General features: G+C 70.0%; 63 protein-coding genes and 3 tRNA genes (2 of these 66 running past the window's edge). 59 read left to right on the forward strand and 7 right to left on the reverse strand.

Going from position 1 to position 54,176, the window contains the following annotated elements:
* The 3 genes from ACY8FT_RS00465 to ACY8FT_RS00475 form a co-directional block, all read left to right on the forward strand.
* Window positions 1-416: the end of an MBL fold metallo-hydrolase gene (locus ACY8FT_RS00465; RefSeq protein WP_462417000.1), read on the forward strand. 955 nt of this gene lie to the left of the window's left edge; only the last 416 of its 1,371 coding nucleotides appear in the window; its start codon lies beyond the left edge, outside the window; the stop codon is at window positions 414-416.
* Window positions 413-1,216, forward strand: a complete 804-nt coding sequence (locus ACY8FT_RS00470) for a sulfite exporter TauE/SafE family protein (RefSeq protein ID WP_462417001.1) — start codon at window positions 413-415, stop codon at window positions 1,214-1,216. The genes ACY8FT_RS00465 and ACY8FT_RS00470 overlap by 4 nt, the downstream gene beginning before the upstream one ends.
* A 72-nt stretch (window positions 1,217-1,288) precedes the next feature.
* Window positions 1,289-1,933 (forward strand): rhodanese-like domain-containing protein, encoded by a 645-nt coding sequence (locus ACY8FT_RS00475; RefSeq protein ID WP_462417002.1) that lies wholly within the window; start codon window positions 1,289-1,291, stop codon window positions 1,931-1,933.
* 60 nt (window positions 1,934-1,993) lie between these two features.
* On the opposite strand, the gene ACY8FT_RS00480 is transcribed toward ACY8FT_RS00475, so the two are convergent.
* Together ACY8FT_RS00480 and ACY8FT_RS00485 are read right to left on the reverse strand one after the other, a co-directional pair.
* The gene (locus ACY8FT_RS00480; protein ID WP_462417003.1) at window positions 1,994-3,994 is read right to left on the reverse strand and encodes an acyl-CoA dehydrogenase family protein; all 2,001 of its coding nucleotides are present in this window, start codon (window positions 3,992-3,994) and stop codon (window positions 1,994-1,996) included.
* A complete protein-coding gene (locus tag ACY8FT_RS00485; RefSeq protein ID WP_462417004.1) occupies window positions 3,991-4,680 on the reverse strand; it encodes a TetR family transcriptional regulator in 690 nt (229 codons plus the stop codon). Before ACY8FT_RS00485 ends, ACY8FT_RS00480 begins: the two co-directional genes overlap by 4 nt.
* Window positions 4,681-4,822: 142 nt before the next feature.
* On the opposite strand from ACY8FT_RS00485, the gene ACY8FT_RS00490 reads away from it, so the two are divergent.
* The 9 genes from ACY8FT_RS00490 (at window position 4,823) to ACY8FT_RS00530 (ending at window position 11,292) form a co-directional block, all read left to right on the forward strand.
* Window positions 4,823-6,133: an acetyl-CoA C-acetyltransferase gene (locus tag ACY8FT_RS00490; protein ID WP_462417005.1), complete on the forward strand. Its 1,311-nt coding sequence runs from the start codon at window positions 4,823-4,825 to the stop codon at window positions 6,131-6,133.
* Window positions 6,133-7,638 (forward strand): 3-oxoacyl-ACP reductase, encoded by a 1,506-nt coding sequence (locus tag ACY8FT_RS00495; RefSeq protein ID WP_462417006.1) that lies wholly within the window; start codon window positions 6,133-6,135, stop codon window positions 7,636-7,638. The genes ACY8FT_RS00490 and ACY8FT_RS00495 overlap by 1 nt, the downstream gene beginning before the upstream one ends.
* Window position 7,639: 1 nt before the next feature.
* On the forward strand, window positions 7,640-8,584 hold the full coding sequence (locus tag ACY8FT_RS00500) for a MaoC family dehydratase (RefSeq protein ID WP_462417007.1): 945 nt from the start codon (window positions 7,640-7,642) through the stop codon (window positions 8,582-8,584).
* A gap of 87 nt (window positions 8,585-8,671) precedes the next feature.
* Window positions 8,672-8,744 (forward strand) — tRNA-Thr (locus ACY8FT_RS00505).
* A gap of 38 nt (window positions 8,745-8,782) precedes the next feature.
* Window positions 8,783-8,856, forward strand: a tRNA-Met gene (locus tag ACY8FT_RS00510).
* Between the two features lie 82 nt (window positions 8,857-8,938).
* Window positions 8,939-9,109, forward strand: coding sequence for a 50S ribosomal protein L33 (rpmG, locus tag ACY8FT_RS00515; RefSeq protein WP_462417008.1), 171 nt, complete (start codon window positions 8,939-8,941; stop codon window positions 9,107-9,109).
* 82 nt (window positions 9,110-9,191) lie between these two features.
* Window positions 9,192-9,695 (forward strand): FAS1-like dehydratase domain-containing protein, encoded by a 504-nt coding sequence (locus ACY8FT_RS00520; RefSeq protein WP_462417009.1) that lies wholly within the window; start codon window positions 9,192-9,194, stop codon window positions 9,693-9,695.
* Window positions 9,695-10,171: a MaoC/PaaZ C-terminal domain-containing protein gene (locus tag ACY8FT_RS00525; protein WP_462417010.1), complete on the forward strand. Its 477-nt coding sequence runs from the start codon at window positions 9,695-9,697 to the stop codon at window positions 10,169-10,171. The genes ACY8FT_RS00520 and ACY8FT_RS00525 overlap by 1 nt, the downstream gene beginning before the upstream one ends.
* Window positions 10,168-11,292 carry a UDP-N-acetylmuramate dehydrogenase gene (locus ACY8FT_RS00530; protein WP_462417011.1) on the forward strand — a complete coding sequence of 375 codons (1,125 nt, stop codon included), beginning with the start codon at window positions 10,168-10,170 and terminating at the stop codon, window positions 11,290-11,292. Before ACY8FT_RS00525 ends, ACY8FT_RS00530 begins: the two co-directional genes overlap by 4 nt.
* Window positions 11,293-11,391: 99 nt before the next feature.
* Here the strand turns inward: ACY8FT_RS00530 and ACY8FT_RS00535 are convergent, their stop codons facing one another.
* The 3 genes from ACY8FT_RS00535 to ACY8FT_RS00545 all read right to left on the reverse strand — a co-directional run bounded on the left by ACY8FT_RS00535 (window position 11,392) and on the right by ACY8FT_RS00545 (window position 15,145).
* The gene (locus ACY8FT_RS00535) at window positions 11,392-12,468 is read right to left on the reverse strand and encodes a metallophosphoesterase (RefSeq protein ID WP_462417012.1); all 1,077 of its coding nucleotides are present in this window, start codon (window positions 12,466-12,468) and stop codon (window positions 11,392-11,394) included.
* Window positions 12,469-12,534: 66 nt separating this feature from the next.
* Window positions 12,535-13,620: an adenosine deaminase gene (locus ACY8FT_RS00540; RefSeq protein WP_462417013.1), complete on the reverse strand. Its 1,086-nt coding sequence runs from the start codon at window positions 13,618-13,620 to the stop codon at window positions 12,535-12,537.
* A gap of 295 nt (window positions 13,621-13,915) precedes the next feature.
* On the reverse strand, window positions 13,916-15,145 hold the full coding sequence (locus ACY8FT_RS00545; RefSeq protein ID WP_462417014.1) for a pyridoxal phosphate-dependent aminotransferase: 1,230 nt from the start codon (window positions 15,143-15,145) through the stop codon (window positions 13,916-13,918).
* A gap of 184 nt (window positions 15,146-15,329) precedes the next feature.
* Between ACY8FT_RS00545 and ACY8FT_RS00550 the strand changes: the two genes are divergently transcribed.
* From ACY8FT_RS00550 to rplQ, 47 genes are all read left to right on the forward strand, one after another.
* Window positions 15,330-15,402 (forward strand) — tRNA-Trp (locus ACY8FT_RS00550).
* Between the two features lie 41 nt (window positions 15,403-15,443).
* Entirely contained in the window at window positions 15,444-15,740 is a 297-nt protein-coding gene (gene secE / locus ACY8FT_RS00555) for a preprotein translocase subunit SecE (RefSeq protein WP_462417015.1), read from the forward strand.
* Between the two features lie 98 nt (window positions 15,741-15,838).
* Window positions 15,839-16,654 (forward strand): transcription termination/antitermination protein NusG, encoded by an 816-nt coding sequence (gene nusG / locus ACY8FT_RS00560; RefSeq protein ID WP_462417016.1) that lies wholly within the window; start codon window positions 15,839-15,841, stop codon window positions 16,652-16,654.
* Window positions 16,655-16,784: 130 nt separating this feature from the next.
* Entirely contained in the window at window positions 16,785-17,216 is a 432-nt protein-coding gene (gene rplK / locus ACY8FT_RS00565; RefSeq protein WP_462417017.1) for a 50S ribosomal protein L11, read from the forward strand.
* Window positions 17,217-17,334: 118 nt separating this feature from the next.
* Window positions 17,335-18,030, forward strand: a complete 696-nt coding sequence (gene rplA, locus ACY8FT_RS00570) for a 50S ribosomal protein L1 (protein ID WP_462417018.1) — start codon at window positions 17,335-17,337, stop codon at window positions 18,028-18,030.
* A 584-nt stretch (window positions 18,031-18,614) separates the two neighbouring features.
* Window positions 18,615-19,241 carry a 50S ribosomal protein L10 gene (gene rplJ / locus ACY8FT_RS00575; RefSeq protein WP_462417019.1) on the forward strand — a complete coding sequence of 209 codons (627 nt, stop codon included), beginning with the start codon at window positions 18,615-18,617 and terminating at the stop codon, window positions 19,239-19,241.
* Between the two features lie 89 nt (window positions 19,242-19,330).
* A complete protein-coding gene (gene rplL / locus ACY8FT_RS00580; protein ID WP_462417020.1) occupies window positions 19,331-19,723 on the forward strand; it encodes a 50S ribosomal protein L7/L12 in 393 nt (130 codons plus the stop codon).
* 173 nt (window positions 19,724-19,896) lie between these two features.
* Entirely contained in the window at window positions 19,897-20,709 is an 813-nt protein-coding gene (locus tag ACY8FT_RS00585; protein ID WP_462417021.1) for an ATP-binding cassette domain-containing protein, read from the forward strand.
* Between the two features lie 335 nt (window positions 20,710-21,044).
* A complete protein-coding gene (rpoB, locus tag ACY8FT_RS00590) occupies window positions 21,045-24,530 on the forward strand; it encodes a DNA-directed RNA polymerase subunit beta (protein ID WP_462418369.1) in 3,486 nt (1,161 codons plus the stop codon).
* Window positions 24,531-24,581: 51 nt separating this feature from the next.
* Window positions 24,582-28,475 carry a DNA-directed RNA polymerase subunit beta' gene (locus tag ACY8FT_RS00595; protein WP_462417022.1) on the forward strand — a complete coding sequence of 1,298 codons (3,894 nt, stop codon included), beginning with the start codon at window positions 24,582-24,584 and terminating at the stop codon, window positions 28,473-28,475.
* 359 nt (window positions 28,476-28,834) lie between these two features.
* Window positions 28,835-29,209, forward strand: coding sequence for a 30S ribosomal protein S12 (rpsL, locus tag ACY8FT_RS00600; protein ID WP_015780024.1), 375 nt, complete (start codon window positions 28,835-28,837; stop codon window positions 29,207-29,209).
* Entirely contained in the window at window positions 29,209-29,679 is a 471-nt protein-coding gene (gene rpsG / locus ACY8FT_RS00605; protein ID WP_070705857.1) for a 30S ribosomal protein S7, read from the forward strand. The genes rpsL and rpsG overlap by 1 nt, the downstream gene beginning before the upstream one ends.
* A 108-nt stretch (window positions 29,680-29,787) precedes the next feature.
* The gene (fusA, locus tag ACY8FT_RS00610; protein ID WP_462417023.1) at window positions 29,788-31,899 is read left to right on the forward strand and encodes an elongation factor G; all 2,112 of its coding nucleotides are present in this window, start codon (window positions 29,788-29,790) and stop codon (window positions 31,897-31,899) included.
* Window positions 31,900-32,028: 129 nt separating this feature from the next.
* Complete coding sequence (gene tuf, locus ACY8FT_RS00615; protein WP_462417024.1) at window positions 32,029-33,222, forward strand: elongation factor Tu; 1,194 nt, start codon at window positions 32,029-32,031, stop codon at window positions 33,220-33,222.
* Between the two features lie 108 nt (window positions 33,223-33,330).
* A complete protein-coding gene (locus ACY8FT_RS00620) occupies window positions 33,331-33,771 on the forward strand; it encodes a DUF554 family protein (protein ID WP_462417025.1) in 441 nt (146 codons plus the stop codon).
* Window positions 33,772-33,935: 164 nt separating this feature from the next.
* A complete protein-coding gene (locus ACY8FT_RS00625) occupies window positions 33,936-34,526 on the forward strand; it encodes a DUF554 family protein (protein WP_462418370.1) in 591 nt (196 codons plus the stop codon).
* A gap of 29 nt (window positions 34,527-34,555) precedes the next feature.
* Window positions 34,556-34,864, forward strand: a complete 309-nt coding sequence (gene rpsJ / locus ACY8FT_RS00630) for a 30S ribosomal protein S10 (RefSeq protein WP_006946210.1) — start codon at window positions 34,556-34,558, stop codon at window positions 34,862-34,864.
* A gap of 8 nt (window positions 34,865-34,872) precedes the next feature.
* A complete protein-coding gene (gene rplC / locus ACY8FT_RS00635) occupies window positions 34,873-35,532 on the forward strand; it encodes a 50S ribosomal protein L3 (RefSeq protein WP_462417026.1) in 660 nt (219 codons plus the stop codon).
* Window position 35,533: 1 nt separating this feature from the next.
* The gene (gene rplD / locus ACY8FT_RS00640) at window positions 35,534-36,205 is read left to right on the forward strand and encodes a 50S ribosomal protein L4 (RefSeq protein WP_462417027.1); all 672 of its coding nucleotides are present in this window, start codon (window positions 35,534-35,536) and stop codon (window positions 36,203-36,205) included.
* Between the two features lie 8 nt (window positions 36,206-36,213).
* Entirely contained in the window at window positions 36,214-36,525 is a 312-nt protein-coding gene (rplW, locus tag ACY8FT_RS00645) for a 50S ribosomal protein L23 (protein WP_462418371.1), read from the forward strand.
* 50 nt (window positions 36,526-36,575) lie between these two features.
* On the forward strand, window positions 36,576-37,412 hold the full coding sequence (gene rplB, locus ACY8FT_RS00650) for a 50S ribosomal protein L2 (RefSeq protein ID WP_462417028.1): 837 nt from the start codon (window positions 36,576-36,578) through the stop codon (window positions 37,410-37,412).
* A 15-nt stretch (window positions 37,413-37,427) separates the two neighbouring features.
* Complete coding sequence (gene rpsS / locus ACY8FT_RS00655) at window positions 37,428-37,706, forward strand: 30S ribosomal protein S19 (protein ID WP_015780015.1); 279 nt, start codon at window positions 37,428-37,430, stop codon at window positions 37,704-37,706.
* Between the two features lie 67 nt (window positions 37,707-37,773).
* Complete coding sequence (rplV, locus tag ACY8FT_RS00660) at window positions 37,774-38,151, forward strand: 50S ribosomal protein L22 (RefSeq protein ID WP_462417029.1); 378 nt, start codon at window positions 37,774-37,776, stop codon at window positions 38,149-38,151.
* Entirely contained in the window at window positions 38,151-38,969 is an 819-nt protein-coding gene (gene rpsC / locus ACY8FT_RS00665) for a 30S ribosomal protein S3 (protein ID WP_462417030.1), read from the forward strand. The genes rplV and rpsC overlap by 1 nt, the downstream gene beginning before the upstream one ends.
* Complete coding sequence (gene rplP, locus ACY8FT_RS00670; protein ID WP_462417031.1) at window positions 38,969-39,388, forward strand: 50S ribosomal protein L16; 420 nt, start codon at window positions 38,969-38,971, stop codon at window positions 39,386-39,388. Before rpsC ends, rplP begins: the two co-directional genes overlap by 1 nt.
* Window positions 39,388-39,624 carry a 50S ribosomal protein L29 gene (gene rpmC / locus ACY8FT_RS00675; protein ID WP_462417032.1) on the forward strand — a complete coding sequence of 79 codons (237 nt, stop codon included), beginning with the start codon at window positions 39,388-39,390 and terminating at the stop codon, window positions 39,622-39,624. The genes rplP and rpmC overlap by 1 nt, the downstream gene beginning before the upstream one ends.
* Window positions 39,624-39,932: a 30S ribosomal protein S17 gene (rpsQ, locus tag ACY8FT_RS00680; RefSeq protein WP_462417033.1), complete on the forward strand. Its 309-nt coding sequence runs from the start codon at window positions 39,624-39,626 to the stop codon at window positions 39,930-39,932. Before rpmC ends, rpsQ begins: the two co-directional genes overlap by 1 nt.
* A gap of 136 nt (window positions 39,933-40,068) precedes the next feature.
* Window positions 40,069-40,437, forward strand: coding sequence for a 50S ribosomal protein L14 (rplN, locus tag ACY8FT_RS00685; RefSeq protein WP_462417034.1), 369 nt, complete (start codon window positions 40,069-40,071; stop codon window positions 40,435-40,437).
* Window positions 40,438-40,440: 3 nt separating this feature from the next.
* Window positions 40,441-40,800, forward strand: coding sequence for a 50S ribosomal protein L24 (rplX, locus tag ACY8FT_RS00690; protein WP_462417035.1), 360 nt, complete (start codon window positions 40,441-40,443; stop codon window positions 40,798-40,800).
* Complete coding sequence (gene rplE / locus ACY8FT_RS00695; protein WP_462417036.1) at window positions 40,797-41,387, forward strand: 50S ribosomal protein L5; 591 nt, start codon at window positions 40,797-40,799, stop codon at window positions 41,385-41,387. The genes rplX and rplE overlap by 4 nt, the downstream gene beginning before the upstream one ends.
* Before the next feature lies 1 nt (window position 41,388).
* Window positions 41,389-41,574: a type Z 30S ribosomal protein S14 gene (locus ACY8FT_RS00700; protein ID WP_015780006.1), complete on the forward strand. Its 186-nt coding sequence runs from the start codon at window positions 41,389-41,391 to the stop codon at window positions 41,572-41,574.
* A 133-nt stretch (window positions 41,575-41,707) separates the two neighbouring features.
* Window positions 41,708-42,106 (forward strand): 30S ribosomal protein S8, encoded by a 399-nt coding sequence (gene rpsH / locus ACY8FT_RS00705; protein ID WP_075868565.1) that lies wholly within the window; start codon window positions 41,708-41,710, stop codon window positions 42,104-42,106.
* A 26-nt stretch (window positions 42,107-42,132) separates the two neighbouring features.
* Complete coding sequence (rplF, locus tag ACY8FT_RS00710) at window positions 42,133-42,672, forward strand: 50S ribosomal protein L6 (RefSeq protein WP_462417037.1); 540 nt, start codon at window positions 42,133-42,135, stop codon at window positions 42,670-42,672.
* 3 nt (window positions 42,673-42,675) lie between these two features.
* On the forward strand, window positions 42,676-43,050 hold the full coding sequence (gene rplR, locus ACY8FT_RS00715; RefSeq protein ID WP_462417038.1) for a 50S ribosomal protein L18: 375 nt from the start codon (window positions 42,676-42,678) through the stop codon (window positions 43,048-43,050).
* A 40-nt stretch (window positions 43,051-43,090) separates the two neighbouring features.
* Window positions 43,091-43,798 (forward strand): 30S ribosomal protein S5, encoded by a 708-nt coding sequence (gene rpsE, locus ACY8FT_RS00720; RefSeq protein WP_462417039.1) that lies wholly within the window; start codon window positions 43,091-43,093, stop codon window positions 43,796-43,798.
* On the forward strand, window positions 43,798-43,980 hold the full coding sequence (gene rpmD, locus ACY8FT_RS00725; protein WP_462417040.1) for a 50S ribosomal protein L30: 183 nt from the start codon (window positions 43,798-43,800) through the stop codon (window positions 43,978-43,980). The genes rpsE and rpmD overlap by 1 nt, the downstream gene beginning before the upstream one ends.
* 2 nt (window positions 43,981-43,982) lie before the next feature.
* Window positions 43,983-44,471, forward strand: a complete 489-nt coding sequence (gene rplO / locus ACY8FT_RS00730) for a 50S ribosomal protein L15 (RefSeq protein WP_462417041.1) — start codon at window positions 43,983-43,985, stop codon at window positions 44,469-44,471.
* Between the two features lie 189 nt (window positions 44,472-44,660).
* Window positions 44,661-45,980, forward strand: a complete 1,320-nt coding sequence (secY, locus tag ACY8FT_RS00735) for a preprotein translocase subunit SecY (protein ID WP_462417042.1) — start codon at window positions 44,661-44,663, stop codon at window positions 45,978-45,980.
* Complete coding sequence (locus tag ACY8FT_RS00740) at window positions 45,977-46,558, forward strand: adenylate kinase (protein WP_462417043.1); 582 nt, start codon at window positions 45,977-45,979, stop codon at window positions 46,556-46,558. The genes secY and ACY8FT_RS00740 overlap by 4 nt, the downstream gene beginning before the upstream one ends.
* A 1-nt stretch (window position 46,559) precedes the next feature.
* Entirely contained in the window at window positions 46,560-47,405 is an 846-nt protein-coding gene (gene map / locus ACY8FT_RS00745) for a type I methionyl aminopeptidase (protein ID WP_462417044.1), read from the forward strand.
* A gap of 210 nt (window positions 47,406-47,615) precedes the next feature.
* The gene (gene infA / locus ACY8FT_RS00750; RefSeq protein WP_015779996.1) at window positions 47,616-47,837 is read left to right on the forward strand and encodes a translation initiation factor IF-1; all 222 of its coding nucleotides are present in this window, start codon (window positions 47,616-47,618) and stop codon (window positions 47,835-47,837) included.
* A gap of 96 nt (window positions 47,838-47,933) precedes the next feature.
* Window positions 47,934-48,047, forward strand: coding sequence for a 50S ribosomal protein L36 (gene rpmJ, locus ACY8FT_RS00755; protein WP_030903823.1), 114 nt, complete (start codon window positions 47,934-47,936; stop codon window positions 48,045-48,047).
* Between the two features lie 206 nt (window positions 48,048-48,253).
* The gene (gene rpsM / locus ACY8FT_RS00760) at window positions 48,254-48,625 is read left to right on the forward strand and encodes a 30S ribosomal protein S13 (RefSeq protein ID WP_015779995.1); all 372 of its coding nucleotides are present in this window, start codon (window positions 48,254-48,256) and stop codon (window positions 48,623-48,625) included.
* A gap of 46 nt (window positions 48,626-48,671) precedes the next feature.
* Window positions 48,672-49,073 carry a 30S ribosomal protein S11 gene (gene rpsK, locus ACY8FT_RS00765; RefSeq protein ID WP_374928942.1) on the forward strand — a complete coding sequence of 134 codons (402 nt, stop codon included), beginning with the start codon at window positions 48,672-48,674 and terminating at the stop codon, window positions 49,071-49,073.
* Window positions 49,074-49,090: 17 nt separating this feature from the next.
* Window positions 49,091-49,699 (forward strand): 30S ribosomal protein S4, encoded by a 609-nt coding sequence (gene rpsD, locus ACY8FT_RS00770; RefSeq protein ID WP_462417045.1) that lies wholly within the window; start codon window positions 49,091-49,093, stop codon window positions 49,697-49,699.
* A 157-nt stretch (window positions 49,700-49,856) separates the two neighbouring features.
* On the forward strand, window positions 49,857-50,885 hold the full coding sequence (locus tag ACY8FT_RS00775; RefSeq protein ID WP_462417046.1) for a DNA-directed RNA polymerase subunit alpha: 1,029 nt from the start codon (window positions 49,857-49,859) through the stop codon (window positions 50,883-50,885).
* A 70-nt stretch (window positions 50,886-50,955) separates the two neighbouring features.
* On the forward strand, window positions 50,956-51,465 hold the full coding sequence (gene rplQ, locus ACY8FT_RS00780; RefSeq protein WP_462417047.1) for a 50S ribosomal protein L17: 510 nt from the start codon (window positions 50,956-50,958) through the stop codon (window positions 51,463-51,465).
* 125 nt (window positions 51,466-51,590) lie between these two features.
* Here rplQ and ACY8FT_RS00785 read toward each other — a convergent pair whose 3' ends face one another.
* Together ACY8FT_RS00785 and ACY8FT_RS00790 are read right to left on the reverse strand one after the other, a co-directional pair.
* Window positions 51,591-54,116 carry a glycoside hydrolase family 65 protein gene (locus tag ACY8FT_RS00785; protein WP_462417048.1) on the reverse strand — a complete coding sequence of 842 codons (2,526 nt, stop codon included), beginning with the start codon at window positions 54,114-54,116 and terminating at the stop codon, window positions 51,591-51,593.
* Window positions 54,113-54,176, reverse strand: partial view of a beta-phosphoglucomutase family hydrolase gene (locus ACY8FT_RS00790; protein WP_462417049.1) — the final stretch only. Its footprint extends 650 nt past the window's final position; 64 of the gene's 714 nt are visible here — the last part of the coding sequence; the start codon falls outside the window, past its right edge — the gene reads right to left on this strand; the stop codon is at window positions 54,113-54,115. Before ACY8FT_RS00790 ends, ACY8FT_RS00785 begins: the two co-directional genes overlap by 4 nt.

Genomic DNA, 54,176 nt, shown 5'->3' on the forward strand with positions numbered 1-54,176 from the left:
CCGTGCGCGAGCTCTCCCGCATCGGCATCCAGGAGACCATCCAGGGGCAGGCCACCGGGTCGCCGGCGGACTGGGCCGACGGTGAACTCCAGAGCTTCCCGCGGGCGACCTTCGCCCAGCTGCGGGACGCCCGGCACCACAAGGAGGTGACCGTCCTGGACACGCGTCGCGACGACGAGTGGGAGGCCGGCCACCTCGAGGGCGCCCAGCACTTCTCCCTGCTGGAGATGGGCGAGCTGAAGGTCAACACCCCGGTGGAGGGCCTGGACGCCGAGCACGAGTACTGGGTGCACTGCGCCGGAGGCTTCCGCGCCTCGGTGGCCTCCTCGCTGCTGGCCCGCGCCGGCTACCGCGTGGTCGCCATCGACGACTCCTTCGACAACGCCACCGACAGCGGGCTGGCGATCGTCCAGTGAGCTGGTTGGTCGCCCTCGGCGTCGGCGTCCTCGTGGGGCTCCTGATGGGGTCCCTCGGGGGCGGCGGGGCGATCATCGCCATCCCCGCCCTCATCTACCTGGTGGGGCAGAGCCCCTACGAGGCCTCGACGTCCTCGCTGGTCATCGTCGCCCTCACGGGCCTGGTCGGTGTCATCCAGCACCATCGCGGCGGACGCGTCGCCTGGGGTGTGGGGCTGGCCTTCGGCCTCCTCGGCATCGCCGGGTCGGCCGCCGGGGCGTACGCCTCGGCCGTCGTGCCCGAGAGGGTGCTCATGACGAGCTTCGGCCTGCTGCTGCTGGTCGTGGCGGTGCTCATGTGGCGCCGTGCCCGCGCCGGTGGGCGACGCGCCGGGGCCGATGACGCCGACGCCCCGCCCCTGCTCACCCTGCGGCCGTTTTCGGTGAACGCCTCCCGGGTGGTGCCGGTCCTGCTGGCGGCCACCGCGGTCGGCTTCCTCACCGGCTTCTTCGGGGTCGGCGGCGGGTTCGCCGTGGTGCCGGCCCTCACCCTGGTGCTCGGCCTGCCGATGCGGCGCGCGGTCGGCACCTCGCTGCTGGTCATCATCATCAGCAGCCTCTCGGCCCTGGTCGTGCGGGCCACCAGCGGGCTCGAGCTCGACTGGCCGCTGGCGCTCACCTTCGCAGGGGCCGCCATGGCGGCCAGCCTGGTCGGTGGTCGCATCGGCCAGGCTGTCTCACCGCATCGACTGCAGGCAGCCTTCGCGGTGCTGCTCGTGGCCGTCGCCCTGGTCACGCTGCTGGAGACCGTCCTGGCCTGAGGCGTCGGTCTTCGACTCCTCGCCCCTCCCCGTCACCACTCCCTCACATCCCATCCCCCTCAGGAGGCCCCCATGACCACCCAGAACACCACCACCCAGAACACCGCGCCCGCCAGCCGCGAGAACTCGGCGCCGTCCGAGATCGCCGTCGCCGAGCTGCGCCGCAGCCTCTCGGGTGCCCAGAAGCCCTTCCTGCTCGACGTGCGCACCGACGGTGAGTTCGGCGCCGGGCACGTCCCCGGCGCCGTGCTGCTGCCGCTGCACCGAATCCAGGAGGACCCGCAGAGCGTTGCCCGCGAGCTGGGCGCCTGCGGCGAGCTGGTCGTCATCTGCCAGTCGGGCAACCGCGCCACCACCGCCGCCCAGGAGCTCGCCCCGCACCTGTCCGCGGGCACGAGCCCGCAGGTGCTGGCAGGTGGGATGAACGCCTGGGAGCAGGCCGGTGGGGAGACCCGTGAGGGATCGGGCACCGGCGTGTGGGACATGCAGCGCCAGGTCCGCTTCGCCGCGGGCTCCATGGTCCTGGCGGCCGTGCTGGCCTCCGTCAAGGCCCCGGCGGTCAAGTGGGCCGCCGCCGGTGTGGGTACCGGCCTGGCCGTGTCCGGCGTGACCGGCGCCTGCCCGATGGCCTCCGGTCTGGCCAAGATGCCGTGGAACCGCGGCACCACGCTGGAGGACGGCCTGTGCGCCGTCCGGGAGCGTCACCAGGGCCGCTGAGGCCCGCTGCCCGCAGGGGCCGGCACCGGTGTGACCGGCTCCGGGCCCCGCGTCGTGTGCTCAGCCCGGCAGCCCGGCGTCGTCCTGCCCGTCCAGCAGGGTGCTGGCCAGCCAGCCGTCGGGGATCGAGAACGCGTCCACCAGCAGGCGGGCACGGGGGCGCAGGCCTTCGCACAGCGCGTTCACCGTGGCCGTGACGGCCTTGGACTTCGCCGGCCGCAGGTGCTCGTGCTCCAGGAACCAGGCCGCGTTCTCCTCGATCACGCCCAGTGCGTACAGGTCGCACAACTGGTCCAGCAGCTCGGCCGCCTGAGGGTCCTCGCACTCCCGGACCTGCTGGGCGAAGGCCTCCAGGACCACCCGGTCCACGTGCGCCCGGGCGGCCAGGAGCAGGTGGTCCTGCACGTCGTTGAAGGCGGCGAACTCCTGCGCGGGGGTGTCCCGGTCGGCGCGCCGCATCCGGGCCGCCGCGGTCTCCAGCAGGTGCTTCTCCCGGAAGTCGAAGCACTCCACCTGCCAGGCGCGGTCCATCACCACGTCCTCGGGGTCGCGCCCTCGGGCCACCTCCACGAGGCGGTTGGCGAAGCCCTTCGCGGCGGTGCGCTCGATGAGCACGCCCGAGAACTGCGTGGCGCCGAAGCGGAGCATGCCGGTCATGTTGAGCGAGCCGATGGCCTTGCCGTAGTTCGTCAGCAGCCCCTTGGCCACCAGCTGCCAGAGCACGGTGTTGTCGCCCTCGAAGGTGGCGAACACGTCCGCGTCGGCCCTGCGTCGCGTGATGCCCGAGGTGGCCATGTAGCCGGCCCCGCCGCACGCCTCGCGCGTCAGCTGCAGCACCCGGTTGGCCTCCTCGGTCTGCAGGGCCTTGAGCCCGGCCGCCCGGGACTCGAGCTCGCGCTGCGCCCGCTCGTCCCGCTCCAGCGGCGCGAGGCGCTGCACCTCCTCGAGCGTCTCCACGAGCTCGGCCTGCGCGAGGGCCAGGGCGTAGCTGCGGGCGATCGCGGGCAGCAGCTTGCGCTGGTGGGCGCGGTAGTCCAGCAGCGTCACCTCCCCGTCGGGCCCCTCGAACTGGCGCCTCTCCTCGGCGTAGCGGGTGGCGATGACCAGTGCGGAGCGGGCCGCGGCGCTGGCCCCGCCGCCGACGCTCACCCGGCCGCGCACCAGGGTGCCCAGCATCGTGAAGAAGCGACGGCCGGGGGAGTCGATAGGGGAGCTGTAGCGCCCCTGCTCGTCCACCGCGCCGAACCGGCTCAGCAGGTTGGTGCGGGGGACGCGGACGGAGTCGAAGGCCAGGGTGCCGTTGTCCACTCCCGCGAGGCCGCCCTTGTGGCCGTTGTCGCCGATGGTCACGCCGGGCGCGGCGCCACCCGAGCCGTCACGGACGGGGACGACCACCGCGTGGATGCCCCGGCGCGTCGGGTCGTCGCTCTCGATGCCGGCGGGCAGCGAGTCGTCGTCCGGCGTCACGAGCTGCGCGAAGACGACCGCCAGCTGCGCGTCCCGCGCGGCGTTGCCGATGTAGGTCTTGGTCGCCGCCCGGGTGGGCGAGTGCACGACGAGCTCGTCGGTGGCCCGGTCGTGGGTGGCGGTGGTCTCCAGCGACTGGACGTCCGAGCCGTGGCCCACCTCGGTCATCGCGAAGCTGCCGAGGAGGGTGCCCGCAGCGACGTCGGGCAGCCAGGTGGCGTGCTGGTCCTCGGACCCCAGGTTGGCGATGGCCCCGCCGAAGAGCCCGAACTGCACGCCCACCTTCACGGCCAGCGAGAGGTCCAGCGCTGCGATCGTCTCGAACGCGGCCACCGACTCGCCGATGTCGCGGCGCCCGTCGGACCGCCCGTCGCCGGTCGGTCGGGGGTCCGCCCCGGTCAGCCCCTGCCGTGCGAGGGCCAGCAGGGCCCGGGTGGTGACCTCCCGCTCCTGCTCCAGGTCGGCGTCCGGCGGGGCCTGCACGGTCCGTGGGTCGACGGTCTCCCGCAACCGCTGCCGCACCCCTGCCCACCGGCCGTCCAGCAGCTCGGTGAGGGTGGCGCGCAGGCTGGCGTCCGTCGGCTCGGTGCTCATCGGGTCCCCTCCCGGGGCACCTCCGCGCCGAGGGCGTCGAAGCGGGCGCCGAAGAGCTCGGCCACCTCGTGCACGAGCTGCTGGCGCGGCGGCCGGTCCTCGCGGGTGACCCAGTCCTCGCATATGAAGCGCACGAAGCCCACCAGACCGTGGGCCAGCGTGCGCGCGGTCTCGTCGGTGACGGCAGTGCCGGCCCCCGTCCCGGCGGTGGCGCGCAGCAGGTGCCCCATCACCGGGGTGAGGCGCTCGCCCATGCGGCTGGACATGCCGGCCACCGGGTCGTCCCCGTCGGTGTCGTTCAGGGGGCGGGTCACCACGAAGCGGTAGATGGACGGGTCCCGCTCGACCAGCGCGAGATAGGACTCGGTGATGGCGGCGATGAGGGTGCGGGGGTTCTGCTGCGCGCCCGCCCGCTCGCTGGCGGCGGCCATGCCGCCCCACACGACCGCGTCGACGGACTCGATGACGGCGCGCCAGGCGCCGGCGCGGTCCCCGAGGTGCCGGTAGAGCACGGTGCGGGAGGTGCCGGCCTCGGTCGCGATCTCCTCCATGCCGATGCCGGGGCCCTGCTTCCGGATAGCGCGCAGGGCCGCCTGCGTGAGCTCCACCCGGCGGCGCGCGCGGTGCGCGTCCCACCGGGTCGTGCGGCCGTCGACGCGGTGGGGCGCGGGCTGGTCCGGTGTCATGCGGGTCAGGGTAGTCGTCCCGAACTGTATGTGAAACGCCGTGTACCTGTTAATGTCGAGGCAGACCCTCCCGGATCATCGCCGACGGCCCCTGCGGCCCGGCCCCGATCCTCCGGGAAGCGCCCACCGAGCAGGAGCCAGCATGAGCCAGCACCCCACCTCCCGCCCCCGCGGTGACGCCCTCGTGGTGGCCGCCAACCGCATCCCCTTCGCCAAGGCGGGCGGCCGCTACGCGCACGCCAGCAACCAGGACATGCTCACCGCCGCGCTGGACGGCCTGGTCGCACGGCACGGTCTGGCCGGTGAGCGGCTGGGGGAGGTCGCCGCCGGCGCCGTCCTCAAGCACGCCCGCGACTACAACCTCACCCGCGAGGCCGTGCTCGGGTCCGCGCTCGACGCACGCACCCCCGCCCACGACCTGCAGCAGGCCTGCGGGACGGGGCTGGAGACGATCGTCCAGGTGGCCAACAAGATCTCCCTCGGCCAGATCGACGCGGGCATCGGGGCGGGTGTCGACACCGCCTCCGACGCGCCCGTGTCCCTGGGTGACGGTCTGCGGCGGGCCCTGCTGGACGCCTCCCGTGCGCGCACGCTCGGGCAGCGCCTCGCCGCGCTCGCGGCCGTGCGACCGGGCGACCTCGCGCCCGAGACCCCTCGGAACGCCGAGCCCCGCACCGGCCTGTCGATGGGGGAGCACATGGCCCGCACCGCGGCGGCGTGGGGCATCTCCCGGGAAGCTCAGGACGCGCTCGCGGCAACGAGTCACCAGCGGCTGGCCGCAGCCTGGGACGAGGGGTTCTTCGACGACCTCGTGACCCCTTTCCTGGGACTCGACCGCGACGAGCTGCTGCGGCCGGACAGCACCGCGGAGAAGCTCGCCGAGCTCAAGGTGGTCTTCGGGCGGGACGGACACGCCGGGCAGCCCGGCACCCTCACCGCGGGCAACTCGACGGCGCTCTCCGACGGTGCCAGCGCTGTGCTGCTGGCGAACGAGCGGTGGACGGCGGAGCGCCGGATCACGCCGCTGGCCCGCCTGGTGGACGCCGAGAGCGCGGCGGTCGACCACGTCCACGGGCCGGACGGTCTGCTCATGGCCCCGGTCTTCGCCGTTCCCCGGCTGCTGCAGCGGCAGGGCCTGTCCCTGCAGGACTTCGACTTCTACGAGGTCCACGAGGCGTTCGCCGCCACCGTCGAGGTGACCCTGGCGGCCTGGGAGGACGACGACTTCTGCCGCGCCCGCCTCGGCCTGCCCGGGGCGCTGGGGCCGATCGACCGGAGCCGCCTGAACGTCAAGGGCTCCTCGCTCGCGGCCGGCCACCCGTTCGCCGCCACCGGCGGCCGGATCGTCGGCACCCTGGCCACGCTGCTGCACCAGCAGGGCCGAGGGCGGGGGCTCGTCTCGATCTGCGCCGCCGGCGGCCAGGGCGTCGTGGCGATCCTGGAGGCCGTGTGATGACCGACCCGTCGACGAAGGGAGCCGCCGTGGCCACCTCCCAGGACACCTACCTGGAACTCGTGAACTCGCCGTGGGGGTCCAGGGTCGCCCGGACGCTGGGGCTTCCCCGGCCGGTGCCCCTGCGACGCCACCGGCCGGGACAGCCGCTCCAGGAGGGCCCCGCGGTGCTGGCCGGTGCCGGTGCGGCGCCCCTGCTGGACCCGGTGGAGACCTTCCTGGCCGGGCAGGGGGTCGCGGTGCGGCGCCCGGAGCTCCCGACCGAGGAGCCGGCGCCCGAGAGAGGTGCCCCGTCCGACGGCGCGTCCGAGGAGGAGCGCCCCGCGGTGCTGGTGCTGGACCTGACCGCCGCGACCACCCTGGCGGACCTCGACGTCATCCGCCGGGCGGCGCGCGCCACGCTCAAGCGCCTGGCCCGCAGCGGGCGGGTGCTGATGCTGGCGACCACGCCGGAGGAGCTCGTCCGGCGGGGAGCCCCGGTGGAGCAGGTGGCGACGGCGCGTGCGGTCGAGGGTGTCATGCGCTCGATCGGCAAGGAGCTCCGTGGCGGTGCCACGGCGAACCTGCTGCACGTGGACCCCGAGCTCGTGCCAGGCGGCTCCGCCGCCCTCGCCCCCGAGCTCGTCGAGCCGCTGGAGTTCCTGCTCTCGGCCCGGTCGGCCTACGTCTCCGGCCAGCCGCTGCGGGTCCGGGCCGCCGACCCCTCCCGCGGCGTGGCCACCGGGCGTGCCGCGGCCGGGGAGCAGGTGCGGGCCGACCGGCCACACGCGGGCAGCACGGTCGTGGTGACCGGTGCCGCGCGGGGTATCGGGGCCGACATCGCGCGCACCCTCGCCCGTGACGGGGCGGAGGTCGTCGGTGTCGACCTGCCGCAGGCCGGGGAGTCCCTCGCCCGGGTCATGAACGAGATCGGTGGGACCGCCCTGCAGCTCGACATCACGGCCCCGGGCGCGGGCGAGCGCATCGCCGCGGCCGTTGCGCGCACGGCCGCGGGCACCCTGCAGGCGATGGTGCACAACGCGGGGATCACCCGCGACAAGCTGCTGGTCAACACCGACGCCGCCCGTTGGGAGTCGGTGCTCCGGGTGAACCTCGCAGCCCAGTTCGCCATCAACGAGGTGCTCCTCTCGGGGATCGAGGGCGGGTTCGCGCCGGGTGGGGCGATCGTCGGCGTCTCGTCGACCTCCGGCATCGGGGGCAACCGCGGGCAGGCCAACTACGCCGCTTCCAAGGCGGGCGTGATCGGCATGGTCGACGCGCTTGCGCCGCAGCTCGCGCCGCGGGGCGTCACGGTGAACGCGGTGGCCCCGGGCTTCATCGAGACCGAGATGACCGGCAGCATGCCGGCCCTCGTCCGGGAGGTCGGGCGCCGCATCAACTCCATGGGTCAGGGCGGTCTGCCGGTGGACGTCGCCGAGGCCATCGCCTTCCTGGCGCGCCCGGGCAACGGTGGGGTCACCGGCCAGGTCCTGCGGGTCTGCGGCCAGAGCCAGCTGGGGGCGTGAGATGACGAGTCGCAGCACCTCTCCGACACGCGTCCCGTCGGCGTCGTCCGAGGTCGAGCTCCTCGAGGCCGTCCCGCACCCCGTCGCCCTCTTCCCCCGCGCCGTGCGTGCCCGGGGCCGCGGGAACCCGAGCCCGGAGGACCTCCCCGTGCGCCGTCTCGTGGTGCCCGGGGCCGGGTGGAGCATCCGGGAGCTCGCGGACTACTCGCGCCTCTGCGGATACCCCCTCGGTGGGCCGGTGCCCTCCACCTGGCTGCACGTGCGCACCTTCGGGCTGCAGATGCGGCTCATGACGGCCGACGACTTCCCGCTGGCCGTGCTCGGGCTCGTCCACCTGGCGAGCCGCTGGCGCATGCACGACCCGGTGGCGCCCGACGCGCGCCCGAGGCTCATGGTGTGGGCGCAGGACCTGGTCCCGCACGCCAAGGGTGCGCAGGTCACGCTCGCCGCGTCCGCCGAGGTGGACGGCCGGGTCGTCTGGGAGGGGTGGAGCGACTACCTCTCCCGGGGCACCACGCTGTCCGGGGCTACGGAGCTCTCCCGGGGCACGGGGCCGGCTGCCGGGGTGCCCACCCCGGAGCCCTCGGAGGCGGCAGCCCTGCCCGAGCGGGCCCGCTGGCGCCTGGGGGCCGACGCCGGGCGGCGCTACGCCGCGGTTTCCGGTGACGCGAACCCCATCCACCTCTCGGCCCCGACCGCCCGCCTGTTCGGGTTCCCGCGCGCGATCGCCCACGGCATGTTCACCGCCGCCCGGACAGTGGCCTGGCTCGGGCCGCAGGTGCCGGCCGCACACGAGATCGACGTGCGCTTTGCGAAGCCGCTGCTGCTGCCGGCCGCGGCCGTGCTGCGTTCGGACCGCTCGAGAGGCGTCTCCCGGGTGGCGGTCACCTCGCGGGACGCCTCCCGGGTGCACATGACGGGTTCCGTGCGCCCGCTCGGTCACTGAGGGAACGTGCAGATTCCGCGTCGTTTCAACGATTGGCGCGATCGGCACATCGTGTGTAACATTCTCCGAGCGGTCCGAAGGCCGCAAGCCCCTATAGCTCAGTCGGTAGAGCGTCTCCATGGTAAGGAGAAGGTCAGCGGTTCGATTCCGCTTGGGGGCTCTGGTGGTGGCCGGCCCGAGGGTCGGCCGTCCCGCCGCGGCGGGGTAGCTCAGCTGGTTAGAGCGCACGACTCATAATCGTGAGGTCAGGGGATCGAGCCCCCTCCCCGCTACTGGCAGACGGATCCTGGAACGGACCTGATGCCGTGCCCCGTAGGCACACCACGAACAATCCGTCCGAGAGCAGGTTGCCCCATGGCCAGCAAGAGCGCTGACGTCCGCCCGAAGATCACTCTGGCGTGCACGGACTGCAAGGAGCGCAACTACATCACCAAGAAGAACCGTCGGAACAACCCCGACCGTCTTGAGCTGAAGAAGTTCTGCGCCCGCTGCGACCAGCACACCGCGCACCGCGAGACCCGCTGAGGTCCGCACCACGCCTCCAGGAGGGCCGCCCCGCACGGGGCGGCCCTCCTGCGTGTCCGGGGTGTTCGCATAGGGTTCGGGCATGACGCCTGTCGAGACCGACGTCGCGACCGCCGGCACCCTCGCCGAGCGGATCAGCGGCCGCAGCTGGACCCTGTCGGACCCCTACCAGGTGGCCCGCCCCGCCATCCGCGAGTTCGCGCGGGCCGTGGGGGCGGAGCACCCGGTGCACCACGAGGTGGAGGCGGCCGTCGCCGCCGGCTACGCCGACCTGGTCGCCCCGCCCACCTTCGTCGTCAAGGTCACCCAGGCCGCCGACTTCCTGATGCTGGCCGACCCCGAGCTGGGCATCCGGCTGCAGAACGTGGTGCACGGGGAGCAGTCCTTCACGCACGAGCGCCCGGTCGTCGCCGGTGACGAGCTGACGGCCACCACGGACGTGTCCTCGGCCAAGATGGCGGGCACCACCTGCATGCTCCAGCTGCGCACCACGGTGCGGGACGAGGCGGACGACCTCGTGACCACCGGCACCTCCACGCTGGTCATCTCGACGGCCACCGACGCGGCGTCCCCGAAGGAGTCCTGATGACCCAGCAGCCCGAGACCGGTGTGCCCGCCCAGGACACCCCGACCGTGCGCGCCGCCGAGCTGTCGGTGGGTGACGTCGTCCTCGAGGAGACCGTCCGGCTCGACCGCGCGGATCTCGTGGCCTACGCCGGCGCATCCGGCGACCACAACCCCATCCACTGGAGCGATCGCATCGCGACCGAGGTGGGCCTGCCGGGCGTGCTCGCCCACGGCATGCTCACCATGGGCCGCGCCGCCACCTGCGTCGGCGACTGGGCCGGTGATCCCGCCCGCGTGCTCGGTGTCTCCACCCGCTTCTCGGCCCCCGTGGTCGTCCCCGACCCGGGTGGGGCGGTGCTCACCGTGACGGCCACGGTCAAGGCGGTGGACGGCGACCAGGTGACCCTGACCCTCGCGGTCGCCCAGGAGGGTGCGTCCAAGCCCGCCCTCGGTCGCGCGACCGCGGTCGTCGACCTCTCCGGGAGCGCGGCATGAGCGCGCCGACCCTCTCGGACGCCTCGGCCGTCGAGCACGACACCCCGCTGGCGCCGCTCACCACGCTGCGGGTGGGCGGTCCGGCCAGCACCCTCGTCCGGGCGACCACCCAGGAGGACCTCGTGGCCGCCGTGCGCCACGCCGACACGAACGGGGACGACCTGCTGCTGGTCTCCGGGGGCTCCAACCTCGTGATCAGCGACGCGGGTTTCGCCGGCACGGTCGTGCAGGTGGCCACCCGCGGCATCGTGGACGAACCGGTCGCCGACGGCGGTAGCGCGGGGCGGATCGAGGTGAGTGCGGCCGCAGGCGAGCCGTGGGACGCGTTCGTGGCGCACTGCGTCGAGCAGGGGTGGAGCGGTGTCGAGGCCCTGTCCGGCATCCCCGGCTGCGTCGGCTCGACGCCCATCCAGAACGTCGGCGCCTACGGTCAGGACGTCTCGCAGACCATCACCGGGGTCCGGGTGCTGGACCGGGAGTCCGGCGAGCTGCGCGAGATGTCCGCGGCCGAGTGCGAGTTCGCCTACCGCGACTCGCTGTTCAAGCGCACGCAGAAGGGCTCGACGGGCCGCTACGTCGTCCTCGAGGTGACCTTCCGCCTCGAGCAGGGCGGTCTGTCCCAGCCGGTGGCCTACGCCGCCCTGGCCTCCGGGCTGGACGTCGAGATGGGCGAGCGGGTGGCGCTGGCCGATGCACGGGAGGCCGTGCTGGCCCAGCGGCGTCAGCGGGGCATGGTCTGGGACGCCGATGACCACGACACCTGGTCGTGCGGCTCGTTCTTCACCAACCCGATCATCACCGCCGCCCAGATGGACGAGGTGCGGGCCCACGTCATCGAGCGGCTGGGTGTCGCGGCGCCGGAGCCGCCCGAGTTCCCCGCCGGGGAGGGCATGGTCAAGACCAGCGCGGCCTGGCTCATCGACAAGGCCGGCTACGGCAAGGGCTACGCGATGCCCGGGCCCGCGGCCCTCTCCACCAAGCACCCCCTGGCGATCACCAACCGGGGTGACGCGACGGCTGCCGACGTCGCGGCCCTCGCGCGCGAGGTGCGCCAGGGCGTGGAGGACGCCTTCGGGGTGCGACTGGTCAACGAGCCGGTGTTCGTCGGCCACCAGCTCTGAGGCCCAGCCCCGCAGAGCCTGAGGGAGGCCCACCCCCGATGGGGTGGGCCTCCGTCATGTCCGGGACGCCGGGGACCGGTCGTCGGAGCGCCCTGCCGATCAGGCGCGGCGAGCGCGGACCAGCACCACGCCACCGGCGGCCAGCAGGCCGAGCGCGGCCGCACCGGCAGCGCCGTCGTGCCCCTCGCCGGTGGTCGCCCCGGTGTCCACGATCGGGCCCTCCCGGCCCACCCGGTGGGTCTCGAAGAAGAACACCTCCTCGGTGGAGGGGTCCACGGTCATGCTGAGCCAGTCGGTGGCGGTGTCGCCGAAGGTCTCCACGCGCGTGAGGTTCTCGACGCCCCCGTACGCGGGCTCGTTCTCGTACTGGTGCTCGTCGCCGTGCAGCAGCAGGACCGGGCCGTCGAAGGCGGTGGCCCGCTCGAGCAGGAGGGCGCGCTCGGCGGCGAAGCCGGGTACGTCGGCGACCGGCTCGGCCTGCATCATGATCGCCACGGCCTCGTCCCCGCGCTCCTCCGCGGCGTCGAAGGCGGCGTCGATCCAGTCCAGGTTCGCCGCGCGCCGCTCACGGACCTCGGCCATGCGCTCGGCCGGGCGGTCGCCCTCGGCCAGCTCGTCCCAGGGGGCCTCGCCGTTCTCGCTGCCCACCACGTGGACCGTGGCGAAGGTCGTTCCCGCGGCGTGGAAGCGGACGTTCTCCACCGACTGGGCGTGGTCCGGCTGCTCGGCGGACTGCGGGGTGACCTCCATCGAGCGACCGCCGATGGTGCCCGAGGGGTTCGGGTAAAAGAGCCCGCGCGCGTGCTCCAGGCGCTCCGTCGGGATGTAGCGGCCCGCCTTCTCGCGGTGGCAGTCGGTCCACTCGTTGTCGCCCGGGGTCAGGACGAAGGGGGCCTCGAAGGTGTCGTACAGAGCCCGTGAGCGGGCCAGCAGCTCGTCGGAGCAGGGGGTGGAACCGGACTTCACGTCACCGGCGTGGAACACCCAGTCCCAGCTGTCGGTGCCGTTGACGTCGTCCACGAGGGCCGGGAACTGCTCGGTCTGCTCCGGGCCGTAGGGGGTGTCGCCGAGGACGGCCACACGGGCGACATCCTCCGTGGGCGGCTCACCGGCCCAGGCGGGGGTGGCCAGGGTGGTGAGGGCGGCGAGGGACACGAGGGACAGGGTGCGCTTCATGCGCGCACCCTCCTGCACCCGGGTGTCGCACGGGTGGCGCGCAGGTGTCCTGCAGGTGGCGGGTGGTCAGCGCCCGGCGACCCAGGCGTCGATGTCCACCTCGGCCGCGGCCACGACCTCCTGCGGGGCGCGGCTCGCGGCGAAGGAGGCCTTGGCCAGGTTCCCCAGGGCCGTCGAGTCCAGACCGTGGACGTCGCGTGCGGCGACGTACTGATCCGCCAGCCGCGAGCCGAAGAGCAGCGGGTCGTCGGCTCCCAGGGCGATGGTCGCGCCGGCGTCGAGCAGCTCGCGCAGCGGCACCTGCGCCAGGGCCGAGTAGACGCCGAGGGCCACGTTGCTGCCGGGGCACACCTCCAGCGCGATGCCGCGGCGGACCACCTCGGCGAGCAGATCGGGGTCCTCGCTGGCACGCACCCCGTGCCCCAGTCGGTGGGGTCCGAGTGCTCGCAGGGCGTCGTCGACGTGCCGGGGACCGAGCAGCTCGCCAGCATGCGGCACCGAGGCCAGCCCCGCCCGGCGGGCGATCGCGAACGCCCGCTCGAACTCGACGGTCTCGCCCCGGCGCTCGTCGTTGGAGAGGCCGAAGCCGACCACAGTGCCCGGTCCCTCGCCGGCGTGCTGGGCGGCCAGCCGGGCCAGGGCGCGGGCGTCGAAGGGATGGCGGGTGCGGCTGGCGGCCACGACGACGGCCACCCCCACCCCCTCCTCCTCGGAGGCACGGGCGGCCTCGTCCAGCACGATCTCCAGGGCGGGGGTGATGCCGCCGACGTGCGGCGCGTAGCTCGTCGGGTCGACCTGGATCTCCAGCCACCGGGAGCCCTCGGAGGCGTCGTCCTGCGCGGCCTCGCGGACGATCCGGCGCATGTCCGCCTCGGTCGTGACGCAGGCGCGGGCGGCGTCGTAGAGGCGCTGGAAGCGGAACCACCCGCGCTCGTCCGTGGCGCGGAGGGTGGGGGGCCAGTCGTCCACCAGGGCGCTGGGCAGGCGCATGCCCTTCTCGGCGGCGAGCTCGCGGAGCGTCCCGATCCGCATCGACCCCGTGAAGTGCAGGTGCAGGTGGGCCTTCGGCAGGCCCAGGAGCGGGTCACCCGGCCGGAGCAGGCCACCTGTGACGACGTCGTCGGGGGAGGGCGGGGTGGTACCGGCATCCATGGCGTGAGTCTGTCACCCGCCCCCGCGGGTCCGTCGCGCGGCCCGCGTCGTCGACCTCAGGCGTCGTCGGCCTCGGCGGCGGCGTCCTCGACTACCTCGCTGCCGTCGGAGACGAGGTCCTCGGTGCTCAGGTCCTCGGCGCGGTGCGGGAAGCTGTTGTCGCTCCTACCTCGAGTCTGTCACCCGAGCCAGGGACTGGTCCCGTCGAGAGGAGGGCCCCGGGGCGTTCGCCCCGGGGCCCGTTCGTCCCACCTGTTCCCCGTGCCTCAGTCGCACGGGGAAGTGCTCGACCGCCTCAGCGGGCCTCGCCCAGCAGCTTCTGGATGCGGCCCACGCCCTCGGCCAGGTCCTCGTCGCCCAGTGCGTAGGACAGCCGCAGGTAGCCCGACGGGCCGAAGGCCTCACCCGGCACGACGGCGACCTCGGCCTCCTCCAGGATCAGCGCGGCCAGCTCCAGCGAGGTCTGCGGGGTGCGCCCGCGGATCTCCTTGCCCAGGACGCCCTTCACGGACGGGTAGGCGTAGAAGGCGCCCTCCGGCCTCGGGCACTCCACCCCATCGATCTCGTTGAGCATCCGCACGATCGTCTGCCGGCGGCGGTCGAAGGCCTCGTGCATGCGCTCGACGTCCTCCAGGCCGCCCTCCAGCGCCGCGATCGCGGCGCGCTGGGAGACGTTCGCGACGTTCGAGGTGGCGTGCGACTGCAGGTTGGTCGCCGCCTTGATGACGTCGGCCGGGCCCGCCATCCAGCCGACGCGCCAGCCCGTCATCGCGTAGGTCTTGGCCACGCCGTTGAGTACCACGCAGGTGTCCGCGAGCTCGGGGACCACCACCGGCAGGGAGTGGAACTCCGCGTCGCCGTAGACCAGGTACTCGTAGATCTCGTCGGTGACCACCCAGATGCCGTGCTCCAGCGCCCAGCGCCCGATGGCCTCCATCTCGTCCCGGGTGAAGACCGCACCGGTGGGGTTGGAGGGGGAGACGAAGACCAGCGCCTTGGTGTTCTCGGTGCGCGCGGCCTCGAGCTGCTCGACGGTCACCTTGTACTGCTGGGTCTCGTCGGCGAAGACCTCGACGGGGATGCCGCCGGCGAGCTTGATGGACTCCGGGTAGGTGGTCCAGTAGGGGGCGGGCAGCAGCACCTCGTCACCCGGGTCGAGGAGCGCCGCGAAGGTGTTGTAGACGGCCTGCTTGCCGCCGTTGGTGACCAGCACCTGCTGCGGGGTCAGCTCCCGGCCGGAGTGGCGCTTCGTCGCCTCCACGATGGCCTGCTTGAGCTCCGGCAGGCCGCCGGCGGGCGTGTAGCGGTGGTTCGCCGGGTCCTGGCACGCGGCCGACGCGGCGTCGACGACGTGCGCGGGCGTGGGGAAGTCGGGCTCACCGGCGCCGAATCCGATGACGGGGCGTCCCTGTGCCTTGAGCTCCTTGGCCTTGGCGGTGACCGCCAGGGTCGCGGACTCGGCGATGGCGCCGATGCGACGGGAGACGCGGGCTGGCTGCTGGGCGGAGGACGTGTCCTGAGTCATGCCCCTCATTCTGGCAGCCTCCCGCGGTGCGTCGGCCCCATGTCCCCCGGGCGGGGCGTCGGCCCGCAGCGGGAACGCGGGGTCGTGGACGGGACCGGGTGGCGGTGGAGGCGGTCCCTGCAGTAGAGTCCTCGGTCGGTGCATCAGCGTGCACCGACCTCGTCGTCCGCCCCACGGTCGACGAAGGGCATTAGCTCAATTGGTAGAGCACCGGTCTCCAAAACCGGGGGTTGGGGGTTCGAGTCCCTCATGCCCTGCGCAGTCCGTCCCAGCGGAACCAGCACGTGAAGGAGTGACGGTGTCCGAGCAGAGCGCGGCGCCCGCCGAGCGCAGCACGGCCCCGGCCGGCCCGAACGGTCAGGTTCCGCTGCGGGAGCGCAAGGCCCAGGGGAGCAACCCCGTGTCCCGCTCCTTCAACGCAGTCGTCCTGTTCCTGCAGCAGGTGATGGACGAGCTGAGCAAGGTCGTCCGGCCGACCCGTGAGGAACTGGTCAGCTACACGATCGTGGTGATCGTGTTCGTGGTCGCCATGATGATGTTCGTGTTCGGGCTCGACCAGGCGTTCTCGCGGCTGATCGACGTCGTCTTCGCCTGAGGCCGAGGCGCCACCCCGGGGCGGCCGCCGCCGAGTCGCGACCCGGGCAGAGCGATCCGCCGGACCCCGGCAACCAGCACACGTGGAGGAACCAGATCATGTCCGAGGAGACGCCTGACCAGGCGACCGAGTTCGAGGCCGACCAGGCCGTCGAGCAGGACGCTCCGGCCGACGAGGTCGAGCAGTCCGCCCCCGAGGCGGAGGAGTCGCCCGAGGCCGCCGACCAGGACGTGGACGCCGCCGGTGCGGACGAGCCCGACGCCGCGGAGGACGCCGTCCCCACGGCCGAGGACCAGGCCAAGGAGTTCAAGGCCATGCTGCGCGGTCAGTTCGGTGACTGGTACGTGCTGCACACCTACGCCGGGTACGAGAAGCGCGTTAAGGCCAATCTCGAGCAGCGCGCCGTCTCCATGAACATGGAGGACCACATCTTCCAGGCCGAGGTGCCGATGGAGACGGTCACCGAGATCAAGAACAACCAGAAGAAGACGGTCGAGCGCGTGCGCATGCCCGGCTACTGCCTGGTGCGCATGGACCTCACCAACGCCTCCTGGGGCACCGTCCGCAACACCCCCGGTGTCACCGGCTTCGTCGGCAACGCGACCGACCCCGTGCCGCTGAGCCTGGACGAGGTGTTCGACATGATGGCCCCCGACTTCGAGTCGCAGGCCGAGGCCGCCGCCGGCTCCCAGGAGGGCGCGACCACGGTCGAGTCGCAGGCCGGCACGCCGCAGATGCCGCACGTCGACTTCGAGGTCGGTGAGGCCGTCACCGTCATGGAGGGTCCGTTCGAGACCCTTCCTGCCACGATCTCCGAGATCAACGTCGAAGCACGCAAGGTGCAGGTGCTGGTCTCGATCTTCGGCCGGGAGACCCCGGTCGAGCTCGCGTTCAACCAGGTCGCCAAGATCTGATGCGGCGGGCGGGGCCACGTGCCCCCGCTCCCGTCGGGCCCCGCGGGGCCCGGACCCGCCACCGTGCGCGACGGTGGCACTGCAACCGGGTCATCGCCCACGGCGTAGGCCCACGACGAAGGAGAACAGCATGGCCCCCAAGAAGAAGGTCGCCAGCTTCATCAAGCTGCAGATCGAGGCCGGCGCCGCCACCCCGGCGCCCCCGGTCGGCCCGGCGCTCGGTGCCGCCGGCGTCAACATCATGGAGTTCGTCAAGGCGTACAACGCCGCGACGGAGAACCAGCGCGGCAACATCATCCCGGTGGAGATCACGGTCTACGAGGACCGCTCCTTCACCTTCATCACCAAGACCCCGCCGGCCGCCCAGCTCATCAAGAAGGCTGCCGGCGTCGCCAAGGGTTCCGGTGAGCCGCACGTGACCAAGGTCGGCAAGATCACCGACGCCCAGATCGGCGAGATCGCCGAGCTCAAGATGGCCGACCTGAACGCCAACGACATGGACATGGCCAAGCGCATCATCGCCGGCACCGCCCGCTCCATGGGCATCACCGTCGAGGGCTGAGTCCTCGGTGCCGCTCCCCGCGGCACCACCGCCGCCACGGCCTCCCGTGGCGGCTCCCCAGTGGCAGGGCCGGCGCTGGCCCGATGACCACGACTCCACACCGAACACCAGGAGAATCATGAAGCGCAGCAAGAACTACCGCGCCGCAGCGGAGAAGATCGAGGAGGGCCGGGTCTACACCCCCCGTGAGGCCATCGCCCTCGCCCAGGAGATCTCCACCACCAAGTGGGACTCCACCGTCGACGTGTCCCTGCGTCTGGGCATCGACCCGCGCAAGGCCGACCAGATGGTCCGCGGCACCGTGAACCTGCCCAACGGCACCGGCAAGACGGCCCGCGTCGTCGTGCTGGCCAACGCCGACAAGGCCGAGGCCGCCCGCGAGGCCGGCGCCGACCACGTCGGCTCCGACGACCTGGTCGAGAAGATCGCCGGCGGCTGGCTGGACTTCGACGCCGTCGTCGCCACCCCGGACCTCATGGGCAAGGTCGGTCGACTGGGCAAGGTCCTGGGCCCCCGCGGCCTGATGCCGAACCCGAAGACCGGCACGGTGACCATGGACGTCGCCAAGGCCGTCTCCGACATCAAGGGCGGCAAGATCGAGTTCCGCAACGACAAGCACGCCAACGTGCAGTTCATCATCGGCAAGTCGTCCTTCTCGACCGACCAGCTGGTCGAGAACTTCGAGGCCGCGATGGACGAGGTCATGCGTCTGCGTCCGTCGGCTGCCAAGGGTCGTTACATCACCCGCTCGGTGCTCTCCACCACGATGGGCCCCGGCATCCCGCTGGACCTGTCCGCGAAGACCGAGGCCTGAGCGCAGCACGTCCGCTCCGCCGGGCGCGTCCCGGCAGTGCTCCACGAAGGGCCCCCTCCGATCGGAGGGGGCCCTTCGTCGTCCCGGGCCCCGCTCGTCGGGCCGGCCTCCGGCGCCGACGGTGCATCCCGGTGCGGCCGCCGGCGTGGGCCGGTTCGGCCGTGCCCAGAACCATCAGGAGGACGGCGAGTGCGGTGGCCGCGGTGACCTGGACGGCCTTTGGGGCCGACCGGGCCCGTTGCAACGGAGCGAGGAGGCCGTCGCCGAAGGGGTCGGGACGGTGCCCGGTGACATCCGTCATCGGGAAGGGGTGGGGCTCGGCTTTGCGTGGGCGGCACCCGGTCGGCTAATCTGATGCGACCAATGACCGCCGGTCGTTGGTGCCTGCGCGCCGGAGACGGCAGGCGGGCACCACCGAAGGTTCCGCTCGACGGACGACCCGCGCAGGTGTGAGATGAGCTCCCCGTGGAGCCGACGACAGGTGCAGTACGCGCCATCGGTGTCGGCTTCAGGAGTTTGCCCCGTGCCTGCGCACGGGGTTTTTTCGTTCGTGGGCCCGGCATCACCACTGTAAGGAGGCCCACATGGCGAATCCCGAGAAGGATGCCGTCATCGCCGAGATCGCGTCGAATCTGCGCGACTCGAACGCGGCCGTGCTGACCGAGTACCGCGGCCTGACCGTGGCGCAGATGGCGGAGCTCCGCACCAAGCTGCGCGGCAACGCGACGTACTCCGTGGTGAAGAACACGCTGACCGCCCGTGCGGCGGCCGAGGTGGGGATCGACGCGTTCGACGACCACCTGACCGGCCCCACCGCCATCGCCTTCGTCACCGGTGACCCGGTCGAGGCGGCCAAGGGTCTGCGTGACTTCGCCAAGGAGAACGACAAGCTGGTCATCAAGGCCGGTCTCGTGGACGGGCAGGCCTACACGGCCGCCGACCTCGAGAAGCTCGCTAGCCTGGAGAGCCGCGAGACGCTGCTGGCCAAGCTGGCCGGCGCGATGAAGGCTCCGATGGCCAACACGGCGTCGCTGCTCAACGGCGCGCCCGCGCAGATGGCACGCCTGGCCGAGGCCCTGCGCGCCAAGGTCGAGACCGAGGGCCCGGTGTCCGGCGCCCCGGCCGCTGCAGACGCGCCCGCCGAGGACGCAGCTGCGCAGGACTCCGAGGAGTCCACCACCGACGTCGCCGAGGGTGGCGACGACAACTGATCGCCCGGGCACCCGCCCAGCGACCAGACCACATCACCCGCCCGGTCCGCCGGGCACGCCACTCACGGCAGTAACGAAAGGAAGCCACCATGGCCAAGCTCAGCAACGACGAGCTCATCGAGCAGTTCAAGGAGATGACGCTGATCGAGCTCTCCGAGTTCGTGAAGCAGTTCGAGGAGGTCTTCGAGGTCACCGCCGCCGCGCCGGTCGCGGTCGCCGGTGCCGCCCCGGCCGCTGGCGGCGACGCCGGCGCCGGTGCCGACGAGGAGAAGACCGAGTTCGACGTCATCCTCGCCGCCGCCGGTGACAAGAAGATCGGCGTCATCAAGGAGGTGCGCGGTCTGACCTCCCTGGGTCTGAAGGAGGCCAAGGACCTCGTGGACGGCGCCCCCAAGCCCGTCCTGGAGGGTGTCTCCAAGGAGGAGGCCGACAAGGCCAAGGAGGCCCTCGAGGGCGCCGGCGCCACCGTCGAGGTCAAGTGATCTCCGGGGATCACTGATCCCCTCTCCGCACCGCGGACGCCGAGCGGGCCCCACCCTTTCCGGGTGGGGCCCGCTTCGTCGTCCCGGAAAACCGGGTGACCTCGTCGGTGGGGACCTCTACGTCGAGCGCATGTCGCCGGACCGCGCCCCGATCGCAACCCGGTACCCCCTCCGTGCGGCCGGTCGGCTGGCGCCGGCTCGCCACGCAGGTGACCCTGGCCGCGCTGGTCATCCTGGGCGTCGGCGGTGTCGGGCAGTCGGTCGGTGCGGTCGTCGCGGGACGACCCGCCGAGGACCCTGACACGACGCTCGTGGGTTGGCTCGCCGTCGCGCTGGTCGGGGGCGTGCTGCTCGACGCGGTCGGGCGGCTCCTGTGGGTCGGGGAGGTCGACCGGGCCGAGGGGGAGCTCATCGACCGCATCGACGACGACGCGCGCGAGATCGGCCTGCTGAGCCGGGAGATGCTGTGGAACGTGTTGTCGACGGTCGTCTCGATCGTGCCCATGTGGGTGGTCGCCGGCCTGACCTGGTGGCCCTGCCCCCGGGGGGGGGGGCTGGTCTCGAGGGCGGCACCCGTCCCCGAGCCGGTGCGTGCCGAACCGCTGAGGCACCTGGAGACGCAGGACCTCGAGATGGTCCACGACGACGGGACCGTCGGGGTGGAAGGAGCGCGGCTCAGGGTGGAGGCCGGGGAGCTGGTGCTCCTGGTGGGGGCGGTGGGCTCCGGCAAGTCCAGCCTGCTCCGCGGCCTCGCCGGCCTCGAGCACACCCGCGGGTCCATCCGGTGGAACGGGCGGCCGGTGGCCGACCCGGAGTCGTTCCTGCGTCCTGGGGACCTCGCCGGGCGACCCGCGGGGCTCGGTCGTGCGTGTCGGATTGACCCTGCCCCGTGGGCTGGGGCACAGTGCAACCGCCCGCGGACCGGGGTGGGGCGGGAGGCAGTCGTGGACGCGGCGGGGTGGCCCGCGCCCGTCGGCGTCCCTTGACGGGGTGGGGTGTGTCGTGTACTGTGACTCTTTGCGCTGCCCCCTGCTCTCTATCTCTCTACTCGTGACGCCCGCGCCAGACGACCACCGGATCCTCCGCCTCGCGCGTGGGAGAGGCCGTCGTCAGACCGTCCTGACCCAGACCGTTCGCGCCGTGTGCGCGGTGACCGCCGTCGACCGACCGTCCTCCAGCCCGCATCCTCGGGGCCGGGGTCCGTGGGTGATGAACGGTGGATCCGGTGGGGGTCGGTTCGTGGGCTCCCGGGTGAGGCGACGGGGAGGGGCCGGGTGGCGTGACCGCACCGAACATGCACGGCCTTGAGGAAGGACACTCCTTGGCTGCCTCGCGCACTGCTGACCAGAACGTCTCGACCGCACGCACCGCTTCCGGGCGTCTGTCGTTCTCCCGCATCCACGAGCCCCTGGAGGTCCCGGACCTCCTGGCCCTCCAGACCGAGAGTTTCGACTGGCTGCTCGGCAACGAGGCTTGGCAGGAGCGGGTGGCCGAGGCGAAGGCCGCCGGCCGCAACGACCTCTCGATGACCTCGGGGCTGGAGGACATCTTCGAGGAGATCTCCCCGATCGAGGACTTCTCCGAGACGATGTCGCTGAGCTTCTCGGAGCACCGCTTCGAGGAGATCAAGTACACCGAGGACGAGTGCATCGAGCGGGACATGACCTACTCGGCCCCGCTGTTCGTCACTGCCGAGTTCATGAACGGCGAGACCGGTGAGATCAAGTCGCAGACCGTCTTCATGGGTGACTTCCCCCTGATGACGAAGCGCGGCACCTTCATCATCAACGGCACCGAGCGTGTCGTCGTCTCCCAGATCGTCCGCTCCCCGGGCGTCTACTTCGAGCGCTCCTTCGACCGGGCGACCGACAAGGAGATCTACTCGGCCAAGATCATCCCCAGCCGTGGTGCGTGGCTGGAGTTCGAGGTCGACAAGAAGGACATGGTCGGGGTCCGTGTCGACCGCAAGCGCAAGCAGTCGGTCACTGTGCTCCTGAAGGCCCTCGGCTGGACCGAGGCCCAGATCCTCGAGGAGTTCGGCCAGTACGAGTCCATCCGGGCCACCCTGGAGAAGGACCACACGGCCAACCAGGACGAGGCGCTGCTGGACATCTACCGCAAGCTGCGCCCGGGCGAGCCGCCGACGGTCGAGGCCGCCCAGAACCTGCTGGACAACCTCTACTTCAACGGCAAGCGCTACGACCTGGCCAAGGTCGGCCGCTACAAGATCAACAAGAAGCTGGGCCTGGACGCCGAGCTGACCGACTCCACGCTGGGTGTCGAGGACATCGTCCGCACCATTCGCTACATCGTGGCGCTGCACGCCGGTGAGACCACCATGACCGGCACCCGCCACGGCGAGGAGGTGGAGCTGCGCGTCGAGACCGACGACATCGACCACTTCGGCAACCGTCGCCTGCGTACCGTCGGCGAGCTCATCCAGAACCAGGTCCGAACCGGCCTGTCGCGCATGGAGCGCGTCGTCCGTGAGCGCATGACCACCCAGGACGTCGAGGCGATCACGCCGCAGACCCTGATCAACATCCGTCCCGTGGTGGCGGCCATCCGCGAGTTCTTCGGCACCAGCCAGCTCTCGCAGTTCATGGACCAGAACAACCCGCTGGCGGGCCTGACGCACAAGCGTCGTCTGAGCGCCCTCGGCCCGGGTGGTCTGTCCCGTGACCGCGCCGGCATGGAGGTCCGCGACGTCCACCCGTCGCACTACGGCCGCATGTGCCCGATCGAGACGCCCGAGGGTCCCAACATCGGTCTGATCGGTGCGCTGGCCTCCTACGGCCGGATCAACCCCTTCGGCTTCGTCGAGACCCCCTACCGGGCGGTCAAGAACGGTTACGTCTCCGACGACGTCCAGTACCTGACGGCGGACGAGGAGGACGACTTCGTCATCGCCCAGGCGAACGCCCCGCTCACCGAGGACGGGCAGTTCGCCGGCGAGCGCGTGCTCGTGCGCTCCAAGGGCGGCGAGGTCGAGTTCGTGCCGCGCGAGGAGGTCGACTACATGGACGTCTCGCCGCGCCAGATGGTGTCGGCCGCGACCGCCATGATCCCGTTCCTCGAGCACGACGACGCCAACCGTGCCCTGATGGGCGCCAACATGCAGCGTCAGGGCGTGCCGCTGGTGCAGGCCGAGGCCCCGCTGGTGGGTACCGGCATCGAGCACCGTGCCGCGCTGGACACCGGTGACGTGGTGCGTGCCGACAAGGCCGGCGTCGTGCAGTCGGTGTCCGCCGACCTGGTCAGCGTCCAGAACGACGACGGCACCTACCAGGCGTACCGCATCGACAAGTTCAGCCGGTCCAACCAGGGCACCTGCTACAACCAGCGCGTCGTGGTCTCGGCCGGCGACCGCGTGGAGAAGGGCCAGCTCATCGCGGACGGCCCGTCCACCGACCAGGGCGAGATGGCGCTGGGCAAGAACCTGCTCGTGGCCTTCATGCCGTGGGAGGGCTACAACTACGAGGACGCGATCATCCTGTCGCAGCGCCTCGTGCAGGACGACACGCTCTCCTCGATCCACATCGAGGAGCACGAGATCGACGCCCGCGACACCAAGCTGGGCCCGGAGGAGATCACGCGGGACATCCCGAACGTCTCCGACGACGTGCTCTCCGACCTCGACGAGCGCGGCATCATCCGCATCGGTGCCGAGGTGCGCGACGGCGACCTGCTGGTCGGCAAGGTCACCCCGAAGGGTGAGACCGAGCTGACCCCGGAGGAGCGCCTGCTGCGCGCCATCTTCGGCGAGAAGGCCCGCGAGGTCCGCGACACCTCCATGAAGGTGCCGCACGGCGAGACCGGAACGGTCATCGGCGTGAAGGTCTTCGACCGCGAGGAGGGTGACGAGCTGCCCCCGGGCGTGAACCAGATGGTCCGCGTCTACGTGGCGAACAAGCGCAAGATCACCGACGGTGACAAGCTCGCCGGCCGTCACGGCAACAAGGGGGTCATCTCCAAGATCCTCCCGGTGGAGGACATGCCCTTCCTGCCCGACGGCACCCCGGTGGACGTCGTGCTCAACCCGCTGGGTGTGCCCAGCCGCATGAACGTCGGCCAGGTGCTCGAGCTCCACCTCGGCTGGGCGGCCGCCAACGGCTGGAAGATCGAGGGCGACCCCGAGTGGGCGCAGAACCTCACCGCGGCCCACCGCGAGACCGAACCGTGGACCCGCGTGGCCACCCCGGTGTTCGACGGTGCGCGCGAGGAGGAGATCACCGGTCTGCTCGACTCGACCCACCCGTCGCGCGACGGCGACCGGCTGATCGACGGCTCCGGCAAGGCCCGCCTGTTCGACGGCCGCACCGGTGAGCCGTACCCGGACCCGGTGTCCGTGGGCTACATGTACATCCTCAAACTCCACCACCTGGTGGACGAGAAGATCCACGCCCGCTCCACCGGCCCGTACTCGATGATCACGCAGCAGCCGCTGGGTGGTAAGGCCCAGTTCGGTGGCCAGCGCTTCGGTGAGATGGAGGTCTGGGCCCTGGAGGCCTACGGCGCCGCCTACGCGCTGCAGGAGCTGCTGACGATCAAGTCCGACGACGTCACGGGACGCGTCAAGGTCTACGAGTCCGTCGTCAAGGGCGACAACGTCCCCGAGCCCGGCATCCCCGAGTCCTTCAAGGTGCTCATCAAGGAGATGCAGTCCCTGTGCCTGAACGTCGAGGTCCTCTCGACCGACGGCCAGAACATCGACCTGCGCGAGCAGGACCAGGAGGTCTTCCGCGCGGCGGAGGAGCTCGGCATCGACCTGAGCCGGCGCGAGCCGAGCTCGGTCGAAGAGGTCTGAGAAGACCCCGAGCAGACCCTCTAGCCCCCGGAACACGAGAGAAGGACACCTGTGCTCGACGTCAACTTCTTCGACGAGCTTCGCATCGGACAGGCCACTGCCGACGACATCCGCCAGTGGAGCCACGGCGAGGTCAAGAAGCCGGAGACCATCAACTACCGCACCCTGAAGCCCGAGAAGGACGGACTCTTCTGCGAGAAGATCTTCGGTCCCACCCGGGACTGGGAGTGCTACTGCGGCAAGTACAAGCGCGTGCGCTTCAAGGGCATCATCTGCGAGCGCTGCGGTGTCGAGGTGACCCGCTCGGCCGTGCGCCGTGAGCGCATGGGCCACATCGAGCTGGCCGCCCCGGTCACGCACATCTGGTACTTCAAGGGTGTGCCCAGCCGCCTCGGCTACCTGCTGGACCTGGCCCCGAAGGACCTCGAGAAGGTCATCTACTTCGCCGCCTACGTCATCACCGAGGTGGACGAGGAGGGTCGCCACAACGACCTGCCCTCGCTGGAGGCCGAGATCCAGACGGAGATCAAGGCCACCGAGAGCCGCCGCGACGCGGACGTCGAGGCCCGGGCCAAGAAGCTCGAGAGCGACATCGCCGAGCTCGAGGCCGAGGGCGCCAAGTCCGACGCCAAGCGCAAGGTGCGCGACTCCGCCGAGCGCGAGATGAACCAGATCCGCAAGCGCGCCGACCAGCAGATCGAGCGCGTGGAGCAGGTCTGGGACCGTTTCAAGAACCTCAAGGTCCAGGACCTCGAGGGCGACGAGATGCTCTTCCGCGAGATGCGCGACCGCTTCGGCATGTACTTCGAGGGCGGCATGGGCGCCGCGGCGCTCCAGAAGCTGCTGCAGGGCTTCGACCTCGAGGCCGAGGCCGAGAAGCTGCGCGAGATCATCGCGACCGGCAAGGGCCAGAAGAAGACCCGCGCCCTGAAGCGCCTCAAGGTGGTCACGGCCTTCCTGACCACCGACAACGAGCCGCAGGGCATGGTCCTGGACGCCGTCCCGGTCATCCCGCCGGACCTGCGTCCGATGGTGCAGCTGGACGGTGGCCGCTTCGCGACCTCCGACCTGAACGACCTGTACCGCCGCGTCATCAACCGCAACAACCGTCTGAAGCGCCTGCTCGACCTCGGTGCGCCCGAGATCATCATCAACAACGAGAAGCGCATGCTGCAGGAGTCCGTGGACTCCCTGTTCGACAACGGTCGTCGCGGTCGTCCGGTCACCGGTCCGGGCAACCGTCCGCTGAAGTCGCTCTCGGACATGCTCAAGGGAAAGCAGGGTCGCTTCCGTCAGAACCTGCTGGGCAAGCGCGTGGACTACTCGGGCCGTTCGGTCATCGTGGTGGGTCCGCAGCTCAAGCTGCACCAGTGCGGTCTGCCCAAGCAGATGGCCCTGGAGCTCTTCAAGCCGTTCGTGATGAAGCGTCTGGTCGACCTCGACCACGCGCAGAACATCAAGTCGGCCAAGCGCATGGTCGAGCGCCAGAACCCGATGGTGTGGGACGTGCTCGAGGAGGTCATCACCGAGCACCCGGTGCTGCTGAACCGTGCACCCACGCTGCACCGCCTCGGCATCCAGGCGTTCGAGCCGCAGCTCATCGAGGGCAAGGCGATCCAGATCCACCCGCTGGTCTGCACCGCCTTCAACGCCGACTTCGACGGTGACCAGATGGCCGTGCACCTGCCGCTGTCCGCCGAGGCGCAGGCCGAGGCCCGCATCCTGATGCTCTCGAGCAACAACATCCTCAAGCCGGCCGACGGCCGGCCGGTGACCATGCCGACCCAGGACATGATCATCGGTCTGTACCACCTGACCTCCCAGGTGCTCGGCACGGACGACCTGAAGACCGAGGACCTCCGCCACTTCGCCAGCCAGTCCGAGGCCCGCATGGCCTACGACCGCGGTGAGATCGAGCTCGGGACCCCGATCGTCATGCGTCTGCCGCACGTCGTGCCGCCCGCCGGCTTCGATGGCGAGCTGGAACTCGACGAGAAGGGCTACGCGCCGATGCTGACCCTGCAGACCACGCTGGGTCGGGCGATCTTCAACGAGTCGCTGCCGGAGAACTTCCCGTTCGTGAACAACGCGGTGGACAAGAAGGTCCTCTCCAACATCATCAACGCCCTGGCCGAGCGCTACGACAAGGTCGACGTCGCCGCCTCGCTGGACGCGCTGAAGGAGAACGGCTTCTACTGGGCCTCCCGCTCGGGTACGACCGTGGCCATCTCCGACGTCGTGGTGCCGGACAACAAGTCCGAGATCCTCGAGAGCTACGAGACCAAGGCCGCCAAGGTGCAGGTGCAGTACGAGCGCGGTCTGATCACCGACGACGAGCGCCGTCAGGAGCTCATCGAGATCTGGACGCAGGCGACCAACGAGGTCGCGAAGGTCATGGAGAACAACTTCCCGGCCGACAACCCGATCTACCGCATGGTCACCTCCGGTGCCCGTGGTAACTGGTTCCAGCTGCGTCAGATCGCCGGCATGCGTGGCCTCATGGCCAACCCGAAGGGTGAGATCATCCCGCGTCCGATCAAGGCCTCGTTCCGCGAGGGCCTGACGGTGCTGGAGTTCTTCATCTCGACGCACGGTGCCCGAAAGGGTCTGGCCGACACCGCGCTGCGTACCGCCGACTCGGGTTACCTGACCCGTCGCCTGGTGGACGTCTCGCAGGACGTCATCGTCCGCGAGGCCGACTGCGGCACCGGTCGCGGCGTGAAGGTCACCATCGGTCAGCGGGGCCTGGAAGGCACCGTGACGGTGGACGACGAGGTCGAGTCGACCGCCTACGCCCGCACCGTGGCGGAGGACATCGAGGTCGACGGCACCCTCGTGGCGAACGCCGGTGACGACCTGGGTGACGTGCTCATCGAGAAGCTCGTGGCGGCCGGCGTGGACAAGGTCAAGGTCCGCTCCGTGCTCACCTGCGAGTCCACGGTCGGCACCTGCGCCAAGTGCTATGGCCGCTCGCTGGCCACCGGCCAGCTGGTCGACATCGGTGAGGCCGTCGGCATCGTCGCCGCGCAGTCGATCGGTGAGCCCGGCACCCAGCTGACGATGCGCACCTTCCACACCGGTGGTGTGGCCGGTGACGACATCACGCAGGGTCTGCCGCGTGTGGTCGAGTTGTTCGAGGCGCGCACCCCGAAGGGTGTCGCCCCGATCGCCGAGGCCGCCGGTCGCATCCGCATCGAGGACGCGGACAAGCAGCGTCGGATCATCCTGGTGCCGGACGACGGCACCGAGGAGCACGCCTACCTCGTCGGCAAGCGCACCCGCCTCCTGGTGGAGGAGGGGCAGGCGGTCGTGGCCGGGCAGCAGCTCGTCGTCGGTGCGGTGGACCCGAAGCAGGTCCTGCGCATCCTCGGCCCGCGGGCCGTCCAGCAGCACCTCGTCGACGAGGTGCAGGGCGTCTACCGCCAGCAGGGTGTGTCGATCCACCAGAAGCACATCGAGGTGATCGTCCGCCAGATGCTGCGTCGCATCACCATCATCGAGGAGGGTGCGACCAACCTGCTGGCCGGTGACCTGGTGGAGCGCTCCCGCTTCGAGGCCGAGAACCGTCGCGTGGTGGCCGAGGGCGAGAAGCCCGCCTCGGGCCGTCCCGAGCTGATGGGCATCACCAAGGCCTCGCTGGCCACGGAGTCCTGGCTGTCGGCGGCCTCCTTCCAGGAGACCACCCGCGTCCTCACCGAGGCCGCGATGCACGGCAAGGGCGACCCGCTGTTGGGCCTCAAGGAGAACGTCATCCTCGGAAAGCTCATCCCCGCCGGCACGGGGCTGCAGCGCTACCGCAACGTCACCGTCGAGCCCACCGAGGAGGCGAAGGCTGCGGCGTACGCGGTCAGCGACTTCGAGAGCTTCGACTTCTCGGCGTTCGGCGAGGGCACCGGCGAGGCGGTCCGCCTCGACGAGGTGGACACCGGCGACTACCGCTGGTGAGCCGCGCCGCCCACCCGGGCGGACGTCGCTGAGATCGTGAGGGCCCCTCCGCCGGAGGGGCCCTCACGGCATTCCGGGCGAGTGCGCGCTCTGGTGCGGGAGATGCCGCGGGTCGCCCGGCCCATCCCGATTTGGCCCGTGGCCACGGGTGCAATAAAGTATTCGATTGGCGTGGGCTCACCTGCGCCGTCCCCTCACCGGGCAGCCCGGCGATGCCGTGGAAGTGCGGGTGGGGGAGCGTGCGACCGCACGACGTCGCGATCCGGTCGGACCCGTCGGCCCGGTGTCGCGGTGGCGGTCGTGCGACTCATCCAGGAGCCGTGAGAGCGGCGACAACGACGAAACACGGAGTTTCATCAGTGCCTACCATCAACCAGCTGGTCCGCAAGGGCCGCCGGGACAAGGTCAAGAAGCTTGACGCCCCGGCCCTCAAGGGCTCGCCCCAGCGCCGTGGCGTGTGCACCCGCGTGTACACCACCACCCCCAAGAAGCCGAACTCGGCCCTCCGCAAGGTCGCGCGTGTGCGCCTGACCAGCGGCATCGAGGTCACGGCCTACATCCCGGGCGTCGGCCACAACCTGCAGGAGCACTCGATCGTCCTCGTCCGCGGCGGCGGCGTGAAGGACCTCCCGGGTGTCCGCTACAAGATCATCCGCGGTGCGCTCGACGCCCAGGGCGTCAAGGACCGCAACCAGGCTCGTTCCCACTACGGCGCGAAGAAGGAGAAGAAGTAATGCCTCGTAAGGGCCCCGCTCCCAAGCGCCCGTTGGCCGTCGACCCGGTGCACGGGTCGCAGCTGGTCACGCAGCTGGTGAACAAGATCCTGCTGGACGGCAAGAAGTCCGTCGCCGAATCCATCGTCTACGGCGCCCTCGAGGGCGTGCAGGAGAAGACCGGCACCGACCCCGTCCAGACCCTCAAGCGCGCCCTGGACAACATCCGTCCGGCCCTCGAGGTCAAGTCCCGCCGTGTCGGTGGTGCGACCTACCAGGTGCCGATCGAGGTCAAGCCGGCTCGTGCTACCACCCTCTCCCTGCGCTGGCTCGTGGGCTACGCCCGCCAGCGTCGTGAGAAGACGATGACCGAGCGCCTCATGAACGAGATCCTCGACGCCTCGAACGGCCTGGGTGCCGCGGTCAAGCGCCGCGAGGACACCCACAAGATGGCCGAGGCCAACAAGGCGTTCGCCCACTACCGCTGGTGATCCGGTGGTCACCGGTGGTGGCCACGTGCCACCATCGGTGACCGTCGCTGCGCGGCAGTGCACTGACTACACCTGACGAACACACCCACTCGAGCGAGAAGAGAGACCGTGGCACAGGACGTCCTCACGGACCTCAAGCAGGTCCGCAACATCGGCATCATGGCGCACATCGATGCCGGCAAGACCACGACCACCGAGCGCATCCTGTTCTACACGGGTGTGAACCACAAGATGGGTGAGACCCACGACGGTGCGTCGACGACCGACTGGATGGACCAGGAGAAGGAGCGTGGTATCACCATCACCTCCGCTGCCGTGACCTCCTTCTGGAAGGGCACGCAGATCAACCTGATCGACACCCCGGGACACGTTGACTTCACCGTCGAGGTGGAGCGCAACCTGCGCGTCCTGGACGGCGCCGTCGCCGTGTTCGACGGCAAGGAGGGTGTCGAGCCCCAGTCCGAGACCGTGTGGCGGCAGGCCGACAAGTACGGCGTCCCGCGCATGTGCTTCATCAACAAGATGGACAAGATGGGCGCGGACTTCTACTACTCCGTGCAGACCATCGTGGACCGTCTGGGCGCCAAGCCGCTGGTGATGCAGCTGCCCATCGGCTCCGAGTCCGACTTCATCGGCATGGTCGACCTGGTCACCATGAAGGCGTTCACCTGGTCCAAGGAGACCCCGCTGGGTGAGGCCTACGGGATCGACGAGATCCCGGCCGACCTGCAGGACAAGGCGGAGGAGTACCGGACCCAGCTCATCGAGACCGTGGCCGAGAGCTCCGAGGAGCTCATGGAGAAGTACCTCGGCGGCGAGGAGCTGACCGAGGACGAGATCCGCGCCGGTGTCCGTGCGCTCACCCTGGCCAACGAGGTCAACCCCGTGTTCTGCGGCACCGCCTTCAAGAACAAGGGCGTCCAGCCGCTGCTGGACGCGGTCGTGTCCTACCTCCCATCGCCGGTGGACCTGCCCCCGATCGAGGGCATCCTGCCGAACGACGAGGAGACCACCGTCGAGCGCGCGCCGTCCGCCAAGGAGCCGTTCGCGGCCCTGGCCTTCAAGGTCGCGACGCACCCGTTCTTCGGTCAGCTGACCTACATCCGCGTGTACTCCGGTGAGATGACCTCCGGGTCGGCCCTCCTGAACGCCACCAAGGGCAAGAAGGAGCGTCTGGGCAAGATGTTCCAGATGCACGCCAACAAGGAGAACCCGGTGGAGAAGGTGTCCGCCGGTCACATCTACGCCGTGATCGGTCTGAAGGACACCACCACCGGCGACACGCTGTGCGTGCCCGAGAGCCCGGTCGTGCTGGAGTCGATGACCTTCCCGGCGCCGGTGATCCACGTGGCCATCGAGCCGAAGACCAAGGGTGACCAGGAGAAGCTTTCCACGGCCATCCAGAAGCTCGCCGAGGAGGACCCGACCTTCACGGTGAACCATGACGAGGAGACCGGCCAGACCGTCATCGGCGGCATGGGCGAGCTGCACCTCGACATCCTCGTGGACCGCATGAAGCGCGAGTTCAAGGTCGAGGCCAACGTGGGTGCCCCGCAGGTGGCCTACCGCGAGACGATCCGCCGTCCGGTGGAGAAGTTCGACTACACCCACAAGAAGCAGACTGGTGGTTCGGGTCAGTTCGCCAAGGTGCAGCTGTCCTTCGAGCCGCTGGAGCAGACCGAGGAGGAGGACGGCGAGCTCTACGAGTTCGAGAACGCCGTCACCGGTGGTCGCGTCCCGCGCGAGTACATCCCCTCGGTGGACCAGGGCATCCAGGAGGCCATGCAGCTGGGTGTGCTCGCCGGCTACCCGCTGGTGGGCATCAAGGCCACCCTGCTGGACGGCGCGTACCACGACGTCGACTCCAGCGAGATGGCGTTCAAGATCGCCGGCTCCATGGCCCTCAAGGAGGCCGTCCGCAAGGCCGACCCGGTCCTGCTCGAGCCGATGATGGCCGTCGAGGTGCGTACGCCCGAGGAGTACATGGGTGACGTCATCGGCGACATCAACGCGCGTCGCGGCACGATCCAGTCCATGGACGACGTGTCGGGCTCCAAGCTCGTCCGCGGCCGTGTGCCGCTGTCGGAGATGTTCGGGTACGTCGGTGACCTGCGGTCGAAGACCCAGGGTCGTGCCAACTACTCGATGCAGTTCGACTCCTACGGTGAGGTTCCGAAGAACGTCGCCGAGGAGATCGTGAAGAAGGTTCGTGGCGAGTGACCCTCCCCGGGTACACTCCCTGAGCCTGATTCGCAACAGTTCCCAGTAATCAGCAATACTCACGCACTGATCCCCGCAATCCCGCGGCGACCCCAGCGTGAGAACCACACGTCCAACAGGAGGACCCCAGTGGCGAAGGCAAAGTTCGAGCGGAGCAAGCCGCACGTCAACATCGGCACCATCGGTCACATCGACCACGGCAAGACGACGCTGACGGCTGCCATCTCCAAGGTTCTGCACGACCGTTTCCCGGAGCTGAACGAGGCGTCGCCGTTCGACACCATCGACAAGGCGCCCGAGGAGAAGCAGCGCGGCATCACGATCTCGATCGCGCACATCGAGTACCAGACGGAGGCGCGTCACTACGCCCACGTCGACTGCCCCGGTCACGCGGACTACGTGAAGAACATGATCACCGGTGCCGCCCAGATGGACGGCGCGATCCTCGTGGTCGCCGCGACCGACGGCCCGATGCCGCAGACCAAGGAGCACGTGCTCCTGGCCCGCCAGGTCGGCGTCCCCTACATCGTGGTGGCGCTGAACAAGGCCGACATGGTCGACGACGAGGAGATCATGGAGCTCGTCGAGATGGAGGTCCGCGAGCTGCTCTCCGAGTACGACTTCCCGGGCGACGACGTGCCGGTGGTGAAGATCTCCGCTCTGAAGGCCCTCGAGGGCGACCAGGAGTGGGGCGACAAGATCGTCGAGCTCATGACCGCCGTCGACGAGGCCATCCCGGAGCCGGAGCGCGACATCGACAAGCCGTTCCTCATGCCGGTGGAGGACGTCTTCACCATCACCGGTCGTGGCACCGTGGCCACCGGCCGCATCGAGCGCGGTGTGCTCACCGTCAACGACGATGTGGAGCTCGTGGGTATCCGCGAGGACAAGCAGTCCACCACCGTCACCGGTATCGAGATGTTCCGCAAGCTGCTCGACGAGGGTCGTGCGGGTGAGAACGTCGGTCTGCTGCTCCGCGGCACCAAGCGCGAGGACATCGAGCGCGGCCAGGTCATCTGCAAGCCGGGTTCGATCACCCCGCACAAGAAGTTCGAGGGCTCGGTCTACATCCTGTCCAAGGACGAGGGTGGCCGTCACACCCCGTTCTACGACAACTACCGTCCGCAGTTCTACTTCCGCACCACCGACGTGACCGGTGTGGTGAACCTGCCGGAGGGCACCGAGATGGTGATGCCCGGTGACAACACCGAGATGACCGTCGAGCTGATCCAGCCCGTCGCCATGGAGGAGGGCCTGAAGTTCGCCATCCGTGAGGGTGGTCGTACCGTCGGCGCCGGCCAGGTCACCAAGATCCTGGACTGATCCAGCGCCCTCACGGGCACTGCGCCGACGCGGTCGGCCGCGTCATCGAAGGCCCCCGACCCACCAGGGTCGGGGGCCTTCGTGCTGCGCGGGCCCGCCCTGTGCTCCATGGACGGACTCCCTCCTGGCGCCGGGACCCTCGTGAACGTCATCGCCGTGGTCGTCGGGTCCCTGGTGGGGATGGCGTTCGGCGACCGTCTGCCGCAGCGGGCGCACGACGTCGTCACCGACGCCCCGGGGCTGGTGACCCTCATGATGGCCGGACTCTCCGTGGGGGTGGTGGGCTCGCAGGAACCGGAGCGAGCCGTGGGGGAGGGGGTCCCGGTCCTGGTGGTGCTGGGTGCCCTGGTCTTCGGCGGCGTGGTCGGTTCGCTGGCCCGGGTCGAGGAGCGCATGGAGGGCTTGGCGGGCCGGCTGCAGGCGGTGCTCGGTGGTGGGAGCTCCCCGGGCGCCACGCAGGAGGGCGGGGCCGAGGGTCCGCAGGCGACCGGGGAGCGGTTCGTGCGCGGGTGGACGACGGCCTCGCTCCTGTTCTGCGTCGGCCGCTGACGGTGCTGGGCTCGCTGAACGACGGCCCGGGGCGGGGACCGACCAGCTGGCGCTGAAGTCGGCCCTCGACCTGTTCGCGGCCACGGCGTTCGCCTCCGCGTTCGGGGGTCGGGGTGCTGTGCTCCGCGGTCACGGTGCTGGTGGTCCAGGGGCTGCTCACGCTGGTGGGGGCCGCTGCGGGTGACGTGGTGCCGGTGTACGCGGTTGACGCGGTGACGGCGGCCGGAGGGTTGCTCCTGGTGGGGATCGCCCTCGGGCTGCTCCGCATCCGTTCCGTGCCGGTGGGCGACCTGCTGCCCGCGCTGCTGGTGGCTCCGGTGCTGGCCTGGGGTGTGTCGTCGCTCTTTCGGATCCCTCGGGAGCCCTGCAGCCGCCGGTGGGCGGGCCGTGAGTGGGGTCTCCCGGTCGTGATTTGGCGCCGCGTCCGGGCTGTGCCACAATTGGGCAGTTGCTTGTTGGGCGATGACGCTGCGAGTCCCCAGCGTGTGAGCGCTTCCAGGCCGGTCGAACCGGAACCGGAGCATTCACCGACGCGGACGCAGCGCATCGCCTTTCTGGACGAGGCAGGTCCGACCGTGGAGTCGTGCTCCACCCCGCTGTGCGGGACGGTCGCTGCCCGGCCGGAGCACGAACCCGGTCAAGCGGGGGAGCGGTACTCCGACCCCCCTCCCGGAACGATCCACGTCGTGGACGTGCGTCCCACAAGGACGACACACCCGAGTGCGTGGGTCGGGGATGGCCGCCAAGACCATTAGCGGTACGACGAGAGAGAGTCAACGAACCGATGGCGGGACAGAAGATCCGCATCCGGCTGAAGTCGTATGACCACGAGGTCATCGACTCCTCGGCGCGGAAGATCGTGGACACCGTGACCCGTGCGGGCGCGACCGTTGTGGGCCCTGTGCCCCTCCCGACGGAGAAGAACGTCTTCTGCGTTATCCGGTCCCCGCACAAGTACAAGGACAGCCGAGAGCACTTCGAGATGCGGACGCACAAGCGTCTGATCGACATCGTGGACCCGACCCCCAAGGCCGTGGACTCCCTGATGCGCCTCGACCTCCCGGCTGACGTGAACATCGAGATCAAGCTGTGAGCGCCACGATGACTGAGAACACCATGCAGCGCACGGTCGCCGGCGTTCTGGGCACGAAGCTCGGCATGACCCAGGTGTGGGACGACGAGAACCGTCTCGTGCCCGTCACCGTCGTGCAGGTCGCCCCGAACGTGGTGACGCAGATTCGCACCCAGGACAACGACGGCTACGGGGCCGTGCAGATCGCCACCGGCGACATCGACCCCCGCAAGGTCAGCAAGCCCCTGCGCGGTCACTTCGAGAGGGCCGGGGTCACCCCGCGCCGTCACGTGACCGAGCTGCGGACCGCTGACTCCGACTCCTACGAGCTGGGCCAGGAGCTCACCGTCGAGACCTTCGAGACCGGCGCCGTCGTCGACGTCACGGGCACCACGAAGGGCAAGGGCTTCGCTGGCGTCATGAAGCGTCACAACTTCGCCGGTGTGAGCGCCTCCCACGGCGCGCACCGCAACCACCGCAAGCCCGGTTCGATCGGTGGCTGCGCCACCCCCGGTCGCGTCTTCCGCGGCACCCGCATGGCGGGTCGCATGGGCGGCGAGCGTCAGACCACCCAGAACCTCACCATCCACGCCGTGGACGCCGACAAGGGCCTCCTGCTGATCAAGGGCGCCCTCCCCGGTGCCCGTGGCGGCCTGGTCCTCGTCCGCTCCGCCGCGAAGGGAGCCTGACATGCCGAAGATCGACATCATCAGCCCCGCCGGCAAGGCCGACGGTTCCGTCGAGCTGCCCGCCGAGATCTTCGACGTCGAGGCGAACGTGCCGCTGATCCACCAGGTCGTCGTGGCCCAGCTCGCCGCGGCCCGCCAGGGCACCCACGCCACCAAGACCCGCTCCGACGTGCGCGGTGGTGGCCGCAAGCCCTACCGCCAGAAGGGCACCGGTCGCGCCCGTCAGGGTTCGACCCGTGCGCCGCAGTTCGCCGGTGGTGGCACCGTCCACGGCCCGCAGCCGCGTGACTACGCGCAGCGGACCCCCAAGAAGATGAAGGCTGCCGCCCTGCGCGGTGCGCTCTCGGACCGTGCCCGTCACGGCCGCATCCACGTGCTGAGCGCCGTGCTCGAGGGCGACAAGCCCTCCAGCAAGTCGGTCGCCACGCTGCTGCGTGGTCTCACCGACCGTCGCAACCTGCTGGTCGTGCTGGAGCGCGGTGACGAGCTGTCGCTGCTGAGCCTGCGCAACCTGCAGAACGTGCACGTGCTCTTCGCCGACCAGCTGAACACCTACGACGTCATGTGCGCCGACGACGTGTTCTTCACCTCTGGTGCGCTGGACGCCTTCATCGCCGGTGGTCGGAAGGCCACCGCCGACACGAACGCTTCGACGCAGGAGGTCGCCCAGTGAGCACCCCGATGAACCAGTCGAGCACCCAGGTCGCCAAGGACCCGCGCGACGTGATCGTCGCGCCGGTCGTCTCCGAGAAGTCCTATGCCCTGCTGGACGAGGGCAAGTACACCTTCCTGGTCGACCCGCGTGCCAACAAGACCGAGATCAAGCTCGCCGTCGAGAAGGTCTTCGACGTCAAGGTCGACTCGGTCCACACGATGAACCGCCAGGGCAAGGCCCGTCGTACTCGCTTCGGCATGGGCCGTCGCAAGGACACCAAGCGCGCCATCGTCACGCTCAAGGAAGGCTCGATCGACATCTTCGGCGCCGGCGCCTGAGCCCGCTGAGAAGTCGACACGAGACACGAGTACGGAGCTAGGACCCCAACATGGCAATCCGCAAGCACAAGCCCACGACCCCGGGCCGCCGCGGCTCGAGCGCCGCGGACTTCGTCGAGGTCACCCGCACCACGCCTGAGAAGTCGCTGGTGCGCCCGCTGACCAAGTCCGGTGGCCGCAACGCCTCTGGTCGCATCACCACCCGTCACATCGGTGGTGGTCACAAGCGCGCCTACCGCCTGATCGACTTCCGTCGGGCGGACAAGGACGGCGTGCCGGCGAAGGTCGCCCACATCGAGTACGACCCCAACCGCACCGCGCGCATCGCGCTGCTGCACTACGCCGACGGCGAGAAGCGCTACATCATCGCGCCGAAGAACCTGGCGCAGGGTGCGTCCGTCGAGTCCGGCCCGTCGGCCGACATCAAGCCGGGCAACAACCTGCCGCTGCGCAACATCCCCGTCGGTACCGTGATCCACGCGATCGAGCTCCGCCCCGGCGGCGGCGCCAAGATCGCGCGCTCGGCCGGCGCCCGCGTGCAGCTCGTCGCCAAGGACGGCCCCTACGCGCAGCTGCGCATGCCGTCCGGCGAGATCCGCAACGTCGACGCCCGCTGCCGCGCCACCATCGGCGAGGTCGGCAACGCCGAGCAGTCCAACATCAACTGGGGCAAGGCCGGCCGCATGCGCTGGAAGGGCAAGCGCCCGACCGTGCGTGGTGTGGTCATGAACCCGGTGGACCACCCGCACGGTGGTGGTGAGGGACGCACCTCCGGTGGTCGTCACCCCGTCAGCCCCTGGGGCAAGCCCGAGGGCCGCACCCGCAAGCCGGGCAAGAGCAGCGACAAGATGATCGTCCGCCGTCGCCGCACCGGCAAGAAGCGCTGATAAGGAGCACCTGAGATGCCTCGTAGTCTCAAGAAGGGCCCCTTCGTCGACGACCACCTTGCCAAGAAGGTGGACGCCCAGAACGAAGCCGGCACCAAGAACGTGATCAAGACGTGGTCCCGCCGATCGATGATCACCCCGGACATGCTCGGTCACACCCTGGCCGTGCACGACGGTCGCAAGCACGTCCCGGTCTTCGTGACCGAGTCGATGGTCGGTCACAAGCTCGGCGAGTTCGCCCCGACGAAGACCTTCCGCGGTCACGTCAAGGACGACCGCAAGGGCCGTCGCTGACCGCAGCACCGTGATCGCTCCCGCGGTCACAACCACTCACCACCAGAACGATTGAAGAGGGACTGACATGGAAGCCAAGGCGCAGGCGCGGTACGTCCGCGTGACGCCCATGAAGGCTCGCCGCGTCGTGGACCTGATCCGTGGCAAGCAGGCCTCTGAGGCCCTGGCCGTGCTGCAGTTCGCCCCGCAGGGTGCGAGCGAGCCGGTGATGAAGGTGCTGCAGAGCGCTATCGCCAACGCCCGGTTCATGGCCGACCGCGACGCGACCAAGTTCGACGAGGGCTCGCTGTACATCAGCGAGGCGTACGTCGACGAGGGTCCGAGCATGAAGCGGTTCCGCCCCCGTGCTCAGGGGCGGGCCAGCAAGATCCTGAAGCGCACGAGCCACATCACCGTGCTCGTTTCGCAGAAGACCGATGAGAACGCCAAGGGAGGGGCCCGCTGATGGGTCAGAAGATCAACCCGCACGGCTTCCGTCTGGGCATCACCACCGACCACAAGAGCCGCTGGTTCGCCGACTCCTCCGCCGAGGGTCAGCGCTACGCCGACTTCGTCGGCGAGGACGTCGCGATCCGCAAGCTCCTGTCCACGGGCATGGAGCGCGCCGGCATCGCCAAGGTGGAGATCGAGCGCACCCGTGACCGCGTGCGCGTCGACATCCACACCGCGCGTCCGGGCATCGTCATCGGTCGCCGTGGCGCCGAGGCGGACCGCCTGCGCGGCCAGCTGGAGAAGCTGACCGGCAAGCAGGTGCAGCTCAACATCCTCGAGGTGAAGAACCCCGAGGCCGTCGCCCAGCTCGTGGCCCAGGGCATCGCGGAGCAGCTGTCCGCCCGTGTGTCCAGCCGTCGTGCCATGAAGAAGGGCATCCAGTCCGCGCAGCGCGCCGGTGCCAAGGGCATCCGCGTGCAGGTCTCCGGCCGCCTGGGTGGCGCCGAGATGAGCCGCACGGAGTTCTACCGCGAGGGCCGCGTGCCGCTGCACACCCTCCGCGCGAACATCGACTACGGCTTCTACGAGGCCCGCACCACGTTCGGCCGCATCGGCGTCAAGGTCTGGATCTACCAGGGCGACATGACCGACAAGGAGCTCGCCCGCGAGCAGGCGAACGCCCCGCAGCAGCGTCGTGGCCGCGGTGACCGCCCCGGTCGTGGCCGTGGTGGCGAGGGCCGTGGCCGCGGTCGTGGCCCGCGTCGTGACGCCCCGGAGTCCGCGTCGGCCGGTGCCGGCGAGGCCAAGCCCGCCGAGGGAGGCGAGAACTGATGCTGATCCCGCGTCGTGTGAAGCACCGCAAGCAGCACCACCCCAAGCGCGGTGGTGCCTCGAAGGGCGGCACGCAGCTGGCCTTCGGTGACTACGGCATCCAGGCCCTGGGCCCCGCCTACGTCACCAACCGTCAGATCGAGTCCGCTCGTATCGCGATGACCCGCTACATCAAGCGAGGCGGAAAGGTGTGGATCAACATCTACCCCGACCGTCCGCTGACCAAGAAGCCCGCCGAGGTCCGCATGGGTTCCGGTAAGGGCTCGCCGGAGTGGTGGGTCGCCAACGTGAAGCCGGGCCGCATCATGTTCGAGCTCTCCGGCGTGTCCGACGACGTCGCCCGCGAGGCGCTCCGACTGGCCATGCACAAGCTTCCGATGAAGTGCCGCATCGTGGCACGTGAGGGTGGTGACGCCTGATGGCGCTCGGCTCCGACGACAAGACGATGAACGACCTGCGCGGCCTGGACGACCAGGGCCTGCGTGACGCCCTGGCGGAGGCCAAGCAGGAGCTGTTCAACCTGCGTTTCCAGTCCGCCACGGGCCAGTTGTCCAACAGCAGCCGCCTGCGTGCGGTCCGCAAGGACATCGCCCGTATCTACACCGAGATGCGCGAGCGCGAGCTGAACATCGGCCGCGCCGCCCAGGAGGCCTGATGTCCGAGCAGACCACCCCCGAGGTGTCCGAGTCCGGCAAGCTGCTTGCTCCCGGTGGCCGTCAGTTCCGCAAGGAGCGTCGCGGCTACGTCGTGAGCGACAAGATGGAGAAGACCATCACCGTCGCCCTCGAGGAGCACGTGAAGCACGCCTTGTACGGCAAGGTCATCCGCACGACCAAGAAGGTCAAGGTGCACGACGAGGAGAACACCGCCGGTGTCGGCGACCTCGTCCGCATCGCCGAGACCCGCCCCATGTCCGCGACCAAGCGCTGGCGCCTGGTCGAGGTCGTGGAGAAGGCCAAGTAAGACCCATCGATGGTGGGGGCCGGCACGCCCGGGCCCACCGGCCACGGCGAGCGGCCCCCACCTTCAGTCCATCCGGTTCGGCAAGGCTCACCCCCGTACGGCGGGGTGAGAACCTGCTCGACGACAGGAGATTGCAGTGATCCAGCAGGAGTCGCGACTGCGCGTCGCCGACAACACCGGTGCGAAGGAGCTCCTTTGCATCCGTGTTCTCGGTGGTTCGGGCCGTCGCTACGCCGGCATCGGCGACACGATCGTCGCGTCGGTCAAGGACGCCATTCCCGGCGGCAACGTGAAGAAGGGTGATGTCGTGAAGGCGGTCATCGTCCGCACCTCGAAGGAGCGTCGTCGTCCGGACGGCAGCTACATCAGCTTCGACGAGAACGCTGCCGTCATCCTCAAGGCCGACGGGGAGCCCCGCGGCACCCGCATCTTCGGCCCGGTCGGACGCGAGCTGCGTGACAACGCGTTCATGCGCATCGTGTCCCTGGCCCCGGAGGTGATCTGAGCCATGGCGAAGATGAAGATCAAGAAGAACGACCTGGTGCAGGTGGTGACCGGCCGCAAGCAGGAGAACGGCGGTGACCGCGGCAAGACCGGTCGTGTGATCGAGGTCTACCCCGAGCGCAACCGCGTGCTCGTGGAGGGCATCAACCGCATCACCAAGCACACCAAGGCCGGTGTCGGTGGCGGAGCCGGCGGCATCCAGACCGTCGAGGCCCCCATCCACGTGTCCAACGTGGCGCTGGTGGACCCGGAGACCAACACCCCGACCCGCGTTCGCACGCGCGTCGAGAACGTCGAGCGCAACGGCCGCACCAAGGCCACCCGGACCCGCGTGGCCGTGCGCTCGGGCAAGGACCTGGCATGAGTGAGACCACCGAGATGACCGAGCAGACCGCCGCCGAGCGCCCGGTGCCCCGTCTCAAGGAGCAGTACCGCTCCGAGATCCGCGAGGCCCTGCAGAGCGAGTTCGGTTACGCCAACGTGATGCAGATTCCCGGCGTCACCAAGGTCGTCGTCAACATGGGTGTGGGCGAGGCCGCCCGCGACTCCAAGCTGATCGACGGCGCGATCCGGGACCTGACCACCATCACCGGTCAGAAGCCCCGCGTGAACCGGGCGAAGAAGTCGATCGCCCAGTTCAAGCTGCGCGAGGGCATGCCGATCGGCGCGAACGTCACTCTGCGTGGCGACCGCATGTGGGAGTTCCTGGACCGCCTGGTGTCGGTGGCCCTGCCCCGCATCCGCGACTTCCGCGGTCTGTCGCCGAAGCAGTTCGACGGCAAGGGCAACTACACCTTCGGTCTCAACGAGCAGTCCATGTTCCACGAGATCGACCAGGACAAGATCGACCGCGTCCGCGGTATGGACATCACGGTCGTGACCACCGCCGAGACCGACGACGAGGGCCGTGCGCTGCTGCGCGCTCTGGGCTTCCCGTTCAAGGAGAACTGACGTGGCGAAGACCGCTCTGAAGAACAAGGCCGCGAAGAAGCAGAAGTTCGCCGTGCGCGCCTACACGCGGTGCCAGCGGTGCGGCCGTCCGCACTCCGTGTACCGCAAGTTCGGCCTGTGCCGCATCTGCCTGCGCGAGATGGCCCACGCGGGTCAGCTCCCGGGCGTCACCAAGTCCTCTTGGTGACCCACGTTCTACATCCACTCCACTCCATCACAGGTCCCCGGGTGCGCTGCGGCGCGACGGACGCGGTGAGCCGCTCCGCCGGATCCCCGCGATCCACCCGGCGAAACCAGGATGAGGAAGGGCGCGACTGCCCATGACCATGACTGATCCGATCGCGGACATGCTCACCCGCGTGCGCAACGCCAACTCGGCGCAGCACGACGAGGTGCGCATGCCGTTCTCGAAGCTGAAGGCCCACATCGCCGACATCCTCAAGGCCGAGGGTTACATCGGTGAGTGGACCGAGGAGGAGGCCGAGGTCGGCAAGACCCTCGTGATCTCCCTGAAGTACGGCCCGAACCGTGAGCGTTCCATCGCAGGTGTCCGCCGGGTATCCAAGCCCGGTCTGCGTGTGTACGCCAAGTCGACGAACCTGCCGCGGGTCCTGGGTGGCCTGGGCATCGCGATCCTGTCGACCTCCTCGGGTCTTCTGACCGACAAGCAGGCTGCAGCCAAGGGCGTGGGCGGGGAAGTCCTCGCCTACGTCTGGTGAGCCCAGGACGAGGAAGGAACTAGAGAATGTCTCGTATTGGACGTCTTCCCGTCACTGTGCCCAGTGGTGTCGACGTGACCATCGACGGCCAGGACGTGAAGGTGAAGGGCCCCAAGGGGGAGCTCACCACCACGATCCCGAGCCCGATCACCGTGGCGAAGAACGACGTGGGGGCCGTCGAGGTCTCCCGTCCGGACGACGAGCGCGAGTCCCGTGCGATGCACGGGCTGAGCCGCAGCCTCGTCAACAACATGGTGGTCGGTGTGACCGAGGGCTACTCGAAGACCCTCGAGATCAACGGCACCGGTTACCGCGTGGTCGCCAAGGGCTCGGACTTGGAGTTCGCGCTCGGCTACTCGCACCCGATCCTGGTGAAGGCCCCCGAGGGCATCACCTTCGCCGTCGAGAGCCCGACCAAGTTCTCGATCAGCGGCATCGACAAGCAGCTCGTGGGTGAGGTCGCGGCCAACATCCGCAAGCTGCGCAAGCCCGACCCGTACAAGGCCAAGGGCGTGCGCTACGAAGGCGAGCAGATCCGCCGCAAGGTCGGAAAGGCTGGTAAGTAAGCCATGGCAATGATCGTGAAGCGTGCCAAGGGCAGCGTCGCCGCGCGCGACCGCCGCCACGCCCGCCTGCGCAAGAAGGTGTCCGGCACCGCGGAGCGTCCGCGTCTGGCCGTGCACCGCTCGAGCCGCCACATGTTCGTCCAGGTGATCGACGACGTCGAGGGCCGCACCCTCGCGTCGGCCTCCACCATGGAGACCGAGCTGCGCGGTGCCGAGATGGACAAGTCCGCCAAGGCCCGCAAGGTCGGCGAGCTCGTCGCCGAGCGCGCCAAGGCCGCCGGCATCGAGGCCGTCGTGTTCGACCGCGGTGGCAACCGCTACGCCGGTCGTATCGCCGCCGTTGCCGATGGTGCTCGTGAGGGTGGTCTGGCGCTGTGATGACTGACATGACCCGAGCAACTCAGGGAAAGGACCTCTGATGGCTGAGACTCAGCAGGGAGGCGAGCTCACCGGCGCAGAGGCTCAGAAGACCAGCGCTGGTGACCGCACCAACGAGCGGTCCGCCAACGACCGCAACAACCGTGGCAACGACCGCGGTGGCCGTGGCCAGGGCCGCGGTGGACGCGACGGCGGCCGCGGTGGCCGTGGCGGGCGCGACGAGGGCAACCAGTACCTCGAGCGCGTCGTCACCATCAACCGCGTGGCCAAGGTCGTGAAGGGTGGTCGTCGCTTCAGCTTCACCGCCCTGGTCGTGGTGGGCGACGGCGACGGCAACGTCGGCGTCGGCTACGGCAAGGCCAAGGAGGTGCCGCTGGCGATCTCCAAGGGCGTCGAGGAGGCGAAGAAGAACTTCTTCCGCGTCCCGCGCATCGGTGGCACCATCCCGCACCCGACCCAGGGTGAGGACGCCGCCGGCATCGTCATGCTGCGCCCGGCCGCGCCCGGTACCGGTGTGATCGCCGGTGGTCCGGTCCGCGCCGTGCTCGAGTGCGCCGGCATCCACGACGTGCTGACCAAGTCGCTGGGTTCGGACAACCAGATCAACATCGTGCACGCCACGGTGCAGGCCCTGAAGCAGCTCGAGCAGCCGGAGGCCGTGGCCGCGCGCCGTGGTCTGCCGCTCGAGGACGTGGCGCCCGCCGCCATGCTGCGCGCCCGCGCCGCGGCTGCCGGAGAGGGGGCCTGATGGCCACGCTCAAGGTGACCCAGGTCCGTTCCGCCATCGGCATCAAGCCGCAGCACCGTGAGACGCTGCGCAGCCTGGGGCTGAAGCGGATCGGCCACGTGGTCGAGAAGCAGGACCGCCCGGAGATCCGGGGCATGGTCAAGAGCGTCACCCACCTGGTGACCGTGGAGGAGGTGAACTGACGATGGCCGACAAGAAGAACGCTGAGGTGGAGACCACCGAGGCGGCGGAGTCGCCGCTGAAGGTCCACGACCTCCGTCCGGCCCCCGGTGCCAAGAAGTCCCGGACCCGTGTGGGTCGTGGTGAGGCGTCCAAGGGCAAGACCGCCGGTCGCGGTACCAAGGGAACGAAGGCTCGTTACCAGGTGCCCGAGCGGTTCGAGGGTGGCCAGACGCCGCTGCACATGCGGCTGCCGAAGCTGCGCGGCTTCAAGAACCCGTTCAAGGTGACTTACCAGGTCGTGAACGTGGACCAGATCGCCACGCACTTCCCGCAGGGCGGCGAGGTCAGCGTCGAGAAGCTGGTCGAGGCCGGCCTCGTGCGCAAGGGCCAGCCGGTCAAGGTGCTGGGCTCCGGCGAGATCTCCGTCGCGGTCGACGTGACCGCCGACAGGTTCTCGGCCTCCGCCGAGCAGAAGATCTCGGCCGCGGGCGGTTCCACCACCACCCGCTGAGGTCCTCGGACCCGATCGAAGGGCCCCGCACCGTCGCTGACGGTGCGGGGCCCTTCGGGTGTTACGGTTTCCCGGCGCCATGTGCGCCCAGGGGCCGTCGACGACGCACGGTCCGCGTCACCCGCAGGACCGTGCCCATCGGCACGATCGACCGGACGGCCGCCGCGGGTCGGTCCACAGGGAGGTCTCGTGCTCAGCTCATTCGGTCGGGCGTTCCTCACGCCCGACCTGCGTGGGAAGTTGCTCTTTACCCTGGGCATCATGGCCCTGTTCCGGCTCGGGTCCCACGTGCCCACCCCCGGCATCGACTACGGCCTGGTGCAGAAGTGCCAGGAGATGGGTGCCGGCAGCAACTCCCTGCTCGGGCTGACCAACATGTTCTCCGGCGGGGCGCTGCTCCAGCTGTCGATCTTCGCGCTGGGGATCATGCCCTACATCACCGCGAGCATCATCGTGCAGCTGCTGACCGTGGTGATCCCGCACTTCGAGCGCCTGAAGCAGGAGGGCGCTGCGGGACAGAGCAAGATGACGCAGTACACCCGCTACCTGACCATCGGTCTGGCGGTGCTGCAGTCCACCACCCTGATCAGCTTCGCCCGCAACCCCAGCTCCCTGTTCGGCGGAACGCCGGCACAGTGCCCGACGGTCATGACGAACGACTCCCTGTGGACCGTCTCGCTCATGGTGCTCACGCTGACCGCCGGGACCGGCCTGGTGATGTGGCTCGGTGAGACGATCACCGAGAAGGGCGTCGGCAACGGCATGTCGCTGCTCATCTTCACGGCCATCGCGGCCGGCTTCCCGGGCTCGCTGTGGGCCATCAAGGACCGTGGCTGGGACAAGTTCGTCCTGGTGCTCCTGCTCGGTCTGGCGATCCTCACCGTGGTCGTCTTCGTCGAGCAGTGCCAGCGGCGCATCCCGGTCCAGTACGCCAAGCGGATGGTGGGCCGGCGCATGTACGGGGGCACCTCCACGTACATCCCGCTGAAGCTCAACATGGCGAACGTCATCCCGATCATCTTCGCCAGCTCGATCCTCATGCTGCCGATGATGGTGGCCCAGTTCCGCACCCCGAGCGACGGCTCGCGCCCGCCGGCCTGGGTCGAGTGGGTCTCGCGCCACCTGCAGATGGGCACCGACCCGGTCTACGTGATCATCTACTTCGCCCTGATCGTGTTCTTCACGTTCTTCTACACGTCGATCACCTTCGACCCGGACGACGTGTCGGACTCGATGAAGCGCTACGGCGGCTTCGTCCCCGGGGTGCGCGCCGGCCGGCCGACGGCGCAGTACCTGCGCTACGTCCTCAACCGCATCACCGCACCCGGTGCCCTCTACCTGGGCATCCTGTCCCTCATCCCGCTCTACGCCCTGGATCGTCTGGGTGCCATCGGTGACTTCCCGTTCGGCGGTGCCTCGCTGCTCATCGTCGTCGGCGTCGGTCTGCAGACCGTCAAGCAGATCGAGTCCAAGCTGCAGCAGCACGAGTACGAAGGATTCCTCCGATGACCCGCATGATCATCCTCGGCCCTCCCGGGGCCGGCAAGGGCACCCAGGCCACCGGCATCGCCGAGCGCACGGGCGTCCCCGCCATCTCCACCGGCGACATCTTCCGCGCCAACATCAAGGCCGGCACCCCGCTGGGGGAGCAGGTCAAGGAGATCACCTCCGCCGGCGGCCTGGTGCCCGACGAGCTGACCAACCGCATCGTCGAGGACCGACTCGCGCAGCCGGACGCCCAGGAGGGCTTCCTGCTGGACGGCTACCCGCGCAACCTGGGCCAGGTCGAGGCCCTGGACGAGATGCTCCGCGCCACCGGCCAGTCGCTCGACGTGGTGCTCGAGCTCGTCGTGGACACCGAGGAGGTCGTCCAGCGGCTGCTCAAGCGCGCCGAGGTCGAGGGGCGTGAGGACGACACCGAGGAGGTCGTGCGCCACCGCATGGACGTCTACGCCGAGCAGACCGCGCCGCTGAGCGAGGCCTACGACAAGCGCGGCCTGCTGCGCCGCGTGGACGGCATGGGCGATGTGGACGAGGTCGCGGCCCGGATCGACGAGGTCCTCGACGCGGTGGCCGACAAGGCCTGACGTGCTGGGTCGAGGCAGGCGCCTGCGCGGCAAGACGCCCGAGCAGCTGCGGGCCATGCGGTCCGCGGGGCTCGTGGTCGCCCGCACGCTCGAGCGGGTGCAGCGGGAGCTGCGTCCCGGGTGCACCACCGCGGAGCTCGACGCGGTCGCCGAGGAGTGCATCAGGGGTGCCGGGGCGACGCCCAGCTTCAAGGGGTACCACGGCTTCCCCGGCTCGCTCTGCGTGAGCGTCAACGAGGTCGTCGTCCACGGGATCCCGGGCGGTCGTCGGCTGGAGGCCGGTGACCTCGTGAGCGTGGACTGCGGCGCCATCGTCGACGGCTGGCACGGCGACGCGGCACGCTCCTGGGTGGTGCCCGGTGCGCCGGCGGACGCCGCGACCGAGGCGCTGCTGGAGGACACCCGGGTGTCCATGTGGCACGGCATCGCCTCGCTGCGCCCCGGGGGGCCGGTGTTCGACATCGGGGCGGCCGTGCAGGACCTGCTGGAGGAGCGGGAGGTCCGGCGCGGGCTGCGCTACGGGATCGTCGAGGGGTTCGGCGGCCACGGCATCGGGCGGGAGATGCACATGGACCCGTGGATCCCGAACTTCCGGACCCGGGGCTCGGGAGGCAGCGTCTCGGTGGGCACGACGCTCGCCATCGAGCCGATGGTGACCCTGGGCACGATCGAGACGCGGACCCTCGAGGACGACTGGACCGTCGTGACCGAGGACGGGTCGCTGGCCTGCCACTGGGAGAACACGGTGGCCGTCACCGACTCGGGCTTGTGGGTGCTCACCGAGCTCGACGGGGGAGAGGCCGGGCTGGCCGAGGTGGGGGCCACCTACGGCCCGCTGGCCGACTGAGCGTGGTCGACCGGGTCCCGGGCGGCTGACCCTCACGGGCTGCCGCGTCGGACCCGATTCGCCCGGGCGGTGGGTCCTGGGATAGGCTGACCGGCCGGGCACCCGTGCGTCCAGGGGAGCCGTCCACCAGGATGGTCCGCCGCGCCGAACGCCCGCAGTCTATGGCTGAACCCATCCGGGGGGAGGCCGACCAAGTGAGTAGTGGAGGACATGGCCAAGAAGGACGGCGTCATCGAGGTTGAGGGCACGATCGTCGAGGCTCTGCCGAACGCGATGTTCCGCGTGGAGCTGACGAACGGTCACGTGGTCCTCGCCCACATCTCGGGCAAGATGCGTCAGCACTACATCCGGATCCTCCCCGAGGACCGGGTCGTGGTGGAGCTGAGCCCGTACGACCTGTCCCGCGGGCGCATCGTCTTCCGCCACCGCTGAGGGGCTCCCGAGCTCCTCGGGCTCACACCCATCCGCACCGTCCACGCCTGCCGGGTCCCCGGTGGGCGTGGACGCACGATCCGAAGGCACTGGCACATGAAGGTTAAGCCGAGCGTCAAGAAGATCTGTGACAAGTGCAAGGTGATCCGCCGCAACGGGCGGGTCATGGTGATCTGCGACAACCTGCGCCACAAGCAGCGCCAGGGCTGACGCACCACCGCACGCGACACGGATCGCAGGTCCCCGTCTGACGGGGACGAACGCACGAAGCAGTCCCGCATCACCCGACCCCCGCAGAGCTGCGGGACGTCACCCCCGGCGTGGAGGCCGGGGACCGGAACCACTGGATCACCTGAGGCAGTGGAGCACCGGGCCGGTGGTGCACCAGACCTCCACACACGACAAGAAGGAACACGATGGCACGTCTCATCGGTGTCGACCTCCCGCGCGACAAGCGCGTCGAGATCGGCCTCACCTACATCTTCGGCGTGGGTCGCACCCGCGCCCTGCAGGCCGTCGAGGCCTGCGGTATCGACCGCTCCACCCGGGTGAAGGACCTGAACGACGAGCAGCTCGTCGCTCTGCGTGACTTCCTCGAGGGCAACTTCCAGCTCGAGGGTGACCTCCGCCGTGAGGTGGCCGCCGACATCCGCCGCAAGGTCGAGATCGGCAGCTACCAGGGCCTGCGCCACCGCCGTGGCCTGCCCGTGCGCGGCCAGCGCACCAAGACCAATGCGCGCACGCGCAAGGGTCCGAAGAAGACGGTCTCCGGCAAGAAGAAGGCCTGAGCCCCGGCTCGGCCTCCTCACCCCCCAGCTCTAGGTAGGAGTAAGCATGCCCCCCAAGACTCGCGCCGCGGCCTCGCGCACGCGCCGTCGTGTCAAGAAGAACGTCGCAGCCGGCCACGCGCACATCCGCTCGACGTTCAACAACACCATCATCTCCATCACGGACCCCAGCGGCGCCGTGATCGCGTGGGCCTCGGCCGGCCAGGTCGGCTTCAAGGGCTCCCGCAAGTCGACCCCCTACGCCGCGCAGATGGCCGCCGAGGCCGCTGCCCGTCGTGCCATGGAGCACGGCATGAAGAAGGTCGACGTCTTCGTCAAGGGCCCGGGCCCCGGTCGCGAGACCGCCATCCGTTCCCTCACCGCCACCGGCCTGGAGGTCGGCTCCATCTCCGACGTGACGCCCATCGCGCACAACGGTGTCCGTCCGCCCAAGCGCCGTCGGTTCTGAGAGGAAAGGACTGAATCATGGCTCGTTACACCGGCCCCATCACCAAGAAGTCCCGTCGCCTCAAGGTCGACCTCGTCGGCGACGACAAGAGCTTCGACTCGCGTCCGTACCCGCCCGGCATGCACGGGCGTCGTCGTACGCAGGAGAAGGAGTACCTGGCCCAGCTGCAGGAGAAGCAGAAGGCCCGCTTCATGTACGGCGTCATGGAGAAGCAGTTCCGTCGCTACTACGCCGAGGCGGCCCGTCGTCCCGGCAAGACCGGTGACAACCTGCTGAGCATCCTCGAGTCCCGTCTGGACAACGTCATCTACCGCGCCGGCATCGCCCCGACCCGCCGCGCCGCCCGCCAGCTGGTGACCCACGGTCACTTCCTGGTGAACGGCCAGCGCGTCGACGTGCCGTCGATCCAGGTGTCGAAGTTCGACATCATCGACGTCCGGCCGAAGTCGCTGGAGACCCAGCCGTTCGAGATCGCCCGTGAGACCCACGGCGAGCGTCCCGTCCCGGCGTGGATGAAGGTCGTCCCCGGCTCGCTCCGGGTCCTGGTCTTCGACCGCCCGATCCGGGAGCAGATCGACACCGTTCTGAACGAGCAGCTCATCGTGGAGCTCTACTCCAAGAACTGATCAGCGACTCCGGTCGCCACCGCACCCGGCCCGAGCGGGCCAGGTGCACCGGCACCGGTGGTCGACAGATGCCACCGGTGCCACCGGCCCGACGCACGCGTCGGGTGTCACTGCGAGCAGCGTCATATAGCGGTCGCTGCCCGGAAAGGAACTGCACGTGCTGATCGCCCAGCGCCCCGTCCTCGCCGAGGAGAAGATCTCCGAGGCCCGCTCCCGGTTCACCATCGACCCGCTGGAGCCGGGTTTCGGCTACACCCTCGGCAACTCCCTGCGTCGCACCCTGCTCTCGAGCATCCCGGGTGCGGCCGTGACCAGCATCCGCATCGACGGCGTGCTGCACGAGTTCTCCACCGTTCCCGGTGTCAAGGAGGACGTCACCGAGCTCATCCTGAACATCAAGTCGCTGGTCGTCTCCTCGGAGCACGACGAGCCCGTGGTGGCCTACCTGCGCAAGCAGGGGGCGGGTGAGATGACCGCTGCCGACATCAGCTGCCCGGCCGGCGTCGAGGTGCACAACCCCGACCTGTACCTGGGTTCGCTGAACGACGACGGCGCCATCGACCTCGAGCTCACCATCGAGCGTGGCCGCGGCTACGTCTCGGCGCAGCAGAACAAGGGCGGCGAGCAGGAGATCGGCCGGATCCCGGTCGACTCCATCTACTCGCCGGTGCTGTCGGTCACCTACAAGGTGGAGGCCACCCGAGTCGAGCAGCGCACCGACTTCGACAAGCTGATCGTCGACGTCGAGACCAAGAACTCCATGTCCCCAGCCGACGCCATGGCGTCCGCCGGCAAGACGCTGGTGGAGCTCTTCGGCCTCGCGCGCGACCTCAACGTCGAGGCCGAGGGCATCGAGATGGGTGCCGTGCAGACGGACGCCTCGCTGGCCGCCGACCTGGCGCTGCCGGTCGAGGAGCTGAACCTGTCCGTGCGTTCCTACAACTGCCTCAAGCGCGAGGGCATCCACACCGTGGGTGAGCTCGTGGCGCGCAGCCAGGCGGACCTGCTGGACATCCGCAACTTCGGCAACAAGTCCATCGACGAGGTGCAGGTGGAGCTCCACAAGCTCGGCCTGGCCCTGAAGGACACCCCGGCCGACTTCGACCCGTCCACCATCGTGCTGGACCGGGACGAGACGGACGAGGACGCCGGTGGGGACGAGGTCCTCGAGGACGAGCAGTACTGATCCGCCGCAGTGACACCCGGCGCCCGCACCACGGGCGTCGCTGACACTTGGAAAGCACAGGAGAAATCACATGCCTACCCCGAAGAAGGGCCCGCGCCTGGGCAGCGGCCCGGCGCACGAGCGGCTGCTGATGGCCGGTCTGGCCACCCAGCTCTTCGAGCACGACCGCATCACCACCACGGAGGCCAAGGCCAAGCGCCTGCGCCCCCTGGCCGAGCGGATGATCACCTTCGCCAAGAAGGGTGACCTGCACAACCGTCGCAAGGTCATGACCGTCATCCGCGACAAGTCGGTGGTGCACAAGCTGTTCACCGAGATCGCCCCGGACGTGGCCGACCGTGAGGGTGGCTACACCCGCATCGTCAAGCTGCCGCCGCGCAACGGTGACAACGCCCCGATGGCCGTCATCGAGCTCGTGCGCGAGCCGGTGGCCCGCAAGGCCGTCGTGACCGAGGCCGAGCGCGCCACGCAGAACTCCGCCCGCTCGGAGCAGGCCGCCGAGAAGGCCCCGGAGACCACCGAGGCCGCGGACGGCTCCGCCGACGAGAAGCCGGCGCAGGAGAAGTCCGAGGACGCCTGAGAGCTGTCCCACGGCGGGTGACCGCCGAGGCCTGACGACGGAGGGCCCCCACCAGATGGTGGGGGCCCTACGTCGTGTGCGGCCGGCGCGGCCCGGCAGTCATGCGCGACCGGGCCGCCGGGCGCTCAGGGGAACGGGACCTCGTCGGGGATGCTCGCGGTGATGACCGTGCCGTCGGCGCGCTCGAGGCCGTCGTGGCCACCGGGACGCAGGACGGTGTCGATGCGCGGCCCCTGCCCGTCCAGGGTGACGGTGACGGTCTGGGCGCCGATCTCCACGGCCTGGCCGCGCACGTGGACGGTGCAGGTGCCGCCCTCGGTGGCCGGGCCGGTCTCGGCGGTGAACTCCACCGCCTCCTGGGTCAGGCGAACCCGCAGGCGCGTGCCGTGCCAGCGCACGCGGAAGACGAGCTCGTCCCACTCCTGCGGCAGGCGCGGGTCGAAGGTCATCTCGCCGCCGACCGGGCGCATGCCGCCGAAGCCGGAGACCAGCGCGCCCCACACTCCACCGGAGTTGGCGATGTGCATCCCGTCGACGGTGTTCGAGTGGGCGTCTGCGAGGTCCACGTACAGCGCGCGCAGGAAGTAGTCGAGCGCCATCCGGTGGTAGCCGACCTCGGCCGCCATGATCGACTGCACGACCGCCGAGAGGGTCGAGTCCCCGGTGGTGATCGGGTCGTAGTACTCGAAGTCCTTGCGCTTCTGCTCGGGGGTGAAGCGGTCGCCCTGCATGAACAGAGCGAGCACCACGTCGGCCTGCTTGAGCACCTGGTACCGGTAGATGACCAGCGGGTGGTAGTGCAGCAGCAGGGGGTGCTGCTCGGGCGGCGTGGCCGACAGGTCCCAGACCTCGCGGTCCAGGAAGTGGTCGTCCTGGGGGTGGATGCCCAGCGCCTCGTCGTAGGGGATGTGGATGGCCTCGGCGACGGCGGCCCACGTCTTCGGTTCCTCGGGCAGCAGGTCCAGCCGCTCCACCACCTCGGCGTGGGCCTGCGGGTCCCGCTCCTCGAGCTCGCCGAGGGCCTGCACGGCCCGCTCGAGGTTGTAGCGCGCCATGACGTTGGTGAACAGGTTGTTGTTGACCACCGTCGTGTACTCGTCCGGTCCGGTGACGCCGTGGATGTGGAACCGCGGCCGCGGGCCGAGCTGCCAGAACCCGAGGTCGGTCCACATGCGCGCGGTGCCCACCAGGATGTCGATGGCGTCGCGGCGGGCGAAGTCGTCGTCCCCGGTCGCGTCGACGTACTTGGAGACGGCGTAGGCCACGTCCGCGTCGATGTGGTACTGCGCGGTGCCCGCGGCGTAGTAGGCCGAGGCCTCGGCACCGTTGATGGTGCGCCACGGGAAGAGGGCGCCGGTGAGGGCGAGGTCGCGGGCCCGCTCGACGGCCCGGGGCAGGATCCGCGTGCGGAACTGCAGGGCGTTCCGGGCCAGGTGCGGCATCGTGTAGGTCAGGAAGGGCACCACGTAGGCCTCGGTGTCCCAGAAGTAGTGACCCTCGTAGCCGCTGCCGGTGACCCCCTTGGCCGGGACTCCCTCGCGGTCGGCGCGGCCGGTGGCCTGCGCGAGCGAGAACAGGGCGAAGCGCACCGCCTGCTGGATCTCCGGCTGGCCCGGCAGCTCGACGTCGGCGTTGTCCCAGAACTCGGCCAGCCACTCGGCCTGCGCCGCGTGGGCCTGCTCCACGCCGTCGGGCGCCACCCGGTCGAGAGTGCGGTGGCAGCGGTCGACGAGCTCGGCCACCGGCACCCCGGTGGAGGAGTGGTAGGTGAGCCACTTGTCCAGCCGGAAGGTCTGCCCCTCGCGCAGCCGGAAGGAGTACACCTGCTTGGCCTGGTCGGGCTCGACCACCTGCGAGCTGCGGACCTCGGCGTCGGAGGTGACGTGGTGCTCGGCACCCACCCCGAGGGTCATGCGCGAGTTCGTGGTGCGCCAGCCCATGAGCAGCCGCCGGTCGGTGGACTCCTGGCACTGGGGCTGCAGGGCGCGGTGGGTGAAGCCGCCGGCCTTGCGCGGGTCGAACCCGGAGCCCATGGCCTCGGCGCCGACGCTGTACTCGTCGGTGCCGTCCTGCCGGTTGAGCACCTGGCTGGAGACGGTGACCGCCGCGTCGCCGGAGAGCATCTCCACCTCGATGGAGAGCAGGGCCAGGTGGCGCTCGGCGAAGGACACCATCCGCTCCGAGCGCACGCGCAGGCGCTTGCCGGCCGGGGTGCGCCAGACGAGATCGCGGGTGAGGATCCCGGTGTGCAGGTCCAGCGAGCGCTCGTAGGACTGCACGTCGGCGGTGGCCAGGATGAACGGCTCGTCGTCGACGTAGAGCTTCATGAGCTTGGCGTCGGGGGCGGTGACGATCGTCTGGCCGACCTTCGCGAAGCCGTAGGCGTCCTCGGCGTGCTTGATCTGCCAGGTCTCGTGGAACCCGTTGACGAAGGTGCCGTGGACGTGCGCCTCGCGGCCCTCCTCGGGGTTGCCCCGCAGGCCCAGGTAGCCGTTCGCCACCGCGAAGAGCGTCTCGGTGAGGCCGAGGTCCTCGGTGGAGGGCGACGTCTCCACCAGTCGCCAGGGGTCCACCGGGAAGCGGGTGCGGTCCAGCGGGTCGGTGCGCGGGGTGCCGTCGGCGGTCTCGGTCACGTGGTTCGGTGCGGTCACGGCAGCATCTCCTGCAGGTCCTCGACGACGGTGGTGGCGCCTGCCGCGCGCAGGGCCTCG

The sequence above is a fragment of the Kytococcus sp. Marseille-QA3725 genome (assembly GCF_054950055.1).

What these genes read in the sequence shown, in the direction of transcription:
- ACY8FT_RS00495 (WP_462417006.1), top strand. Translation starts at nt 6,133, where the DNA reads ATGACCGACCCGTCGACGAAGGGAGCCGCCGTGGCCACCTCCCAGGAC.
- rpsE (WP_462417039.1), top strand. Translation starts at nt 43,091, where the DNA reads ATGGCTGAGACTCAGCAGGGAGGCGAGCTCACCGGCGCAGAGGCTCAG.
- rplB (WP_462417028.1), top strand. Translation starts at nt 36,576, where the DNA reads ATGGCAATCCGCAAGCACAAGCCCACGACCCCGGGCCGCCGCGGCTCG.
- nusG (WP_462417016.1), top strand. Translation starts at nt 15,839, where the DNA reads ATGTCCGAGGAGACGCCTGACCAGGCGACCGAGTTCGAGGCCGACCAG.
- rplE (WP_462417036.1), top strand. Translation starts at nt 40,797, where the DNA reads ATGAGTGAGACCACCGAGATGACCGAGCAGACCGCCGCCGAGCGCCCG.
- rpsM (WP_015779995.1), top strand. Translation starts at nt 48,254, where the DNA reads ATGGCACGTCTCATCGGTGTCGACCTCCCGCGCGACAAGCGCGTCGAG.
- ACY8FT_RS00480 (WP_462417003.1), bottom strand. Translation starts at nt 3,994, where the DNA reads ATGAGCACCGAGCCGACGGACGCCAGCCTGCGCGCCACCCTCACCGAG.
- rpsD (WP_462417045.1), top strand. Translation starts at nt 49,091, where the DNA reads ATGGCTCGTTACACCGGCCCCATCACCAAGAAGTCCCGTCGCCTCAAG.
- rpsG (WP_070705857.1), top strand. Translation starts at nt 29,209, where the DNA reads ATGCCTCGTAAGGGCCCCGCTCCCAAGCGCCCGTTGGCCGTCGACCCG.
- rplK (WP_462417017.1), top strand. Translation starts at nt 16,785, where the DNA reads ATGGCCCCCAAGAAGAAGGTCGCCAGCTTCATCAAGCTGCAGATCGAG.
- rpmD (WP_462417040.1), top strand. Translation starts at nt 43,798, where the DNA reads ATGGCCACGCTCAAGGTGACCCAGGTCCGTTCCGCCATCGGCATCAAG.
- rpmC (WP_462417032.1), top strand. Translation starts at nt 39,388, where the DNA reads ATGGCGCTCGGCTCCGACGACAAGACGATGAACGACCTGCGCGGCCTG.
- rplW (WP_462418371.1), top strand. Translation starts at nt 36,214, where the DNA reads ATGAACCAGTCGAGCACCCAGGTCGCCAAGGACCCGCGCGACGTGATC.
- rplA (WP_462417018.1), top strand. Translation starts at nt 17,335, where the DNA reads ATGAAGCGCAGCAAGAACTACCGCGCCGCAGCGGAGAAGATCGAGGAG.
- ACY8FT_RS00475 (WP_462417002.1), top strand. Translation starts at nt 1,289, where the DNA reads ATGACCACCCAGAACACCACCACCCAGAACACCGCGCCCGCCAGCCGC.
- rplV (WP_462417029.1), top strand. Translation starts at nt 37,774, where the DNA reads ATGGAAGCCAAGGCGCAGGCGCGGTACGTCCGCGTGACGCCCATGAAG.
- rpsH (WP_075868565.1), top strand. Translation starts at nt 41,708, where the DNA reads ATGACCATGACTGATCCGATCGCGGACATGCTCACCCGCGTGCGCAAC.
- ACY8FT_RS00530 (WP_462417011.1), top strand. Translation starts at nt 10,168, where the DNA reads ATGAGCGCGCCGACCCTCTCGGACGCCTCGGCCGTCGAGCACGACACC.
- ACY8FT_RS00500 (WP_462417007.1), top strand. Translation starts at nt 7,640, where the DNA reads ATGACGAGTCGCAGCACCTCTCCGACACGCGTCCCGTCGGCGTCGTCC.
- rplP (WP_462417031.1), top strand. Translation starts at nt 38,969, where the DNA reads ATGCTGATCCCGCGTCGTGTGAAGCACCGCAAGCAGCACCACCCCAAG.
- ACY8FT_RS00535 (WP_462417012.1), bottom strand. Translation starts at nt 12,468, where the DNA reads ATGAAGCGCACCCTGTCCCTCGTGTCCCTCGCCGCCCTCACCACCCTG.
- infA (WP_015779996.1), top strand. Translation starts at nt 47,616, where the DNA reads ATGGCCAAGAAGGACGGCGTCATCGAGGTTGAGGGCACGATCGTCGAG.
- rpsC (WP_462417030.1), top strand. Translation starts at nt 38,151, where the DNA reads ATGGGTCAGAAGATCAACCCGCACGGCTTCCGTCTGGGCATCACCACC.
- ACY8FT_RS00490 (WP_462417005.1), top strand. Translation starts at nt 4,823, where the DNA reads ATGAGCCAGCACCCCACCTCCCGCCCCCGCGGTGACGCCCTCGTGGTG.
- ACY8FT_RS00540 (WP_462417013.1), bottom strand. Translation starts at nt 13,620, where the DNA reads ATGGATGCCGGTACCACCCCGCCCTCCCCCGACGACGTCGTCACAGGT.
- ACY8FT_RS00740 (WP_462417043.1), top strand. Translation starts at nt 45,977, where the DNA reads ATGACCCGCATGATCATCCTCGGCCCTCCCGGGGCCGGCAAGGGCACC.
- rpmJ (WP_030903823.1), top strand. Translation starts at nt 47,934, where the DNA reads ATGAAGGTTAAGCCGAGCGTCAAGAAGATCTGTGACAAGTGCAAGGTG.
- rplQ (WP_462417047.1), top strand. Translation starts at nt 50,956, where the DNA reads ATGCCTACCCCGAAGAAGGGCCCGCGCCTGGGCAGCGGCCCGGCGCAC.
- ACY8FT_RS00520 (WP_462417009.1), top strand. Translation starts at nt 9,192, where the DNA reads ATGACGCCTGTCGAGACCGACGTCGCGACCGCCGGCACCCTCGCCGAG.
- rplR (WP_462417038.1), top strand. Translation starts at nt 42,676, where the DNA reads ATGGCAATGATCGTGAAGCGTGCCAAGGGCAGCGTCGCCGCGCGCGAC.
- rplC (WP_462417026.1), top strand. Translation starts at nt 34,873, where the DNA reads ATGACTGAGAACACCATGCAGCGCACGGTCGCCGGCGTTCTGGGCACG.
- rplO (WP_462417041.1), top strand. Translation starts at nt 43,983, where the DNA reads ATGGCCGACAAGAAGAACGCTGAGGTGGAGACCACCGAGGCGGCGGAG.
- ACY8FT_RS00620 (WP_462417025.1), top strand. Translation starts at nt 33,331, where the DNA reads ATGGACGGACTCCCTCCTGGCGCCGGGACCCTCGTGAACGTCATCGCC.
- rpmG (WP_462417008.1), top strand. Translation starts at nt 8,939, where the DNA reads ATGGCCAGCAAGAGCGCTGACGTCCGCCCGAAGATCACTCTGGCGTGC.
- rpsS (WP_015780015.1), top strand. Translation starts at nt 37,428, where the DNA reads ATGCCTCGTAGTCTCAAGAAGGGCCCCTTCGTCGACGACCACCTTGCC.
- rpsJ (WP_006946210.1), top strand. Translation starts at nt 34,556, where the DNA reads ATGGCGGGACAGAAGATCCGCATCCGGCTGAAGTCGTATGACCACGAG.
- ACY8FT_RS00545 (WP_462417014.1), bottom strand. Translation starts at nt 15,145, where the DNA reads ATGACTCAGGACACGTCCTCCGCCCAGCAGCCAGCCCGCGTCTCCCGT.
- ACY8FT_RS00525 (WP_462417010.1), top strand. Translation starts at nt 9,695, where the DNA reads ATGACCCAGCAGCCCGAGACCGGTGTGCCCGCCCAGGACACCCCGACC.
- rpsK (WP_374928942.1), top strand. Translation starts at nt 48,672, where the DNA reads ATGCCCCCCAAGACTCGCGCCGCGGCCTCGCGCACGCGCCGTCGTGTC.
- ACY8FT_RS00485 (WP_462417004.1), bottom strand. Translation starts at nt 4,680, where the DNA reads ATGACACCGGACCAGCCCGCGCCCCACCGCGTCGACGGCCGCACGACC.
- rplD (WP_462417027.1), top strand. Translation starts at nt 35,534, where the DNA reads ATGCCGAAGATCGACATCATCAGCCCCGCCGGCAAGGCCGACGGTTCC.
- rpsQ (WP_462417033.1), top strand. Translation starts at nt 39,624, where the DNA reads ATGTCCGAGCAGACCACCCCCGAGGTGTCCGAGTCCGGCAAGCTGCTT.
- rplJ (WP_462417019.1), top strand. Translation starts at nt 18,615, where the DNA reads ATGGCGAATCCCGAGAAGGATGCCGTCATCGCCGAGATCGCGTCGAAT.
- rplX (WP_462417035.1), top strand. Translation starts at nt 40,441, where the DNA reads ATGGCGAAGATGAAGATCAAGAAGAACGACCTGGTGCAGGTGGTGACC.
- rplL (WP_462417020.1), top strand. Translation starts at nt 19,331, where the DNA reads ATGGCCAAGCTCAGCAACGACGAGCTCATCGAGCAGTTCAAGGAGATG.
- rplF (WP_462417037.1), top strand. Translation starts at nt 42,133, where the DNA reads ATGTCTCGTATTGGACGTCTTCCCGTCACTGTGCCCAGTGGTGTCGAC.